Here is a 57,671-nt window from a genome sequence, read left to right as displayed (position 1 = left end):
GACTGGGACGTCGGCTACCTCAAACTGGACTACAACATCAGCGTCCCACCCGGCACCGACCGCGGCCGCCGGGAGGCCCCCGGCGCCGGACTCCTCGGCCACACCCGCGCCTACCAGCGGTGGCTGGAATCCGTCCTGGACCGCCACCCGGGGCTGGTGATCGAGAACTGCGCCTCCGGCGGGATGCGGATGGACGGCGCCATGCTGCGGATCACCCAACTCCAGTCCACCAGCGACCAGCGGGACCACCTGCGCTACCCGCCGATCGCCGCCGCCGCGCCCACCGTCGCCCCGCCCGAGCAGTGCGCCGTCTGGGCCTACGCCCAGCCGGAGTTCAGCGACCGGGTCAACGACTTCGTGTTGGCCAACGCCCTGTTGGGCCGGGTGCACCTGTCCGGTCACCTCGACCGCATGGACGAGGCGGGACTCGACCGGGTGCGGCAGGCGCTCGACGTCTACCGCGAGATCCGCGCCGAGGTCGCCGAGGGAACGCCCAACTGGCCCCTGGGGCTGCCGGGTTGGGATGACCCCTGGCTGGCGCTCGGGCTGCGCACCGCCGACTCGACGCTGGTCACCGTCTGGCGGCGGGGCGGCGCGGAGACCGGGACCGTTCCGGTGCCCGAGTACGCGGGGCGGCAGGCGCGGGTCACGGTGCTCTTCCCGCGCACGCCCAACGGGGCGGCGCCCGAGGCCCGTTGGGACGCCGAGCCGGGCCGGCTCACGGTCACGCTGCCCGAGCAGCCCGGCGCCGTCCTGTTGCGGATATCTCCCAACTGATGTGCCACGGACGGGACATGGCGGGGCTCCGGCGCCGTTCCCCGCGCAACACGGGCCTCCGTGGGGCCAAGCCCGGGGCCAGGCGTGAGGTCGGGCCTGAGGTCGGGCGGGCGGCTCTCCTCCCGTGCGGTGACCGGGTGCGGTGCGGTGGCTCCGCCGCGTGCGGCGTGCCCCGGCCTCCCCCAGGTCGCCGCCGCACGGCGAAAGGTTGCCCGACGAGCGCCGCGTTCCCCTTCGGGTCCCGGTCGGCTCCCGAGCCGTCTTGACACCCCGGATGTGACCGCTCACAATCCCCAACGGCGAGTGGCTCCGCCGGTCGATCCCCGTGCGTCCCGTCCCGTTCATCCGTCAGCGACCCCGGATCGCGCAGTGGCGATCCGTTCACCACCACACACGAAGGACGGCGCGATGTCCGCCCATGCCCCCCGCCCGCCGCACGACAGCGAACGGGACCAGCGTCCCGTCCCCCACCACGCCACCCACGACGGCCGCCACGACGCGCCGCCGCCCATCGAACGGGCGCCCGCGCTGCGCTTCGCCGACGAGGCGCGGCAGGCGGAACTCGGCGTCCCCTACCAGGCCGCGCTGCGCAACCTGCTGGTGACCAACCGGGTCCCCTACGAGGACGCGGTCTACAACCGCACCGGGCTGCTGCACGACCCGCCCGGCACGTTCTTCCGCGCCGGCGGCGGCTACCGGCAGCCGTGGATCAGGGACGCCGCGATCAACTCCTGGAACGCGGGCAGCCTGTTGGACCCGGACACCGCCCGCAACACCCTGTGGTCCGTGGTGGAACGCCTCCCCGACGGCCGGCTGGTCGTGCAGCGGGACCGCGAGTGGTGGGACCGGGTGATCTGGGCGGTCGGCGCGGCCGAGCACCACGCGGTGACCGGGGACGCCACGTTCCTGGTCGACGCCTACCAGGCGGTGCGCACCACGCTGGAGGAGACCGAGAGCCTGCTCGACCGGCGCTACGGCCTGTTCCGGGGCGGGGCGGTGATGCAGGACGGCATCGCCGGCTACCCGGCGCCGCCGTTCCGGCCCGGCGTCGAGGGCTCGCATGTCACGGACTACGAGCACAGCGACCAGATGATGTGCCTGAGCACCAACTGCCTCTATGTGGGGGCCTATCGGGCGGCCGAGGAGCTGGCGGCCCGGCTCGGCCGACCCTGGTCGGAGCGGCGCGGCTTCCTGACCGCCGCGCGGTCGCTGGCGACGGCGATCAACGAGCGGCTGTGGCTCGACGAGGAGAACCACTTCGGCTATCTGCTGCACGGCGCCGGGCCGTTGGCCGGTCAGGTCGAACGGTACGAGGAGGCGTGCGGGACCGCGTTCGCGGTGATCTTCGGCGTGGCCACCGGGGAGCGCCGCAAGGCGGTGCTGGACGCCCAACACCGGGAGCCCCGGGGCGTGGTGAGCGTCTGGCCGCACTTCGGCCGGTTCTCGGCGGAGCGGCCCGGTCGGCACAACGCGATGGTCTGGCCGATGATCCAGGGCATGTGGGGCCATGCGGCGGCGCTCGGCGGCCGGGTCGACCGGTTCGCCGACGAGCTGTCAGGACTCGCGGGTCTGGTGCGGCAGAGCGGCGGCGAGTTCTTCGAGCTGTATGACCCCAACTCCGGCGAGGCGCACGGCGGTTGGCAGACCGGCAGGGACTTCCCCTCGGAGCCCGACCAGACCTGGTCGGCCACGGCCTTTCTGCGGATGGTGTATGCCGGGCTGTTCGGAATGCGCTTCTCGGCGCGGGAGTTGCGCTTCACCCCGAGCCTCCCCGAGGGCTGGGGCGAGGTGCGGCTCTCCGAACTGCGGTATCGGAACGCGGTGTTGTCGGTGACGCTCACCGGCCAGGGCCGCCATGTGCGGCGCTCCACGCTGGACGGCCGCCCGCTTCCGCACCCGGCGGTGCCAGCCGGCCTGCGCGGCGCCCACGAGTTGGTGATCGAACTCGTCTGATCCCCCACGGGCCACGGGCCCCATGGCCCCCACGGGCCCCACGGGCCCCACGGGCCCCAACGGAATCCCGGTGTGAATCCCCCACCTCCGAAAGGAGTTTCACCCATGTCATCAACCCCATCGAGGCCAGCGCGTCCCTCGGCGCCGCCCGGTCGGCGGGTGCGGTTAGCCGCCCGGGCCCCGGGGCGGCTGGTGGCCGTGCTGGCGGTGCTGGGCCTGGCGCTGTTCGCCGCGTCCTCGGCGCGGGGCGCGGCGGGCGGCGCCACGCCCTCGCCGGCCGCGCTCCCGCCGGCCGCACTCTCGCCCGCCGAGTCCGCCGCCGTCGCCCAACAGGGCGTCCAGCCAACGGCGTTGGAGGGCTACCAGGCCGACCCCAACATCATCACGGTCGGCGACACCTACTACATCTATCCCACCACCGACGGCTTCCCCGACTGGAGCGGGACCACGTTCAGCGCCTGGTCGTCCAAGGATCTGGTCAACTGGACCGACGAGGGCGTGATCCTGGACCTGGGGCCCGACGTGGCGTGGGCCGACGGCAACGCCTGGGCGCCAACGATGGTGGAACGCGACGGCACGTTCTACTTCTACTACTCGGCCGAGGGCCGGATCGGCGTGGCCACCGGGGACTCCCCGACCGGCCCGTTCACCGACTCGGGCGCGCCGCTGGTGGAGCGGAACCCGGACGGCCGGGGCCAGGCGATCGACCCGGCCGTCTTCGTGGACGACGACGGCCAGGCGTATCTCTACTGGGGCAACGGCTCCGGGTTCGTGGTGCCGCTGGCCGAGGACATGGTGTCCTTCGACCCGGCGGACGTGGTGCGGTTCACCGGCCTGGACGGCTTCCGCGAGGCGCCGTTCATGGTGAAGCGGGACGGCCTCTACCACCTCACCTACTCCATCGACGACACCCGCAGCGAGAACTACCGCGTCGGCTACGCCACTTCGCCCGGCCCAACCGGGCCGTTCACCTATCACGGCGTGATCCTGGAGAAGGACCCGGCGCTGGGCATCCTCGGCACCGGCCACAACTCGGTGCTCCGGGTGCCGGGAACGGACGACTGGTACATCGTCTACCACCGGTTCGCCATCCCCGGCGGGGACGGCACCCATCGCGAGGTGACCGTGGACCGGTTGACCTTCGGCGCGGACGGGCTGATGGAACGCGTGACGCCCACGGTGGGCGACGTCGATCCGCATCCGATTCCCTGAGGCGTTGACGTCGGCCTCCTGGGCATCCTTGGGCCGGGATTCATCCATCATCCGGGAGTGTGGCGCCTCAACACCCTGAAGAGATCGGATCTTTTCTGGTCGCGGACATGGCCGTTGCCGCCCTGACCGCGATCGCCGAGGCGGAGGCACGGCTGCACGGCGGCCGCGCTGCACGCGTTGGGCGTGACCGAGACGGTCTGCGCCCCGTTGCCGCCCGCCAGCGGCCGGGTCTCCGCCGCGGCCGCATCCCCCCGCCACCATGAAGAAGAGCCGCCCGGGCCAGGTGGTGCACCTGCTGGCGGCGGCCGTTCGCGCGCTGGGCGGGGAGCGGGTGCTGGACACCATCGCGGCCGTGGCCGGCGCCGAGGGCTTCCCGCAGGTCACGACCGGCACCAACGCGGACGACGCCCGCGCCCCGTTCCGCCCCGGCATTCGCGCCGGCGCGCGGCGCGGGACGCACAACCCCGCTGCGGGACGCCGACCTGGCCAAGGCGGCGGCCCGGGCGTTGCCCGACCTCGACGCGACGCTGGCCACGGCGGGCTTCGCGGACACGACGGTGGAGGTCGACACGTTCCGCTCCGGGCGTCTCAACGAGCGTGCGCCACACGGAGGTTCGGCCGCCGTCGAGGCGTGAGCAGGATGTCGGCGGCGAGGCGCGTGGGAGTCCGTGCCGGTCAACGCGCCGGCCGCTGGCGGCGGTAGTCGCCCGGGGACATTCCCACGACCCGCTTGAAGGCGACGCTCAGGGCGCTCTCCGAGCCGTAGCCCACGGCGTGCGCGATGGTGGCGAGGGTGGCGGCCCCTCCCCCGCTCTCGCGCAGTCGCCTGGCGGCGAGTTCGATGCGCCAGCGGGTGAGGTATTCGAGGGGGCCCTGGCCGACCGTGGCCTTGAAGCGGGCGGCCAACGTGGAGCGGGACACCGAGGCGGCGCCCGCCAGTTCGGCCACGGTCCAGGGGCGCGCGGGCTCGCGGTGCAGCGCGGTGAGGGCCGCCGCGACCACGGGGTCCCGCAGGCCGGCCAGCCAGCCGGACACCGCGCGTGGCTCGCGCGCGAGGTACAGCCGCAGCACATGGACGAGCATGACGACGGCGAGATGCTCCGCCACCAGGGTGGCGGCGGCCGGCCGGCGCGTGAGCTCCCGGTCGATCTCGCCGAGCGCCCACCGCACGGCCTCCGCGTGCGGGGTGGCGGCCGGCAGGTGCACGACGGGCGGCAGCCGGTCGAGGAGGAGTTCCTGGGCGCGGGTCCCGAAGGTGAAGCCGCCGCCGATGAGGTACGTCTCCTCGCCCCGCCCCACCCGCGCGAGGCCGTCCTCGGCCCGGGCGAAGACGGCACCGGCGTCAACCGGCTCCGCCGCCGGATCGCTGCGGAGCGTGAAGGGGCGCCGCCGGGTGAGCAGATAGCAGTCGCCCTCCGCCAGCTCGATTGGCGCGGGGCGGTCCTCGCCGTCGTGCGGCTCGGCGGCGCCCGCGACCTCCAGCAGGCAGGAGCCGCGCCGGACGGCGTTGAACTTCACGCCGGGCGGCGCGTCGAAGCGCAGGCCCCACCGTCCGCCCGCCACCAGGCTGGCGGAGAGCCGGCCGCGCGGCTCCAGCAGGGTCAGCACGTCCTCAAGGGGGTCCATGGCCACTCCCGGGCGTCCAACGGTCCCGCGTTTGGACGCTCGCTAAAGAACAGGGGACTTCCAATTATAGTTTGTCCAGCCCGCTCGTCGTAGCGTGGCCCCATGACCCAGCCATCCCACTCCCCCGACGCTGCCCCGCCACCCTCACCGTCCACGTCGCCGTCCCCGACACCGTTCTCGTCGCCGTTCTCCGCCCGGGCCACCGCCGCCGAGGTGATCGAGGGCGTGGATCTCGGCGGCCGGCGGGCCGTGGTCACCGGCGGCGCCTCGGGCCTCGGCGCGGAGACCGTCCGGGCCCTGGCCACCGCCGGCGCCGAGGTCACGATCGCCACACGCCGCCCCGGGTCCGCCGAGCCGTTGATCGGAGAGCTGTCCGCCGTCCCCGGCGCCGGCCGGGTGCTGGCGGAACCACTCGACCTGTCCGACCTGGCCTCCGTCCACGCGTTCGCCCGCGCCTGGCGCGGGCCGTTGGACATCCTGGTCGCCAACGCCGGGATCATGGCCCTACCCGAGCGCACCCTCGCCCCGAACGGCTGGGAGATGCAGCTCGCCACCAACCACCTCGGCCACTTCGCGCTGGCCCTCGGCCTGCACGGGGCGCTGCGGGAGGCCGGCGCGGCCCGGCTCGTGGTCGTCAGCTCGGGCGCCCACCAGGGCGAACCCTTCGACTTCGACGACCCCCACTTCGAGCGACGCCCCTATGACCCGTGGGCGGCCTACGGGCAGTCCAAGACGGCCGACATCCTCCTCGCGACGGGCGCCGCCCGCCGCTGGGCGACGGACGGGATCACGGCCAACGCGCTCAACCCCGGCTACATCCTCACCGGCCTCCAGCGCCATGTGGACGATGCCACCATGCGGGCGTTCGGCGTGCTGGACCCGGCGGGCAACGTGACGCCGCCGCCGTACTACAAGACGCCCGAACAGGGCGCGGCGACCGCCGTGTTGCTGGCGGCCTCGCCGCTGTTGAACGGGATCACCGGCCGTTATGTCGAGGACAACCAGGAGAACCCGTCCGCCCTGGCCCCCCACGCGGCCTCCCCGGAGGCGGCGGACCGCCTCTGGTCCTACGCCGCGGCCGCTGCGCGCGGGGCGTGAAGGGGAGCGCGAGCCGCAGCGCGGCGCGCGCGGCCCGCGCCGGCGGCGGGACGGGTGCGCCGGTGGCCCCCGCCCGGCGGCGGCCGATCCGGCTCAGAGCGGTGCCGATGCTGCGGAGGCCGAGGCAACGGGGCACCGCCCGACTCGCGGCCGATAGACGTCCGTTGCCCGGTCGCGGGACCTCGCCGCGCCGGGGCCGCCCATCCGGCCAACGCTCTGGACGGCATCGGCGCGGTGGACGAACCCCTGGACCGCCTCGCCCGGCCGCCACCACGGCGAGGTCGACACGCCGGAACCCGCATCCGCCCACGGGCCCCCCGCCACAGCGGAAACTCACCCACGGCATACCCCCGTTCACCAGCACGGGAGACAACCCCGGCCGGTGTCACCCCCCATCGAGCACCCCCGAGCCCGTCCCCCACCCCGCCGAATGCCACACCCCACACTCGACCGAGACACTCACCCACGGCTCACCCCCACCGGACCACCCAGCGGCATCTCTGGCCCGGCCAGCCCAACTCACACCCAGCGGCATAACCCTCCTTGCCGGGGACAACCCCCGACCCGGCCAAGGCAAAGCTCGCCCAGCGCGGTACCGGCCCCGGCCGGGGGCAACCCCCGGCGCGCCCCGGGGCAACTCCCGGCGCGCCCCGGCCCGTTCCTCACCCCGCCGAGAGCGACACCCCACACCCCTCCACTCCACCCGAACACGGCGCCCGCCCCCAGCCCGGCCAAGACACTCACCCACAGCTCACCCCCACCGGACCGCTACCGCTCACCACCGCGCCCGGCAGCACTCCCCGGCCCAGCCGGCCCAACTCCCGGCGCGCCCCGCCCTGGCCGGAGCCCCCCGGGGCTCCGGCCTCCGTTCCGGCCTTCACCCGTCGCAGATCACCTCGTGCGGCTCGCCGGCGGCGAGCCGCACCACGTGGGTGCCGCCGCGCCAGCGCAGCGTCACCTCGCGGTCGGCGCCGGCCGTGAGGCGGGCCCAACGGGCCCGTCCCGCCGACCAGTTCGCGTCCACCGTCACCCCGCCCCGCGCCCGAAGCCCGGTGAAGGAGCCCTCGGGCCACGCGTCGGGCACCGCCGGCAGCAGCAACACCGTTGTGGTGCCTGGCCGTTCCGCCTCGGACCACAGCAGCATCTCCGCGATGCCGGCCGTGAAGCCGAAGTTGCCGTCGATCTGGAACGGCGGGTGCGCGCAGAACAGGTTGCGGTACACCCCCGAGGGCGCGCTCATCGACGGCTCGTCGGACGCGTCGTCGGCCATCGGTCGCAGGAACGACCGCACCGTGGTCAACGCGCCCTCGGCGTCCCGGAGTCGGGCGCGCAGCGCCAGCCGCCAGGCCAGTGACCAGCCGGTGGACCTCGGGCCGCGCGCGTCCAGCGTGCGGCGGGCGGCGGCGGCCAGCTCCGGCGTGCGTTCGGGGTCGATCCGGGTGTGTGGGTAGACCCCGACCAGGTGGGAGGTGTGCCGGTGGGCCGGCTCGGCGTCGGGCAGGTCGTGGGACCACTCGGCCAACCGGCCGTCGGGGGCGACCCGTTCGGCGGGGAGGCGTTCCAACGCGGCGGCCGCGGCGGCGCGCCAGCCGTCGTCCGTGACGCCGCGTTCGGCGAGCGCGTCGAGGATGGCCAGGCCCCGTTCCAACAGGTGGCGGATCAGGGCGAGATCGGCGGTGGCGGAGACGGAGACGGCGGCGCCCGCGCCGTCGGGGGCGACGAACTTGTTCTCGGGCGAGGTGGAGGGCGAGGTGCCCAGCCGGCCGTCGGGGCGTTCCACCAGCCACTCCAGGCAGAAGGTGCCGGCGTCGCGGACCAGCGGCCAGCCCTGGCGTGCCAGGAAGTCGAGGTCGCGGCCGTAGTCGTAGTGGTCCCACACATGGGAGGCGAGCCAGGCCGCGCCCAGCGGCCAGAACGACCAGCAGCAGTCGGCGTCGCCCTCGCCGGCCGGGAGGGAGAAGCCCCAGGCGTCGGAGTTGTGGTGCATCGCCCAGCCGTTCAGCCCGTAGAGGGTGCGGGCGACGGCGGCGCCCCGGGGGCGGACGGCGGTGAGCCAGTCGAGGAGCGCGGTGTGGCACTCGGGCAGGCCGGTCGGCTCGGCCGGCCAGTAGTTCATCTCGGCGTTGATGTTGGTGGTGTAGTTGCTGCTCCACGGCGGGCGGACCTGGGCGTTCCAGAGTCCCTGGAGGTTGGCGGGCAGGGTGCCGGGCCGGGAGCTGGCGATCAGCAGGTAGCGGCCGTAGTGGAAGGCGAGCGCGGCGAGGCCCGGGTCGGGCTCGCCCTCCTGGTGGCGGCGCAGCCGCTCGTCGGTGGGCAGCCCCACGGGCGGCCCGGGCTGCGCCGGCGGCGCCGCTTGCGCCGGCGCGGCCAGCGTGAGGTGGGCGCGGTCGAACAACGCGCCGTGTTCGGCGGCGTGTTCGGCCCGCAGGTCGGCGAGGCCGCCGCTGAGGACGCGCTCGGCGAGCCGGTCCAGCCGTTCGGTGAGCGCCCGGCGCAGCAGCTCGGCGTCGCCGTGCGGGGCGGTGAGCGGGCCCCGGTGGTCGGTCTCGCTGCTCAGCAGCACGGTGAGGGTGGTGGCGTCACTGACCAGCAGCCCGTCCCCGTCGGCGACGGTCCGCCCGTCGGTGATGACGCGGGCGGCGGCCAGCGCGGAGACCACCTCGCCGGGGCCGCCGGCGTAGCGGATCGGGTCGGGGAGGTCCGCCTCGTGTGGGGGCGCCACCTCCGACGGCATCAGCGCCAGGCACTCCAGCTGGCCGACGGCGACGCCGGCCGTGGCGCGGGCGGTGGGGTGCGGGGAGGTGAACGCTATCCGGGTGGCCGGCAGCCGCCCGGCCCCGGCGGTGCGGCGCAGCACCAACGCCCCGGCGGGGGCGCTGATCCAGGTCTCCTGGGCGATCCGCGTTCCGCCGGCGGTGGTTCCGCCGGCGGTGGTTCCGCCGGCGGTGTAGGCGTGGCGGGCGACGGCCTCGGCCAGGTCGAGGGAGCGGCGGTAGTCGGTGGGCTCGCCCAGCGGCTCGGGGTGGGTGAGCCAGAGGTCGGCGAGCGGCTGGAACGACTGGCTGTGCCCGTGCTGGAGGCGGTGCAACGCGTCCTCGGCCGCCCGGACGTCGCCCGCGTCGAGGGCGGCCCTGGCGGCGGCGACCACCCGGGGGCCCTCGCCCGGCGCGAGCAGCGGGTTGCCCTCGGCGGAGGCGGGCGAGCCCGACCAGCAGGTGTGGTCGTTGAGTTGGAGGCGGTCGGCGTCGACGCCGCCGAAGCACATCGCGCCCAGCGTTCCGTTGCCCAACGGCAGGGCGTCGGTCCACGCCTGTGCCGGGCGCGCGTAGGTGAGCAGCGTCTCGCCGGGCCGGGCGGTGTGGGTGTCGGTCATTCCTGTGTGGCTCCGCTCGTGAGGCCGTGGTGTGCCGTGGTGTGCCGTGGTGTGCCGGTGTGCCGCCACCGGACCTCGATTGGTTGGACCAATGGCCTCTTCCGTCCCGGCGGGCTGGGCCATCAGAACATCCCAATTCGGCGACTTCCAGGGATACTACGTAATCTTCCGGACGGATCACCGCCGCGTCGGCTGGATGATTGATCGGACCATTTCTCGACGCCCCGGGCCGTTCCACGGCACTCGCCGCGAACGCCCCGGCCCCCTTTCGCCGCCGTGAAAGCGGCGGGACAGCGCCGTCACTACCGTTCTGCCGTACGGGGGTTCCCCCGCCGGTCGCGGTCCGGTCGGCGCCCCCGGGCGGGGCCCGCCCGTGTGGTCCGGGCCCCGCCGGTCGGTGTTCAGTCCCGTTCGTCGCACCCGACCCCACCGCCGCCTCGGATCGGGAGTCGGGCACCCGCCCCCTCCGGCGACCGAACGCACCCGCGCGGGCGTCGCCCTGACGCGGCGTCACCAACGTCGCGGCCCCCGTAGCGCGCGGGGCGCTGCGCGAGGTCCCGCAGGGAAGAGCGTGCGCACACATTCCCACCCGCCGGCGGGAAACATATGATGTCCAGCCTCACTCCCGGCGTTCCGGGCCCAACTCCCCCTCCCTCACCGCCGAAAGATCAAACATCTTCGGAGCGAACGATCACATAACGGGCCCCACCCACCCTGTCGCCACCACCGCCAGCACGGAGCCTCGCAACCGCCCGAACCCGACCCAACTTTCGCCAGCATCAGGCAAAAGTTGACTCGCATTCAACAAAAACCTCTCCCCCTCGCTCCCTTCTGACCCTGCTTTGTCTCTTGACAGTCAGTTCTTTCGCCTCGACAGTGCCCACATGCTGCTGATGCAGGACATGACAAAGAGTTTTCTCGGCATCCGCGTCCTCCACAGCGTCTCCCTCGACCTCGACCCGGGGGAGGTGCACGCCGTCGTCGGCGAGAACGGCGCCGGCAAGTCAACGCTGATGAAGCTGCTCAGCGGGGAGCACACCCCCGACAGCGGCCGCATCGAGATCGACGGAACGCCCCGGGCCTTCGGCCACCCCGCCCAGGCCCAGGCGGCGGGCGTCGGGATCATCCACCAGGAGCTGGCCCTGCTCCCGGACCGGACCGTCGCCGAGAACGTGTTCCTGGGCCGCGAGCCCACCCGCCGGGGCCTGGTGGACCGCGCGGCGATGGCCCGCCGGACCACCGAGCTGCTGGCCGAGTTGAACGCATCCGAGATCGCCCCCGACACCCCCGTCCGCGAGCTGTCCGTCGCCCTCCAACAGACCGTGGAGGTCGCCAAGGCACTCGCCGCCGACGTTCGGATTCTCATCATGGACGAGCCCACCGCCGCGCTCGCCGAGCACGAGGTGGCCACCCTCTTCGACCTGGTCCGCCGGCTGACCGCGCGCGGGCTCGGCATCCTCTACGTCTCCCACCGGATGCGGGAGATCTTCGAACTCTCTCAGCGCATCACGGTGTTGAAGGACGGCCGGCGGGTGACCTGTGTGCGGACCGCCGACACCGACGTGGACCAGATCGTGAGCGCCATGGTCGGCCGCGAGCTGCGCGCCTACTACCCGCCCCGCGCCGCGCCCGAGGCGCTGGGCGAGCCGGTGCTGACCGTCGCCGGCGGCGGCAACGACCGGCTGTCCGACATCGACCTGACCGTGCGCGCCGGCGAGGTGCTCGGCGTCGCCGGGCTCCAGGGCTCGGGCCGCAGCGCGCTGGCCCGGGCGATCTTCGGCGCCGACCCGTTCACCCGGGGCAGCATGACCGTCGCCGGCCGGCCGGTGCGCCCGCGCCGCCCCCGGGAGGCGATCCGCGCGGGCATCGCGCTGGTCGGCGAGGACCGCAAGGCCGAGGGCCTGACGCTGCGTCAGTCGGTTCGGGACAACACGCTGTTGGTGACCCGTGCCGTGGGTATCGGGGAACGCGGCGGCGGCGAGGAGACGGTGACCCGGCTGCTGGACCGGGTCCGCCTGACGTCCCGCTCCACCGGCCGGGAGGTCCGTTTCCTCTCCGGCGGCAACCAGCAGAAGGTCGTCATCGCCAAGTGGCTGGCCGCCCGCCCGAGGGTGCTGCTCTTCGACGAGCCGACCCGGGGCGTCGACGTGGGCGCCAAGGCCGCGATCCACACCCTGGTACGGGAGTTGGCGGCCGAGGGCCTGGCCGTGCTGCTGATCTCCTCCGAACTGCCGGAGCTGATCGGGATGAGCGACCGGGTGCTGGTGCTGTCCGACGGCCGGCCGGCGGGCGAACTGCCGGCCGGGCCGAGCGAGGAGGAGATCATGCGAAGGGCCACGGCCACCGGCGCCGACCGGGCGGGGGCCGCCTGATGACCGCCGCTTCCGAACCAGCGACGCTGACCGCCGTCAGACCCCCGGGCTGGGACCGCTGGCGCCGCCGCCTCGCCGACCCCACCGTCGGCATCTGGCTGGCCGCGCTCGGCGTGACCCTGCTCGGCTGGATCGTGGTGACCGCACGCGGCGGGGAGTTCCTCACCCAGCCCAACATCACCGGCATCCTCCAGAACTGCGTGGCGCTCGGCCTGATCGCCCTCGGCCAGACCATGGTCATCCTCACCGGCTCGCTCGACCTGTCCGTCGCCTATCTCGCCAGCCTGGGCACCCTGGTGGCGGCCGAGACCATGGCCGGCAGCGACGGCAACATGGTCCCGGCGATCCTGGCCGTGCTGGCGCTGTGCCTGGGCGTCGGCCTGGCGAACGGGCTGGTCGTGACGCGGCTGAAGGTGAACGCGTTCATCGCCACGCTCGGCGTCGGCCTGATCCTGCGCGGCTGGATCGAGGACAACTACACCGGCCCGGCCGGCGAGGTCTCCCGTTCCTTCCAGCGCCTGGGCTACGACCGGATCGGCCCGGTGCCGGTCTCCGTGTTCCTGCTGGTAGCCGTGGCGTTGGCGCTGTGGTTCGTGCTGCGGCGCACCCGTATTGGCCACCACATGTACGCCACCGGCGGCGACGAGCACGCCGCGCGGCTGTCCGGCGTGCGCACCGAACGCACCGTGCTGATCGCCCATGTGCTGTGCGCGCTGTGTGTCGGCATCGCGGCGCTGTTCCTCGCCGCGCGGTTCGGCGCCGGCTCGCCCTGGGCGGGCACCGAGGCCCGCTACGACCTGGAGTCCATCGCCGCCGTGGTGTTGGGCGGCACCATCCTGGCCGGCGGGCGCGGCGGGGTGCTGGGCACGCTCGGCGGGGTGACCGTGCTGGCCGTGCTGGACAGCGTCTTCAACCAGCTGGCGATCGACCCGTTCTTCAAGAACGTGCTGCGCGGCGTCGTCATCATCGCCGCCGTCGCCGTCTACGCCCGAGGCCGCCGCCGCGCGGGGAGGACCGGATGACCACCACGACCGCGACCCCCATCCAGGCGCCGGTGCGCCCGGGCACCCGGCTCACCCAGGCGCTGGGCAGCGCGCTGCCCGTCTATGTGCTGTTGGCGCTGCTGCTGGGCGCGTTGGCCGTCACCGACGCGGGCTTCTACGAGCCGGACCGGTTCCTGGCGTTCGTCCGCCGGGCCGCGCCCCTGGTGCTGCTGGCCGCCGGCCAGTACCTGGTCATCGTCAGCGGCCACTTCGACCTGTCCGTCGGCGCGATCGTCACCACAGGGGTGGTGGCGGCGGCCGAGATCTACCACAGCTTCCCCGGCGCGCACTGGCTGGTGGTGACGCTGGCGCTGGTCGCGGCCGGCGCGCTGGTCGGGCTGGTCAACGGGCTGATCACCACCGGGCTCGGCGTGCCGTCGTTCATCACCACGCTGGGCATGATGCTGATCCTGGAGGGCGGCGTCTTCTACTGGACCGGCGGCTCGCCGACCGGGTATCTCCCGGACGACTTCCGGGCGTTGGGCCGGCAGGACGCGTTCGGCTGGCTGCCGTGGGCGGTGCTGGTCTGCGCGGCGGTGGGCGCCGCCGTGTGGTGGCTGATGCGGTCCCGCTGGGGCCGGACGCTGATCGCCACCGGGGACAGCGAACGGGCCGCCGAGCTGTCGGGCGTGGCCACCGCCCGGGTGCGGACGCTGGCGTTCGTGCTCTCCGGCGCCGCTGCGGCGCTGGCCGCCGTGCTGGTGGGCGGGTTCTCCGGGGTGTCGGCGCAGGCCGGCTCGGGGATGGAGTTCGAGGCGATCACGGCCGTGGTGCTCGGCGGGGTGCTGCTGGGCGGCGGCCGGGGTTCGGTGGTGGGCGCGATGGCGGGGGCGTTCGCGCTGACCGCGCTGTTCACGCTGCTCAACCTGCGGGGCGTCTCCGGCTCCCTCGAACCCACCGTCCAGGGCCTGATCGTGATCGCCGCCGTCGCCGTCGGCGCCGCCAACTGGTCACGCTGGCGCCGCCGTTCACCGAACCGGGACCAGCCGCCACCGGCCGGACCGCCACCGGCCGGACCACCGTCGGCCGAGCCGCCGTCAACGCCCGGGACCGCGCCACCGACCGCACCAACCACCGGACCCACCGGACCCACCGCAGCACCCAGCAAGAGAAACCCCTCGACTGGAGGACCCACCGCATGAGAACCCACCGTGCCGGCCGCCGCGTTGGCCGACCCACCCGCCGCAGAACGGCCACCGCGTTGGCCGCCGTGTTGGCGGCCGGCCTGCTCGCCTCCTGTTCCTCCGACGCCCCGGCGGAGGGCCCGCCCGACCCCGCCGGCTCCGCCCAGCCCGAGGGCGAGGGCGACGGCGACGCGCAGGAGGCCGAGTTCTTCGAGGAGGACGAGTACCAGCGGCAGTTGGCGCTCGCCGAGGAGACCCCGGAGGGCCCCGAGGGCCGGCCCTGGGAGCAGATGCTGCGGCCGGAGATGATCAGCACCGAGGAGTACGCGCTGCCCGAGGACGAGGGCATCCACCTCTGCTTCTCCAACGCGGGCGTCTTCAACCCGTGGCGCCAGGTGGGCCTGACCACCATGGAGGCCGAGGTCGCCCAGCACGAGGAGATCACCGAGTTCACCGTGCTGGACGCGGAGGGCAAGGACGACAAGCAGATCTCCGACATCCAGAACCTCAGCGAGCAGGACTGCGACCTGCTGATCGTCTCCCCCAACACCACGGCGACGCTGACCCCGGCCGTGGAGGAGGCGTGCACGAAGCTCCCGGTCATCGTCTTCGACCGGGGCGTCAACACCGACTGCCCGGTGACGTTCATCCACCCGGTCGGCGGCTACGCCTACGGCGCGGCGGCGGCCGACTTCCTGGTGGAGAACGTGGAGCCCGGCGGGAAGATCCTGGCGCTGCGCATCTCGCCCGGCGTCGACGTGCTGGAGAACCGCTGGTCCGCCGCCGAGTTGGCGTTCGAGGACAGCGAACTGGAGGTCGCCGACGTCGAGTTCACCGAGGGCGACCCGGCCGTGACCAAGTCCATCGTCTCCGACGCGATCGCGCGGCACGGCTCCATCGACGGCGTGTGGATGGACTCGGGCGCGACGGCCGTCGCCGCCATCGAGGCGTTCGAGGACGCCGGCCTGGACGTGCCGCCGATCAGCGGCGAGGACCAGCAGGACTTCCTCCAGGCGTGGGCCGAGCGCGACCTGACGGCGATCGCCCCCGGCTACCCGACGTTCCAGTGGCGCACCCCGGTCATCGCCGCGCTCCAGGTGCTGGGCGGTGAGGAGGTGCCGAGCGAGTGGGTGCTGCCGCAGCCGGTGATCACCGAGGAGAACCGGGACGACTACGTCAACGAGAACCTGCCGCCGCTGCACTACGGGCTGTGTGGCTGCGAGGACCTGCCGGGCTACCCGCAGGACTGGGGAGGTCGCTGATGCGCCTGGCCATCGGGGCCAACCCGTGGATCTGGCACGCGCCGGTGGACGAGGACGCCATCGCCGAGACGGTGCCCAAGCTGGCCGGTTGGGGCTTCGACGCGATCGAGCTGCCGCTGGAGTCGCCCGGCGACTGGCTGCCGGCGAACGTCGCGGGGCTGCTGAAGCGGCACGAGCTGGCCCCGGCGGCCGTGGTCGCGGTGATGACGCCGGGCCGGGACCTGGTGCGGGCCGACCCGAAGACGGTCCGCGCCACCCAGGACTACCTGCTGCACTGTGTGGACGCCGCCCAGGCCACCGAGGCGCCGGTGGTGGCCGGGCCGGTCTACACGGCCGTCGGCCGCACCTGGCGGATGACCCCGGCCGAGCGGGCGGCGGCCTACGAGGAGTGGCGCGAGTATCTGGCGCCGGTGGTGGAGCAGGCGATCGCGGCGGGCGTGCGGCTGGCGGTCGAGCCGTTGAACCGTTACGAGACCAGCCTGTTGAACACGGTGGGCCAGACGTTGAAGGCCCTGGAGGGGCTGCCGCCCGAGGGCATCGGCGTGGCCCTGGACACCTACCACCAGAACATCGAGGAGCACTCGCTGCCGGGGGCGGTCCGGCAGGCCGCCGGGCGGATCGTCCATGTCCAGGTCTGTGCCAACGACCGGGGCACGCCCGGCATGGACCACCTGGACTGGCCCGGCTTCCTGCGCGCGCTGCCGGAGGCGGGCTACACCGGGCCGTTGTGCATCGAGTCCTTCACCGCCCACAACGACTCCATCGCGGTGGCCGCCTCGGTCTGGCGGTCGCTGGCCGACACCCAGGACGCCATCGCGACCGGCGGCCTGGCCTTCCTCCGGCAGGCCGCCACGGCCGCCTGAGCCCGGCGCCCCGCCGGACCCCAACCCGGCACCGGCCGGGCGCCGTTCCACCCCAGCCGCATCCCCCACGACCGGCCGCAGCACTGGCGGCACCCCCACCACCGCCGGCCGCGCCGCACAGCGACGAGCCGCGCCCGGCGGCCGTCGATCCGCACCAGAGCCGCACCAGAGCCGCACCGCCAGGTGTCCGCCGCACCGGGCGGCACCATCGCCGCACCACTCCGTCACACATCCCTGAGGAGAGGAAATCCCCCACATGAAACGTTCCATCCGCCCCACGACAAGACGCGCGGCGCCGCGCGGGAGACGGCTGCTCGCGCTGGCCGCGGCGCCGCTGCTGGCGCTCGGCGCCCTGCCGGCGCTGGCCCAGGCCGACGACGTCGAGGCCGCCGCCGACTTCCGCGCCCTGGTCTTCACCCGGGCCGTCGGCTATGTCCACGACTCCATCCCCGCCGGCATCCAGATGCTGGAGGAGGAGGCCGCCGAGAACAACTTCGAGGTCGTCCAGACCGACGACCCGACCGTCTTCAACGACGAGGAACTCGCCACCTACGACGTCGTGGTGATGCTCCAGAACTCCGGCATGATCTGGGAGACCGACGAGCAGCGCGCGGCCGTCCAGACCTATGTCCAGAACGGCGGCGGCATCGCCGCCATCCACAACACCCTCGACATGGGCATCGAGGAGGAGTTCCCCTGGTGGGACGACCTCGTCAACGGGGGCACGCACATGCCGTCGCACTCCCCCGGCGTGCTCCAGGGCACCGCGCATGTCGCCGACCACGCGCACCCCTCGACCGCCGGGCTGCCGGAGGTGTGGGAGCGCGAGGAGGAGTGGTACAACTTCGACCCCAACCCGCGCGGCGAGGTCCATGTCCTGGTCACCGCCGACGAGTCGACCTACGACCCGGGCGGCGACGCGATGGGCCCCGACCACCCGATCTCGTGGTGCCGGGAGGCGGAGGGCGGCCAGGTCTGGGCCACCGCGATGGGCCATGACGCGGCCTCCTACACCGAGGAGGCGTTCCGCGACCATGTGGTCGGCGGGATCAAGTGGGCGGCCGGGAACCTGCCGGGCGACTGCGGCGGCACCGTCTGGAACAACTTCGACAAGGTCACCCTGGACGACAACACCGCCGACCCGATGGAGCTGGACGTCGCCGACGACGGGCGGGTCTTCTACGCCCAGCGCGGCGGCGAGCTGAAGGTCTTCGACCCGGCGACCAACTCCACCAGCACCGCCGGCACGTTGGACGTCTACACCGGAGGCGAGGACGGCCTGGTCGGCCTCGCGCTCGACCCGGACTTCGCGACCAACGGCTGGATCTACCTCTACTACGCGCCGGCCGACAGCGAAGAGGACATCAACCGGCTCTCCCGCTTCACCGTCGAGAGCAACACCCTGGACGTGGCGAGCGAGCAGACGGTGATCGAGGTGCCGGCCTACCGGGACCGGACCTACCCCGAGCCCGGGCACACCGGCGGCAGCGTCGCGTTCGGCCCGGACGGCAGCCTCTACCTGTCCACCGGTGACGACGTGCCGCCCAACCTGTCCTCGGACTGGCAGGGTTACGCGCCGATCGACTGGCGCGAGGGCGAGGAGATGCTCGACGCGGCCAGGACCGCCGGCAACACCAACGACCTGCGCGGCAAGATCCTGCGGGTGGTGCCGTCCGACGACGGCGGCTACACCATCCCGGAGGGGAACCTCTTCGCCGAGGGCACGGAGAGCACCCGGCCCGAGATCTACGCGATGGGCTTCCGCAACCCGTTCCGGTTCTCCGTCGACCCCGAGACCGGCTATGTCCACGTCGCCGACTACGGGCCCGACCGGGGTGGCCCCACCACGGACCGGGGGCCCGAGGGGCTGGTGGAGTACAACATCATCGAGGAGCCGGGCAACTACGGCTGGCCGTTCTGCCACGGCAACAACCAGCCCTACGCGCCCTACAACCCGGACACCGGGGAGGTCGGCGAGAAGTTCGACTGCGACAACCTGACCAACCCCTCGCCGAACAACACCGGTCTTGAGCAGTTGCCGCCGGTGCGGCAGCCGGACGTCTGGTACGGCTACGGCGTCTCGCCCGAGTTCCCCGAGCTGGGCGAGGGCGGCTCAGGCCCGATGGGCGGCCCGGTCTACCGCTACGACCCGGACAACCCGTCGCCGACGAAGTTCCCGGAGTACTACGACGGGACGCAGTTCCTCTTCGAGTGGACGAGGAACTACATCAAGGAGATTCCGCTGACCTCCGACGGCGGGGCGGTGTTGAACCAGATCAACGACTTCCTGCCGACGGAGGAGTTCGTCAAGCCGATGGACCTGACCTTCGGCCCGGACGGCTCGCTCTATGTCCTGGAGTGGGGCAGCGAGTTCGGCGGCGGGAACTCCGACTCCGGGCTCTACCGGATCGACTACGCGCCGAACGGGCGCGCCCCGATCGCCGAGGCGAGCGCTTCGACGACCAGCGGCCCGGCGCCGTTGACCGTGGAGTTCTCCGCCGAGGGCTCCTCGGACCCGGGCGGCGGGGAGCTGACCTACGAGTGGGACTTCGAGGGCGACGGCACGTTCGACGCCACCGGGCCCGAGGTCTCCCACGCCTACGAGGAGGTCGGCGAGTACAGCGCCCAGCTGAGGGTGACCAACCCGACCGGGGCCGCCGGCTACGCCAACATCCCCATCACGGTGGGGAACACGGCGCCGACGGTGACCATCGACTTCCCGACCAGCGGTCAACTCATCGAGTTCGGCGACCAGATCCCCTACCAGGTGACGGTCACCGACCCGGAGGACGGCGAGATCGACTGCGAACAGGTCATCGTCAACCCGGCGTTGGGGCATGACGACCACGAGCACCCGACGACCGACCTGCACGGCTGCTCCGGCACGGTGGACACCGGCGACCTGGGCGGCCACCCGGAGGGCGCGGACCTGTACTACGTGCTCAACGCGCGCTACACCGACCAGGGTGGCGAGGGCACCGGCTCGCTGACCGGCTACGGCCGGGCGCTGCTCCAGCCGAAGCACAAGCAGGCCGAGTACTACCACGACCAGTCGGGGACGCGGATCGTCTCCCAGCCGGACGCGGAGAACGGCCAGCGGATCGGCGACATCAGCAACGGCGACTGGATCGCGTTCGAGCCGATGAGCGTCGAGGGCGTGGACTCCGTCAGCTACCGCATCTCCTCGCCGGACGGCGGCGGGGCGATCGAGCTGCGGGCCGGCGCGCCGGACGGCGAGCTGCTGGCGACGACGCCGGTGACGGCCACCGGCGACTGGGACGTCTACCAGCCGACCGAGGCGGTGGAGGTGGCCGACCTGGCCGGCACCCACAAGCTGTATCTCGTCTTCACCACCCCGGGTGAGAACAACTACGACGTGGACTCGGTCTCCTTCACCACCTCCTGAGCCGATCCCCTGACCAACACCCGCCATTCATCGGATCTTTGATCCGGAACTATCCGAACGAAGCGGAGAGAAACCCGCGTTCACCGTCCTGACAGGGAACATACATCAGATGTAAGCTCCGCTCGGTGGCTGCTTCAGCCGCCGAGCGGAGCTGTTTTCTCCGCGCCGTCGGGGTGGGTCGGCCACGAGGGGAGCGCCGTGGCCGACCCGCCCGGACGTTCTTCCCCCACTGCCTCACAAGGACAGGTCCCCCGAGGAGATCCGATGACCTCACTCACGGCGCACGCGAAACGAGCCCGACGCCCCCGCGTCGGCAGGGCAGGGCTGCTGCTGGCCCTCGCCTTCGCGCTGCTGTGCACCTTCGCCACCTCACCCGGTGCGACGGCCGCGACCATCCCGATCAGCGGCGACATCGGCTCGCACGACCCGTCGCGGATGATCAGGGACGGGGACACGTACTACGTGTACTCCACCGGTCGTGGCGTCCCGATGAAGTACTCGACGGACCGGGTGACCTGGCACGACGGCCCGGCGGTCTTCCCCGACGGGCTGCCCGACTGGGTCCAGGACGCCGTTCCCGGACACGACGGCCAGGACACGTGGGCGCCCGACATCACCTACGCCAACGGCGAGTTCCGGCTGTACTACTCGATCGCGGTCTGGGGCGGCGTGCCGGAGACGGCCATCGGCCTCGCGGTCTCCCCCACCCTCGACCCCGAATCGCCCGACTACGGCTGGGAGGACCGGGGCCCGGTGGTCAGCACCGGCTCCGTCGCCGAGTACGCGGCCATCGACCCGGCGGCGGTGCGCGACGCGGACGGCAACGAGTGGCTGGTCTGGGGCGGCGGCTACATCTACCCCCAGAACACCCCGCAGATCTTCGTCACCCCGCTCGACGACCGGGGCCTCGCGGTCGGGGACCAGGCGGCCAACCCGGTGCTCGACGGTCGGAAGGAGGGCGCGTCGCTGCACTACAACGACGGCTACTACTACCTCTTCTGGAACACCGGCAGCTGCTGCGACGGCACCAACAGCACGTACACGATCCATGTGGCGCGCTCGGAGTCGATCACCGGTCCCTTTGTGAACAAGTCCGGCCAGGAGGGCGTGGGCGAGACGTTCTACGCCTCGCAACCCGGCATCCACGGACCCGGCCACCTGGGGGTCATGTCCGAGGACGGGACCGACTACTACACCTACCACTACTACCCGAGCGACGGCTCCGTGCTCGGCCTCGGCACCATCGAGTGGGGCGCGGACGGCTGGCCCAACCGCTGAGTCCACCGGCGGCCCCGGCAGGTCGACGAGCAGCCCGTCGGTACCGTAGGCGAGGCGGACCGGGGTCCCGGGCCACGTCGTGTCTGGCATGGTGTCCGGCATGGTGTCCGGCATGGTCCGGCCTCTTGGGCGAGAACGAATGACCAGCGGTGACCGATAGACCTGATGTTTAGGGCTTGTTCCGGATCTCGAATGACCACCATCGGAACGACCTTCGATCAGGAGCCGCATGTAAAGTAGGTAAAGTCCCCCCGCTTCGGGGTGGGACCTTCCCCTCACTCCTCGATCAACTCGGTCAACCACGTGATCAACAGAGGCATAGGTCAGATGAATGGGGCTGGCGCTCGGGGTGCTCCCGGGGTTTCCCCCAGCGGAAAGGGCGGCGTGTGGGACTGATCGACGAGGCGGTGGACCGCCTCAAGGAGATGCTGATCACCGGGGAGTTGGGCCCGGGCGACCGGCTGCCGGTGGAGAAGGACCTCGCCGCCCGGCTCGGCGTCTCCCGGGGCACGCTGCGCGAGGCGGTCCGCACCCTCTCCGCGATGCGGGTGCTCAGCACCCGCCAGGGCGACGGCACCTATGTGACCAGCCTCGCCCCGGACATGCTGCTGGCGGCCATGGGCTTCGTGGTCGACCTGCACCAGGACGCGACGGTCCTCCAGTTCTTCCAGGTGCGCCGGATGCTGGAGCCCCAGGCGGTGGCGCTGGCCGCGCACCGGATCTCCGAGGAGACCCTGGAGGAGCTGGAACAACTCCTCGTCGACGCCGAGGAGTTGGTGCGCCAGCCGGAGGTGGACCACACCGCGCTGGTGGAGAACGACCTGCGGTTCCACGCCCTGGTCAACGAGGCGTCCGGGAACCCGGTGCTGGCCGCCGTCGTGGAGGGCATGTCCGGGGGCACCACGCGGGCGCGGATCTGGCGGGGCAAGACCGACGCGGGCGCGGCCGAGCGGACCGTGGGCGAGCACCGCGCGATCCTCACCGCGCTGCGCGCCCGGGACGCGGACCGGGCCAGGCTGCGGGCCGAGACGCACATCGTCGAGGTGGAGGACTGGCTGATCGAGCACCTCAGCGGCGGCTCCCCGCACTGAGCCCGGCCCGGGACGGCCCGCCGGGTGCCCCCGCCGGTGGCGGGGGCACCCCGTTCGCCTGCCGCCGCTCACTCCAGCAGCAGCGGGGCGACGTCGAACCGGTCGAGGTGCGCGGCCTCGGCTGTCGGGTGGGAGAACGTGACCGCGTTGGTGCCCTCGGCCAGCTCCACCGGGACGCCGACGGCCCAGAAGTTGCCCCAGCTCCAGGTGTTGCGCAGCCACACCGTGGTGGGCTCCCCGCCGTTGACGCTGATCTCGACGGGCCGGGAGACGATGTTGTGGTTGAACTCGTCGCCGCGTCCCCGCTCGTTGTTGGCGTAGTGCACCACCAGCACGTGCTGGCCGGCCTCGTCGGCCTCGATCGCGGGCAGCGTGAGCGTGTTGCCCTCGCCGCCGCCGACGCCGGTGACCTGGCCGCCGCCGGAGGCGGAGCCCGACTCGCCGCGCTGCGCCGTGCCGGCCAGCTCGTTGGCCTCGTCCTCGGCCTCCACGGTGGTGATCGCGGGCGCCTCGGCGGCCTCGGTGACGGTGAGCGCGTCGAGCAGGACGCGTTCCTCCGGCAGCACGGTCAGCCGGTGCGCGCCGGCGGTCAGGAAGACCCGCTGCTCGCCGTCGTGCCACTCCTCCGGCCCGGTCGCCGGCAGCGCGGCGCCGGTCAACGGGGCGCCGTCCAGGCGGAGTTGGGCCGCGCCGTCGTGGCGGACGGTGAGGTCGTAGTAGCCGTCGGACGGGACGGAGAGCACAAAGGTGGTCTCCTGCCCGGCCGTTGCCTCCACATAGCCGGCGCCGGACTGGCCGCGCGCATCGTAACGGTGCGTCATCTCGAAGTCGGTGCGGGCCAGTTCGGCCTGGTAGGCCACCGGGACGGGCCGCCCGTCGGCGGGCAGCGCCGTCACGTCGAGCCGGTCGAGGGTGACCGCGCCGGTGGCGGTGCCCAGCTCGGGGTCGGCCTTGGCGAGGGTGATCTCGTGTTCGCCGGCGGTGAGTTCGAGGTCGACGTCCTTGCGGGCGCGGTAGACCCAGTCGAGGGTGGCCGGGTAGTCGAGCAGTCCGATGGCCTCGCCGTCCACCCGGAGCGCCTGTTGGGCGATGTCGCCGGTCTGGTTCCCGTAGAGCACGCCGAGCCGGTAGCGGCCGTCCTCGGGCACGGTGATGTCGAAGCTGACGGCGCTGTTCTCGCCGTCCAGCTCCTGGACGTCGCGGGTGCCGGAGGCCGCCGGCTGGTTCCAGTTCTCCGGGGTGCCCTGGGTGACGATCTCGCCGTCGGTGATCCGGGCGTCCTCGGCCTCGTGGGAGGCGCGCCAGGTGGCGTCGGCAGGGCCCGGGATGCCGTTGCCGCCGGGCTGGACCACGATCTCGTAGGCGGCCAGCTCGTCGACGTCCCGCAGCGGCAGGGTCAACGCGCCGTCCCGGAGCGGGAGCTCCGTCTCCAGCAGCACGCGGGGCGGCGGCGCGTCGGCGTCGTAGCCGCTCCAGGTGGTGGTGGAGACGGTGACCTGGACGGTGTCGCCGAAGGTGTCGGCGTCGAGGTGGTTGAGCGCCACGTCCACGTCGTCCGAGCCGCCGCCGACCAGCACCCGCGCCTGCCGCCGCTCGTCGTCGATGGAGGCGAGGCCCTGGGCGGTGTCCACGGTGTTCGGCTGGGGCGGGGTGAGGGTGGCCTGTTCGCCGCTGAGGTCGGCGTACATCTTCAGCAGCCACCAGCCGCCGCCGGGCCGGTTGGTCTGGGAGACGCTGCCGGAGAGGTTGCCCGAGGGGTTCCAGTACGCCTGCCCGCCGGCGTCCACGTCGGTGTCCTCGAACATCGCGATGAACTGGAGCAGCCGGCCGGGAACGCTCAGGTCGCGCCGGCCGCCCCACTCGTTGATGTTGATGGGCAGCGGGTCGATGCCCACCTCGCGCTCCAGCGCGCGGTAGTCGGCGTAGTTGTCGCGGTAGTGGGCGAGTTGGGTGGTGGGCAGCTCGTGCCAGGTCATCAGGTCGGGCAGCAGGTCGCGTTCCCTGGCCCAGGGCAGGAAGTCGGCCAGCAGCCGGTGGTCGTAGACCGACTCGTTGGGCCCGGCGATCCTGGCGTCCGGGTGCAGCTCGCGGATGCGGGTGTAGACGGTCTCCCAGTCGGCGAAGAACGCGTCCCGCTGCCGCTCGTACTCGGCCTGGTCCCCGGCGTACAGCTCGTACCAGATCCAGTCCGGCTCGTTGAAGGGAACGTAGACGAAGCTGTCCCGGTGCGGGCTGTCCAGCACGGTGCGGACGGTGCGTTCGACCTTCGGCAGGTAGTCCTCCAGGCCGAGGTCGTCGTAGGGCCAGCTGGGATAGACCTCCTGCATATAGATCTGCACGTACCCGCCGCCGTTGCGCAGGAACTGGGGCGCGACGTCGAGCGCGTTGCCGCCCGGGTGCTGTTCGCCGAAGGGCGCGGCCTGGGCGATGGAGCGGATGTCGAGGGGTTCGAGCAGGTTGTCGGAGGGCACGCCCTCGTCGCTCATCCCGTAGAGGAAGCCGTTGCCGCCGCCGTGGATCGGGCCCTGGCGGTCGGCGAAGTCCACGGTCAGCCGCTGGGCCTCCTGGGGCTCCTGGGCCTGCTCGGCCGCTTCGGTCGGGGGCGGGTCGGCGGTGGCGGTGGCGGTGGCGGTGGCGAGGGTGGGCACCACCAGGGCGGCGGTGGCGGCGAGGCCGACCGCGAGCCGGAATCTTCGCATGGCGGAACTACTCCTTGGACGTCGGGTGTTGGCGGAAGGTCGGCGCTGGGGCCGGGGGTCACTCCGGGGAGCCGGCGGTCACTTCAGGGAGCCGGCGGTCATGCCCTTGCGGATCAGCCGGGACATCGCGAGGTAGAAGACCAGCACCGGCAGCACGGTGATCAGCAGCCCGGCGTAGAGCAGCCGGTGGTCCGTAACGTAGTTGCCGGTGAAGGCGATGACCGCCGACGGCAGGGTGCGCTTGTCGGGTTCGGTCAACAGCAGGTAGGAGAAGAGCAGTTCGCTCCAGATGCCGATGGCGTTGATGATCGCCACGCCGGCCATCGGGCCCTTCAGCACGGGGATGACGACCTGGAAGAGGGTGCGCAGCTCGCCGGCGCCGTCGGCGCGTGCCGCCTCCAGCAGCTCACGCGGGAAGGAGCGGAACGCGGCCCTGGCCAGCAGCACGCTGAACGGCATCCAGAACGCGGCGTAGACCAGCACGATCCCGGTGTGGCTGTTGCGCAGCTCCCACTGGCCCATCATGTCCCAGACCGGGATCAGGGTGGCCTGGGTGGGCACGGCCAGCAGCACCAGCAGGCCCAGGGTGACGTACTTCTCGCCCCGGAAGCGGAAGCCGCCCAGGGCGTAGCCGGCCAGCGCCGAGACCAGGGAGACCAGGGTCACCGCCAGGGCGGTGACCAGCACGCTGTTGAGGAACGAGCCGCCGAGCGAGGCGCCGAAGGAGCCGCCCTGCCAGGCGTCCCCGAGGTTCGCCACGTGCGGCGGCGAGGGGGGCGCGATGGGGTTGGCGAGGATCTCCCCGTTGTCCTTGAAGGCGTTCATCACCAGCAGGAGCAGCGGCAGCGCGGCGCCGGCGGCGCAGAGCACCATCAGCGCGACGCCGAGCCAGCGGCCGGCGGCGCTGCCCCGCGCGGCCGAGCGGGCGGCCTCGCGGCGGGAGGCGTTGGGGGAAGGGGAGCGCCGGGAGGCGTTCGGCGGGGTGGTGAGGACGGAGGTCACTGGGCGTCGTCCTTTCCGAGAAGCCTCCGGTAGAGGAAGAAGCTGATGGTGAACATGATCACCGTCATGGCCACGGCGACGGCCGAGCCGTAGCCGTAGCGGGCCTCGTCGAACGCCTTCTCCACCAGGTAGGTACCCATGATGTCCGTGGAGTTGCCTGGCCCGCCCTTGGTCAGGGCGAAGACCAGGTCGAACGCCTTGAGCAGCGAGACGAACTGGACGATGGTCAGGGTGGCGATGGTGCCCCGGATGTAGGGCGTGACGATGGAGAACAGCCGCCGCATACTGCCGGCGCCGTCCAGCGCGCCCGCGTCGTGCAGCTCGCCCGGCACGTCCTCCATGGCGCCCAGGATGATCAGCATGGTGAAGCCGCTGGCCTGCCAGATCGCGACGCACACCACGACCCACATCGCCACGTCGGGGTCGCCGAGCCACAGCGGCGGGTTGTCGAAGCCGAGGTCGTTGGCGACGCTGTTGACCGGCCCGGTCGGGTCCAGCAGCAGGTTCCACAGCAGCGCGGAGACCGTCATCGGCATGATCACCGGGATGAACAGCAGGAAGCGGTAGGCCCGCCAGCCCGGCAGCCGGCGTTCGATGCCGTAGGCCCACAGGATGCCGATGGCCATCGCGCCGACGGTGCCGGCGACGGCGAGGGTGAGGCTGTTGGCGATGACGCTGCGGAACAGGCCGTCGCGGAACAGCTCGCGGTAGTTGCCCAGGCCCACCCACTCGCCGGCGGAGAGCCCGTTCCAGTCGTAGGCGCTGAACCTGACGCTCTGGATCGTCGGCCAGAGCAGGAAGACGGCCATCAGGGCGAAGGCGGGGGCGCTCAGCAGCAGGACGACCCACGACTGGCGGCGAAGTCCCCGCCGTCGGCTGCTGGTTGACGGGATAACGCGGTCGCTCATCCTAGGCGTGGCCTCTCTTGAGCTGCTCCAGCTGCTCGCAGAAGTCCCGCACGGACTGGCCGCCGGAGAGCACGGCCTGGAGGTTCTCGCGGTCGTAGTTGATCATGTTGGTGGGCGCGGGGTCGTCCCAGCCGAACTGGAACCGGCCGTCCTGCTCGCCCAGTTCGTACATCGAGCCGGCGAGCGGGCCCAGCACCTCCACGAGGTCGGGCACGTCGGTGCGGGCCGGGATGACCTGGCCCTCCTCGGCGCTGTGCAGCGCGGTCTCGGGTGAGACCAGCCAGGTGCCGAACTCCACGGCCTGCGCGTGGCCGGGGGCGATCTCGGGGATGACGATGCCGCCGCCGGCGTAGATGGAGATCTTGGTCTCCAGCTCGCCGATGGGCGGCAGCAGGCACCAGTCCAGGTCCTCGGTGTCGATGCCGGCCTCGACCAGCAGCGGTATCCACACGTTCATCCCGGTGGAGAACCCGGCCCGGCCCTGCGCGAAGTGGGCGTTGCCCTGGTCGGTGGTGCGCCCGAGGAAGCCGGGCGCGAAGTAGCCGGCCCGCTCCCACTCCAGCAGCTTCTCGACCGGCCTCATCCACTCGGGAGACAGGTAGTCGATGGAGAGCGGGTCGAGGATCTGCTCGGGCGCCATGGTGGAGGCCAGCAGGCCGTCCTGGAGGTGGGAGATCGGGTAGCCGTCCTTGCCACCGATGCTGATCGGGTCGATGCCGGCCGCCTTGAGCGTCTCGGCCGCCTCGACGAACTCCTCCTCGGAGGAGAACGCGTGGTCCACGGGGAACGGGACGCCGGCCTCCGCCAGGACCGACTTCCGGTAGAAGAAGCAGCCGTAGCGGCTGGTGTTGGTGGGCGCGCCGTACATCCTCCCGTCGTCGGTGAAGCTGGAGTACTGCTGCCGGATCAGCTCCGGCACGTTGTCCATCAGCCCGGAGACCTCCCAGAACTCCGTCATGTCCATCAGCGCCCCGGCCCTGGCGAGGTCGGTGAAGTGGCCGCCGTCCACGAAGTAGCCGGCGATGTGGGGGGCGTCGTCGGAGGTGGCGATGCGGGGGAAGCTGTTGCCGTACTGGGCGGAGTCGGTGGTGCGCAGCTGGACGGGGAACGGCGGGTCGCCCGCGTTCCACATCTCCACGTGGACCGGGCCCATGGCGTCCTGGGAGTTGGTCATAAAGATGAGTTCGTCCACCTCCTCGTCGCCCGACGAGCCTCCCGACTTCGATGAGCCGCCGGGCGCGCCGCAGGCGGTGAGGGCGGCGGAGGCGGCGAGGCCGCCGGCTCCCCAGAGGAAGGCTCTTCTGGTGGACTGGACAGACATGGTTCCCTCTTCTCACAGCCCGCGGACCCGGGCTGCGGCCGGCGGGGTCCGGGGGTGCCGGCGGGGCGCTGCTGCCGCCTCACTGGGGCACCGACGGACCGCGATTGATCCGATGAATGTCGGTTCAAACTAGGAGCGCCCCTCAGCACTGTCAACGGCTATGCCCATATCAGGGCGGTAAGCTTCCGAATTTCCTTGCACGGTGAGGCGACGGTTGGGCTCATCCGAGCGGCGACACATTGGATGTCTGCCTGTTTTATGGCGAGTTGGCCGGGAGGCGGCCGGCGGAGGGCTAGGCTCGCGCCATGACCGAGACGGTGAGCCGGGCCGGCCGGCTGATGACGATGACCGCGCACGCCGGGCGCGGCGAGGAGTTGGCGGCGCTGCTGCTCCGGGTGGCCGAGGGCCTGCGCGGCTTCCCCGGTTGTCGGACCTATGTGGTGGCCCGGGAGGCGGACGCGCCCGACACGGTGCGGGTCTTCGAGGTCTGGGACGACGAGGCCAGCGCCCAGGCGGCGCTGCGGACCGAGCCGACGGCCGAAGCGCCCGGCCCGCAGGACGTGTTGGCGCTGCTGGCCACCCCGCCCAGCCGCACGGACCTCGCCGTCCTGGGCGGCGTCGGGCTCCCGCCGAGCGACTGAGTCGAACCGGGCAACGGGCCGGCGGCCGGGGTCAGTTGGGCGGGCCGGCGAGGCGGACGCGGTGGCCGTGGAGGAGGAGGTGGAGGCGGGCCGCCTCCTCCACCTCCTCGGCGGCGTCGGTGGCGGCGGCCAGGCTCGGGCCGGCGACGACCGGGCCGTGGTTGGCGAGCAGGAACGCGTGGTGGTCGGCGGCGGCGGCCTCGGCGAGCGGGCCGAGCGCCGGGTCGCCCGGGGCGTGGTAGGGCAGCAGCGGGAGGCGGCCCACCCGCATCCGGTAGTAGGCGGTCAGCGGCGGCAGCGCGTCGGCCGGGTCGACGTCGGCGAGGCAGGAGACGGCGACGGCGTGCGTCGAGTGCAGATGGACCACGGCGCCGGCCTCGGGCCTGGCGCGGTAGACCGCCGCGTGGAGGAACGCCTCCTTGGTGGGGCGCGGGCCGGCGAGCCGGCGGCCGTCGCGGTCGATCACGGCCAAGGCGCCGGGGTCGAGCGCGCCCAGGCTGGCGCCGGTGGGGGTGACCAGGACCCGCCCGTCGGGCAGCCGCACCGAGAGGTTGCCGGTGCTGCCGTGGGTGCGGCCCCGGTCGAACAACGAGCGGCCGGTCGCGACGAGTTGGGCGGCCAGGTCGGCGGGGTTGGCGGGGTCCGCCAGGTCGGCCGGGTCGGCGGGGTCGGCCGGGTGCGGCGTCATGGGGCGGGCTCCTCGTTGGACTTCCCGCCGGGCTCATCGACGGGCTCGTCGGCGGGTGCCAGGGCGCGGGTGAAGAGGTCGGGCGCGCCGAAGTTGCCGGACTTCAGCATGAGATGGAGCGGGTCGTCGCCGAGGGTGCGGGTCCAGGGCACGCCCGGGTCGGCCTCGGGGCCGACCACCACGGCCGGCACCCGCAGCGCGGTGGTGACCGCGCCCGAGGTCTCGCCGCCGGCGACCAGCAGCCGGCGGGTGCCGCGCGCCACCAGCCGCACCGCCAGCTCGGCCAGCAGCGACTCGACGGCGACCGCCGCCCGTTCCGCGCCCAACTCCTGCTGGATGGCGGCGAGTTCGTCGGGCGGGGCGGAGGCGTGGAAAAGCGGGACGGCGCCGGGCGGCAGGGCGGCGTGCCAGGCGAGGGCCTCGCCGAGCACGTCCCGGCCGGTGAGGGCGACGCGGGGGTCGATGCGGAACGCGGGGTGGTCGGCGGCGAAGTGGGCGATCTGCTCCAGGGTGCGGGCCGAGCAGCTGCCGGCGAGGACGGCAGCGGGGCCGGCGCGGGCCGGCTCCGCCACGGGTGCGGGCTCGGCGGGGGCGAGCGAGCGGGCCAGGCCCTCGGCGAGCCCGGCCGCGCCGGTGAGCAGGGCCCGTTCGCCGGCGGCGGCGCCCAGCACGGTCAGGTCCTCGGCGGTGAGGGCATCGGCGACCAGGTGGCGCTCGCCGGCGGCCGCGCGTTCGGCGAGCGCCTGCGCGACGGCGCCCGCGCCGGCGCGCACCACGGGCAGCGGGATCAGGCCGACCGGGTGCGGGGTCTGGGGGGCCAGCAGCCGGCGCAGGTCGGAGTCGGTCATCGGGTTGAGCGGGTGGTGGCGCATCGGGGTCTGGTCCAACGGCGTTCCGTGGACGAGGAGTTGGCCCCGGTGGACGGTGCGGCCGTGCTCGGGCGCGGCCGGGCAGACCAGGGTGCGGGGCTGGCCGGTCTCGGCGAGCAGGGCGTCGGCGACGGGGCCGATGTTGCCGCGCGGGGTGGAGTCGAACGTCGAGCAGTACTTCCAGTAGAGGCGGCGCGCGCCGGCGGCGCGCAGCCAACGGGCGGCGGCCGTCGCCTCGTTGACCGCGTCGGCGGCCGGGACGCTGCGGATCTTCAACGCCACCACCACGGCCGCGCAGCCCCCGGGCACCGGGAGCGCGGCTTCGGGGACGCCGAAGAGCAGCGCGGTGCGGACGCCGGCGCGGCGCAGCGCGGCGGCCACGTCGGTGGCGCCGGTGAAGTCGTCGGCGACGACGCCGAGTTCGAGGGTCATGCGGGGCCTTCCGGTGGGGCGACGGTCCAGACGGCCGTGTCGGGCGGCAGCAGGCGGCCCCTCTCGGAGCCGTCGCCGGGCCCGGCCAGGGGGCCACTGGCCAGCAGCGGGGCGGCGGCGGGCAGCGGAACGGGCGCCGGGCCGAGGTTGACCAGGCAGCGCAGGCCGCCGTTGGTCAGGTCCAGCACGCCGCCGGGCGCGCCGGGCGCCCAGTCGAGCGTGCGCGCCCCGGCGTGCGCTCGGCGCAGCCGCAGCGCCTCGGTGTAGAGGGCCAGCGTGGAGCGCGGGTCCTCGCGCTGGGCGGCCACCGACAGCTCGGCCCAGTCGGCGGGTTGGGGCAGCCAGCCGGGGCCGGGGCCAAAGCCGAGGGAGGGGCCGCCGCGCTCCCAGGGCAGCGGGACGCGGCAGCCGTCGCGGCCCTTGCGGGCGCCCCGGGAGCGCAGCCGCACCGGGTCGGCGAGCACCGCCTCTGGCAGGTCGGCCACCTCGGGCAGGCCCAGTTCCTCGCCCTGGTAGAGGTAGGCGCAGCCGGGCAGCGCGAGCAGCAGCAGCGCGGCCGCCCGCGCGCGACGGGCAGCGAGCGCCGGGTCGAGCGCCGGCTCCTTTCCGTCGGCGCGCAACCAGGCGTCCGGGTCCACGCCGGCGGGCAGCGCCAGCCGGGAGGCGTGGCGCACCACGTCGTGGTTGGAGAGCACCCAGGTGGGCCCGGCATCGGGCGCGCCGGGCGCGGCCAGCGAGCGGTCGATCACCTCGCGCAGCTCGGCGGCGTCCCAACCGGCCGACAGGAAGTCGAAGTTGAACGTCTGGTGCAGCTCGCCCGGGTCGGTGTAGCGGGCGCGGCGGGCCGCCTCGGCCCAGGACTCGCCGACGGCGGCGGCCGGCGGGGTGTGAGCGTCGAGCACGGCGCGGAAGCCGCGCAGGATGGTGTGCACCTCGTCGCGGTCCCAGAACGGGTGGTCGCCGTCCCAGCCGGCGCCGACGATCCGGTGGTGCACCTGGTCGGGGCCGAGGTCGCGCAGCGGGGCCGCCAGGTCCTTGGCCATGCCGTGGGCGACGTCGAAGCGGAAGCCGTCCACGCCGCGCGCCAGCCAGAACCGCAGCACGTCGGCGAACTCGGCGGCCACCCCGGGGTTGTCCCAGTTGAGGTCGGGCTGTTCGGGGGCGAACAGGTGGAGGTACCACTGGCCGTCGGGCACCCGGGTCCAGGCGGGGCCGCCGAAGACGGAGCGCCAGTCGGTGGGCGGCCGGGGCCCGTCGGGAGTGTCGCGGCCGTCGCGGAAGACATAGCGCTCGCGCGCGGGGTCGCCGGGCGGGGCGGCGAGGGCCTCCTGGAACCAGCGGTGCCGGTCGGAGGTGTGGTTGGCGACGATGTCCACGATGACGCGCAGGCCGAGTTGGTGGGCGCGGGCGAGCAGCGCGTCGGCGTCGGCGAGGGTGCCGAAGCGGGGGTCGACATCGCGGTAGTCGGCCACGTCGTAGCCGCCGTCGGCCTGCGGCGACGGGTAGAACGGGGTGAGCCAGACCGCGTCGGCACCCAACGCCGCGATGTGGTCGAGGCGTTGGGTGATGCCGGGCAGGTCGCCCACGCCGTCGCCGTCGGAGTCGGCGAAGGAGCGGACATAGATCTGGTAGATGACGGCGTCGCGCCACCAGGGCTGCGGCTCGGCGGTGGGCATGGTCGGCGGTTCTCTTCCGGCTCGGGGTGAACTAGCGGGTGAAGGCGGCGAGTTGGGCGGCGCCGGAGCGCGGCGAGCTGAGCACCGGCACCGGCAGTGCGTCGTCGGGAACGGCGGCCGCCATGGACGCCTGGGCGAGGACCAGCACGTCGTGGTTCTCGGCGAGCCGGCGGGCCTCCTCGGCGATCAGCCGGTCGTGCTCCTGAGGCCGGCCGGCCACCCTGGCCTGGTACGCGCCGGCGCAGGTGGAGGTGGTCAGCGTCAACGGGGCACCCACGGCGGCGGCCTGACGTTCCACCAGCTCGGCGGTGGGCCGCAGCGTGGAGTCCAACGTGGCGAGCACCGCGACCCTGGGCCCGGTGGCCACCGCGCGGGCGGCCATGGGCTCGTCCACGCGGAAGACCGGGATGTCGACCAGGGCCCGGGCCTGTTCGGCGGCCGGGCCGATGGAGGAGCAGGTCACCAACACGGCGCGGGCGCCGGCCTGTTGGGCGCCGGTGAGGTGCGCGGCGAGCCGGGCGGTGGTGCGGGGCAGCGGGCCGTGGGCGATGGTGTCGGCGAGCAGGCTCTCGTCCACGAGGTGGTAGGGCGCGACGCCGGGCGCCTCCTCGGCGAGCAGCGGGGTGAAGACGGCGGGCAGCGCGGCGACGGTGTGCAGCACGCAGACGCGCGGCGGCGCGGCAACGCCTTCAGGGGCGGGGCGTTGGGCGGCGCGGCGTTCGGCGGCGCGGCGTTCGGCGGCGGCGCGTTGGGGCGTTTCCGGGCGGCCGGTCATCGGGAGGTGGCCTCCTCGGGGGCGCGGTGGGCGGCGGTGTCCCACCAGGGCCGGCCGTGCCGATCCACGATCTCGCCCAGGTCGCGCAGCCGCGCGGCGCAGCGGGCGCGGAGCACCGGGTTGGGGTCGGCGGCGGGGAGCGCGTCGGTCCACAGCGCGCGCCCGGCGAGGAAGCCGGAGGCGCCGGCGCGGCAGGCGGCCTCCACGGCGCGCGGGAAGTCGGTGGGCGCGACGCCCTGGGAGAGCACCACCCAGGGCACGTCCACCACGGCGTCGATCCGTTCCGCCTGGGCGGCGATCGAGGCAACGGTGCCGACGCCGCCGTCGGGCACCTGGCACTTGTACAACGACGGCCTCAGCGGGGCGAGTTCGCGGGCGGCCTCGACGATGGAGGCGTTGAGGTCGAAGGTGCCGGCGGCCTCCTCCTCGGGCGTGGCGCGGGCGACCGGCTCCAGCACGGAGGCCAGGCCGGCGTCCCGGCAGAGGGCGACGAAGCGCTCGGCGAGCGCGGCGCGCCGCTCGCGGTGGGCGTCGCGGCGCCAGACGATCAGCAGCTTGAGGGCGCGGGTGCCGTCGGCGACGACGGAGGCGAGGTCGATGGTCGGGTCGAGGTCGGTGTCGGTGACCGGGCCGCCGGGCTCCTGTTCCAGGGCGTCCACGGCGAGGATCGGTGCGCAGCCCTCGGGCAGCACCCGCTGGTCGACCAGGGTGCGGTAGCCGTACTCGCGGTCGATGAGCAACGCCGAGGCGTGCGGGCCGAGTTCGCGGGCGACGGAGAGCTTGAACGCGGTCAGTTCGGCGTCGGCTATCGCGGCGCGGTCGCGGCCGGTGTGCTCGACGATCAGCGTGCGCAGCGAGTCGCGCTGGTCGGCGGCGACCATGGCGAAGGTGCCGGTGGGTCGGGCCAGGGCGGCGACCAGCGGCTGGGGGCTCATGAGGGGGTCAACTCCGTTGCTGTCGGGGGTCGTTGGGCAGGTCGTGGGTCCGGTCGCCGGCCGGGTCGCCGGCCGGCTCTGCGGCCGGCTCTGCGGCCCGGTCGGGGCTCCGCGCGGTGACCAGGGGCAGGAACGCTTCGGCGTAACGGCGTTGGTAGGCCGCCGCGTTCTCCTCCTCGCCGGGGGCGAGGCGTTCGGTGGGCAGGGGCTTGGGCGTCGGGTGGCCGGCAGCCTCGGCGGCGCGCAGCGCGGCGCCGAGCGCCGGGGCGTGCGGCTCGGCCAGCACGCGGGTCGCCCAGGGGCTGACGGCGGCCTTGACGCGGGGCCAGCGCGGCTGGGCGACGGGCCCGCCGAGCAGGGTGACCGCCTCGGGTCGGTGGCCGGTGAGCGCGGCCTGGGTCTCGACCATCCAGCGCGCCTGGTAGGCGGTGGACTCCACGACGGCCAGGGCGAGTTGGGCCCGGTCGTCCTCGGGCGTGAGGCCGTGCAGGGCCAGCCGCCGGCCCAAGTCAGGGGCCGGGGCCGAGCGGCCGGTGAGGTAGGGCTCGACGGTGATGCCGGTGGGGCCGGGGCCCGCCGCGGCGAGCAGCGCGCCGAGCGCGGCGTGCCGTTCGGCGCCGGGCGGCAGGCCCAGCAGCCGGTCGCCGGCCCACTCGACCAGGGCGCCGCAGCTGCCGGTGCCGGCCAGCAGGTACCAGGTGGCGCCGTCCACGGCGCGGCCGAAGCCCATGCCCTGCCCCAACGCCGAGGCGGCGTCGGGCGGCCCAGCGGCCAGGGTGAGCACGGCCTCGGCGGTGCCGAGCGAGTCGGCGACCTGGCCCGGGGCGCGCACCCCGGCGGCCCAGGCGCCGACGGGGTGGTCGTGTCCCGCGAGCAGCACGGGCGTTCCGGCGCGCAGCCCGGGCACCCGCGCGGCGGCGCCGGCGGTGACGCCGCCGGTCGGCCGCCCGGGCGGCAGCACCGGCGGCAGCCGGTCCGGGTCGAGCCCGGCCTCGGCGAGCAACGCGGCGTCCCAGCGCCGGCGGTGGACGTCGAACGCCATGGTGCGCTGGGCGAGGGTGACCTCGGTGGCCAGCCGCCCGGTGAGCGCCCGCACCGCCAACTCGGGCGCGCCGGCCCAGCCGCGCATGGCGGCCAGCGCCGCCGGCGCCCGCTCGGCGAGCCAACGCCACCTGGCCAGCGGCGCCTTGGCGGCGGGCCGCACCCCGGTGGTCCCGTGCAGCGCGGCGGCGCCCAGCCGGTCGGCGAGCGCGGCGGCCTGGGCGGCGCCGCGCGGGTCGGGCCAGGCCAGCAGCGGGCCGCAGGGTTCGCCGTCGGCATCCAGCGGGACGCCGGTCTCGGCCATCCCGGTGACGCCGACCGCCGCCGGGGCACGCCCGGCCAGCGCCTCGGCCAGCGCGTCCAGCGCGCCGGCGACCAGCCGCCCGGCGTCCGACTCCCCCAGCGGCGTGGGGCGTTCGGCGCGGCCCAGCACCCGGCCCGCCGGGTCGCACAGCACCGCCTTGGTCGTGGTGGTGCCGACGTCCAGACCGGCAAAGGTCACCGCAGCCACGCTCACCCCTTGATCCCCCCGCCCAGGTTGAAGCCGCGCGCCATCCGGCGGGAGACCAGCACGTAGAGCAGCACCGCCGGCAGCGAGTACAGCACCGAGAACGCCGCCAACTGGCCGTAGGCGACGGTGCCGTACTGGCCGAAGAAGGTGTAGAGGCCGACGGCCGCCGGCTCCTTCTCCGGGGACTGGAGCAGCACGAACGGGATGAAGAAGTTGCCCCAGGCGCCGATGAAGGTGAAGACCGCCACCACGGCCATGCCCGGCGCCATCAGCGGCAGCACGATGCGGCGCAGCGCGGTGAACGAGGAGGCGCCGTCGGTCCAGGCGGCCTCCTCCAGGCTGACCGGGACGCCGTCCATGAAGCCCTTGGTGAGCCAGATGGAGAACGGCAGCGTCGCGGTGGCCAGGAACAGCGCGGTGGCGGGCAGCGAGTCGACGAGTTCCAGCCGCACGAACATCTCGTAGACCGGGACCATGATCGCGGTGATCGGCAGGCCGGTGGCGAAGAGCAGCGTGTAGAGGAACGGCCGCTTGAACCGCAGCCGGTGCCGGGAGAGCGGGTAGGCCGCGAGCACCGCCACCACCATGTTGACGACGGCGGCGCCGCCGCACAGCAGCAGGCTGTTGACGATGGGCCGGATGCTGGTCTCCCAGTCCAGCACGGCCTCGAAGTTGCCGGCCGTCCAGTCGGGCAGCCGCGCGTCGGGCCCGGCGTCGGCGTCCACCGAGGCCAGCAGCAGCCAGGCGAACGGGGCGGCGAAGCACAGCGCCACGCCCAGCAGCACCAGGTGGACCAGGAGGGAGCTGGTGCGGCGGCGGGGCGAGGCGACGGAGAGCCCGCCGGTGATCACGCGGGACATCAGTCGACCTCCGGCTTCAGGACGCGCAGATAGAGCAGGGAGAACAGGCCGCCGATCGCGAGCAGCACCAGCGCGATCGCGGTGCCCTGCCCGAGCTGGAAGAACCGGAACGCCTGCTGGTACATGTACAGGGGCACGGTCTCGGTGGCGCCGGACGGGCCGCCGCCGGTGAGGACGAAGATCAGCGTGAAGACGGCGAGGGTCTGGAGGGTGACCACCATCAGGTTGGTGAGCATGGCCCGCCGGATCAGCGGCAGGGTGACGAAGACCAGCTGCCGCCAGCCGTCGGCGCCGTCGGTGGCCGCCGCGTCCTCGATCTCCTGCGGGATCTCGTCGAGGGCGGCCGTGTAGACCATCCAGGAGAACGCGGTGCCGCGCCAGATGTTGGCCAACACCACGGTCAGCATGGGGTGTTCGACCAGCCAGTCCGGGCTCGGCAGGTGGAGCCCGGTGAGCACGGCGTCGAGGCTGCCGTCGGCGGTGAAGAAGGCGTAGAGGGTGAAGCCGGCGACGATCTCCGGCAGCACCCAGGCGCCGACGAGCAGCACGCCGATGACGTTCCGCAGCCAGCGGGCCCGGCCGCGCAGCAGCAGCGCCAGGGTCAGGCCGAGCCCGTTCTGGCCGACGATGCCGGAGGCGACGGCGAAGATGACGGTGGCCCAGATCGCCCAGGCGAAGCGGTCGTCGCCGAAGAGGCGGGTGAAGTTCCGCAGGCCGACGAAGTTGGCGTCGCGGGCCGTGGGCCCGGTCAGCGCGGCGTCGGTGAACGCGGCGTAGACCGACCAGAGCACCGGGCCGAGGAAGAAGACGGCCAGCAGCAGCGCGGCCGGCAGCAGCGGCGCCAGCCGCCCGGCGGAGCGGCGGTGCCGGGCCCCGCGCGGCTCGGTCCTGACGCGGGGCTCGACGGGCGTGGTGGTGGTCATGACCGCCTCACCCGGTCCTCGCCCAGGTCGGCGCGGAGCCCGGCCGCGTACTCCTCGGCGGCGTCGGCCGGGTCGGTGCCGGTGAGCACCGCCTCCATGGCGATCTGCGCCCAGCCGCTGGCCTGGAGGTAGTCGACCACGGTGGGCCGGAACGCGGTGTCTTCGAGGAGGTCGGTGAAGAACCGGTTGGTGGGCAGGGCGTCCAGGTACGCGGGGTCGGCGGCGACGTCGTGCCGGACCGCGAGCTGCGCGTTCTCCACGGCGAACTCCAGGGCGTTGTCCCGGTCGGCGGCCCGGGTGACGAAGTCGAAGGCGGCGTCGGGCTGTTGGCTGTGCGCGCTGACCGACAGCATCCAGCCGCCGGAGAGGCTGACCCGGCCGGGCGCCTGGCCGTGCTGGGTGGGCATGGCGGCGACGCCCAGGTGTTCGGTCCACTCGGGCCAGGGCGAACCGCCGCCGGGCAGCCAGTTCTTGGGCGTCCAGGAGCCCTCGCCGATGGCGATGCCGACGCGGCCCTGCGGCAGCAGCTCGGAGCTGAGGAGGTTGCCGAAGTTCGGGTTGTACGCGTCGCCCTCGCCGGGGCCCAGGCCCTCGGCGAAGACGGTGTCGACGAAGCCGAGGCTGTCCCGCAGCCCGGGGGTGTCGCCGGCGAACAGGTCGTCGTCCGGGTCGTAGAAGCCGTCGTCGGTGCCGTAGAGCAGCATCAACAGGCCCTGCATGGCGGTGGTTTCGCCAAGCGACTTGGTGGCGTAGACGTTGATCGGGATGACCTCGTCGGCGGTGCCGTCGGCATCGGCCGTGGCGTGCTCGATGGCGCGGCCGGCCTCGATGATGTCGTCCCAGTCGCGGGGCTGCCAGTCGGTGGGCAGGCCGGCCTCGGCGAAGAGCCGCTTGTCGTAGAAGACGGCCCGCACGTCGGTGCCGGTGAGCACGCCGTAGGTGTGGCCGTCGGCGGCGCGGGTGGCCTGGCGGGCGGTGTCGTCGAACTGTGCCCAGTCCGGCCAGTCGGCCAACTCCTCGTCGATGGGCCGCAGATAGCCGGCCTGGGCGTCGGCATTGGTCATCACGGTGTCCTGGAAGACCACGTCGGGGGCGCTGGCGGCCGAGCGCTGCATCAGCTCGATCTTGGTGGCGAAGTTGCCGCGCTGGTCGGGCACGGGGATCAGCTCGACCTCGCGGCCCGGGTGGGCTTCCTCGTACTCCTGGGCGGTGCGCTGCATCTGGCGGTGCAGGATGTCGTCCTCGCCCCAGAACGGGTAGGCGACCTTGAGCGCGTCGCCGTCGCCCGATGGCCCGGCGCAGCCGGTGGCGACGGCCAACAGCAGGCCGAGGCCGAGCAGCGCCGCGCGGGGGCGGGTGCGGGGGGTGGTCATGGGAGTGCTCCCTGAACGGGGGTCCGCGAAGGGATCAACGCGGGGGTGTCGTGGCGGTGCGGGTCGTGCGCGGGTGGCAGGGGCCGGGGTGCGGGCGGGTCCTCGCGGTCGAGGTGGGCCAGCCAGGCCGCGCGGTCGGCGCCGTGGTCGACGCCGGTGAGCAGGGTCAGGCGGGTGTGGGCCTGGGCGGCCAACAGGGCGCGGTTGTCGGCCAGATAGGCGACGAGCGTCCGGTGGCCGCGTGGGCTGCCGCAGGCGGCGAGCGCCCGGGCGATGGCCAGTTCCAGCAGGGCGCGGCGCTCCTGAAGGTCGTCGGGTTCGACGCCTTCGGTGCGCCACTGGCCGTGCAGCGCGGGCCGGTCGTGGAGCGCGGTCAGCGCGTCGACGGCGGCGGGGTCGCCGAGCCGTTCGGCGCCGGCGCAGACGGCGTCGACCCAGCTGAACGGGGCGGCGGCCGGGTCGCGGAAGGCCGCCTCGTCGGCGTCGAGGAGCGCGGCGACCCGCGCCCAGAGCGGGATCGCCCTGGGGTCGCGGGCGAGAGCCAGGGTGTGCAGGAGATAGCAGGGGTCGGGCATCGCGGACTGGTCCGGCGGGAGTTGGGCCTCCCGGATCGCGGAGGTGCGCGGCGGCAGCGCGGGCCCGGCGAGGGTCGCGGTCAGCTCGGCCACCAGCACGTCGGCGCCGGCGCTTTGGCCGTGCAGCACCAGCAACTGCGCGAGCACGGTGCGGAGTTGTCCGGTGGCCCGGCCCAGCGCCGTGGTCAACGCCTCGGTGGTCGCGGGGCGTTGGTCGAGGGCGAGGTGGACGAACGGGATGACGTCCCGGAACACCTCGCGCCGCCCCATGTCCGAGTAGGAGTGCAGCGGCAGCCGCCGGCCCAGCTCCTCGACCAGCGCCGGCGTGCCCGGGACCTCGGGCGCGGGTCGCCGGGCCGGCAGCCGGCCGCGCCGCCGCAACTCCGCCTGGAGCGCGGCGACATCGAGCCGGTGCGGGGGCACGCCCCGGGCGGCGCAGCGGGCGGCGGCGAGGCCGGTGACCTCGCCCAGGTTCTCCAGGTCGGCCTGCATCCGCAGCGCGGGCAGCGCGTCGTGGGTGGCCGAGATGGCCTTGCCGGTGACCAGCAGCCCGGTGACGTTCCTCGGCAGCAGGGCGCGGTAGGGGACGTCGATCTCCAGATTGGGCGGGATCAGGCCGAGTTGGGGCCACAGGGCCTCGCCCTTGCCCTTCAGGTCGTGGTTGGAGAAGTGCACACTCACGGCGTCGGGCCAGCGGCGGTGGGTGAGTTGGTCGGTGAGGGTCAGCGTGACCTGGCCCACCAGGTGCCAGGTCTCCCTGGCCACCGGCAGCGCCGCGTGGTCGTGCGCCTCGGGGGCGCGGCGGCGGGCGGCCAGCACGGCGCGGGTGGTGTCGCGGACGTCGGTGTGGTCGGCCAGCCCGCCGAAGCTGTTGACGGTGCTCGACGGGGTGTCGAAGCGGGGCAGCGCCGACCACATCACGGTGTGGGTGTCGGCCGCGCCGTAGGAGCAGGGCGCGCCGGCCCAGGCCGCGAGGTCGGCGTCGCCGGTGGCGTCGACCACGACGCGGGCGCGGACGGCGAACGTGCGGCCCTCGGCGTCGGCGAAGACGGCGCCGACCACCCGGTCGCCGTCCTTGATGACGTCGAACGCCTGCGTTTCGTAGTGGAGTTGGACGCCGGCGCGGCGCAGCGCGCGGTGCAGGGCGAGGGACTTGGCCTCGATGTTCCAGCGGCCGACGCCGCCGTGGCGCAGGCCGAGGGCGCGGTGGGTCTCGCGGGTGAGGCGTTGGATCTCGGCGGCGTGGCCGGTGCGGCGGCCGAACCAGTAGCTGTGCACGCCGCCGTGCGTCCCGGTGCCGCCGGGCCCTGGCCCGGACTCCACCAGCACGGTCTCGGCGCCGGCGCCGGCCGCGCCGAGCGCGGCCGAGGCCCCGCTGGTCCCGCCGCCGACGACCAGCACGTCGGTCCTGAGGGTGCGAGGCGGGGGCGGCGCGGCCGGGGCAGGGGCCTTCCGGCCCGAGGAACGATGGGCGGGCGGGAAAAACCCCACCGACCACAGCTCCCCGGCATCAACGAGATCCCCCACCCCCGCCGAGGCCGCCCCACCCCCCAACTCCCAGCCGCCTTCTTCCCGTTGCTGCCACGCCGGCAGGGCGCCCCCGGCGAGCGGCACCGTCCCCACCGCCCCCAGCTCGGTGCCGGAGAAGCCGGGATGTTCCCGCAGCAGCCGCGTCGCCTCCACCAGCGCCGCCCGCCGGTTCCCCGCCGCCACGTTCACCAGCGCATACACCTGCCCGGGCCCCCGGTACCCGTGCACCAGCCGCACGCCGCCCAGCCCTGAAGGCTCCGTCCCCGCAAGTCCGGCGGCAGCGCCCCGCACGCCGTCGAACTCGACGCTCCACACCCGACCCTCGCGCGGCCCGCGCCCGGCGTGCAGCAGCCCGCCGCACCGGACCACGCCCCGCCCGGACTTGCCGGCGAACACCGCCCCCGTCACGTCGCCCGTCGCGCCCAACCACCGCACGCCATAAAGCAGTTGCCCGCCGGCGGACAGCACCGCGTCCTCCAGGGCCAGCTTCACCGCGGCGGGCCGCAGCGGCACGAGCGTCCCGGCCGGGACGTCGGCCCGCGCCGCCTCGACCAGCTTGGCCAGTGGCGCCGGCACCGAACCCGCCGTCACCCAGGGCCGGTTGGCTGCGGTCAGCTCGGCGCCCAGCGCATAGCCGGGGTCGGTGAGCAGCACCCGCCGGCCCGCCCCGGCCAGCGCGACGGCCGCCGCGACGCCGGCCAGCGAGCCGCCGACCACCGCCACGTCCGCCTCGCCCCACACCGGCAGCGCCTCGTTCACGCCGGCGCCCCCTTCGCCTCGGCGGCGAACTCCGGGAGGCCCAGGGCCACTTCGCAGGCGTAGAGCAGCAGGCCGACCGTCCAGGCGTGGGAGAGGGTGAGGACCATGCCCTTCGCCTGGAAGCAGTCCGTCTGGTAGAAGCGCTCGGTGACCATGCCCCGGTAGGCGTTGAAGTCGCCGTCGGCACGGGCGACGAACTGGCGGCAGGCGTCCAGGTTCTCCCGCGCTGAGCGCAGCAGCGCCGGGTCGTCGAGGTGGCGGGCCAGCCGCACCCACTCCGGGAGGCAGACCAGGCCGAAGGCGTGCAGGTGCTGGTTGGAGGGCGACGCCTGGTCCAGGCCACGGGTGCGGAAGCCGTACTGGGCGAGCACGGTGTGCGGGTCGAAGCGCACGTCGTAGGAGTAGCGGAAGGTCAGCGTCCACTCGGCGGCCCGCCGCGCCAACTCCAGCCAGCGGCCGTCCCGTTGACCCGGTTCGGCGTCGTCCACGAGGCCGGCCTCGTGGAGCAGCGTGTAGGCGATGACCGCGTTGTAGCCGTCCTCGGAGGTCGGGGCGAGGGAGACGTCCTCGGGCGCACCGCACAGGAACTCGCCGTGGAGGTCGGCCGCGTAGGCGGCGCCGGCGCGGCGGGCGACGGCCAGCAGGTCGGGTTCGGCGAACGCCTCGGCCGCCTCGACGAGCGGCGCGATCCACGCCAGCCCGGCGCTGCCCCGGTGCGAGAGGGCGGCGCCGGTGTCGGTGTGGTGGGCGGCGGCCAGCCGGCCGCTGGCGGGGTCGGCGCCGCCGGCGGCGACCGCGAGGTTGGCGCGGACCGCGCGTTCCCACTCCGGGTGGTCGTGGCCGAGGGCGCGCTCGGCGATCAGGGCGCGCAGCAGGAAGAGGGTGGCGTCGCCCAGCGTGCGGGAGTGCAGCCGCTGCCGGTCGCCGGTCCAGCCGGCGCCCCAGCCGCCGCTCTCGGTCCACTGGCCCCAGAACGTGCCGGCGGGCGTGCGGTGTTGGGCGATGTGGTCGAGCACGGCCACGGCCGCCGCTGCCTGTGGGGCGTCGCCGACGCGGCGGGCGTGGGCGAGCAGCGCGTGGGCGTAGGGGGTGCCGCTGATCCAGGAGACGTGCATGGCCTGCCGGTCGCCGGCCGCGCCCAGCGCCTCCCGGTCGAAGGCGACGGTCTCCAGGAGCACCGGCGGGTCGGCGCGGTAGTGCCAGCGGTGCAGGCCGTGGGCGGTCAGCTCGGCGGCCTCGACCAGGCCGACCCAGGCGGCCGGCTCGGGCGGGCCCTCCCAGGCGGCGGCGTCGGCCAGCTCGCGGAGGACGGGCGCGTAGGCGTGCGGGTCGGCGTCCAGCAGGTGGACGGTGAACGTCACCGTCCGCTCCTCCCCCGGCGCCCAGCGGTGGAGCGGGGTGTCGGGCGGCAGCGGGGTGGCGGAGCCGTAGTAGGAGACGGGCTCCTCGCGGTAGGGGGCGTGCAGCCGCAGCGCCGGCCTGCCGCCCTCGGCCAGCGCCAACCCGACGCCCTGCGGGCCGAGTTGGCCGTGCTCGGCGCAGGCGAGTGCGGCGCCGCCGCGCTGGTCGCGGGCGAAGACGGCGGGGGTGGCGCAGCGGTCGGCGCGCAGCGACCAGGCGTCGGCGACCATGCCCTCGGGGTCGTGGGTGCCGGCCTGGTAGCGGGGGTAGGGGCGGGCGCAGTCGGGGAGCCGGTTCTGGCCGTAGAACGCGCCGGGGATCAGCCAGCCGGGGTCGTCGGTGGGGCCGAGCCGCAGCTCGACGCGGAGGCCGGCGTCGGCCGGGGTGGGCGCCTCGCGGCGGACGGTCAGCTCGGCGCGGCGGCTTGTGGCGCCGGGGGCCAGCCGCAGCCGGGCGGTGAACCCGTGGGCGGAGCCGTCGAGTTGGAGCCCGCCGTCGGGCAGGGTGCGGCGCCGCTCGACGGGGACGGGCCGGCAGCGGCCGTCGGCGACCATCAGGCCCACCAGCCAGGGCAGCACGGCCTCGCCGTCGGCCGGGGCGCGCAGCGCGACGCCGCCGGCCGGGTCGGCGTGGTGGGTGGGGGCGGCGGGGTCAGGCGAGGCGGCGGGCACGAACGTTCCACCCTTCCAGTCGTAGGCAGCGGCCGGCCTCGGGGGCGGCGCGCCACTCCAGGGGCACCCGAACGGACTCGCCGGGCAGCAGATCGATCAGGTTGTCGCCGAGCACGGCCCAGCCGGCGGCGTCGGCCGGCCGGTCGTCGGCCAGCCAGAGGCCGAGCGCGGCCGGCCCGCCGGCGTGGGTGAGCCGCACGGCGTCGCCGGTCGGCTCGGCGGTGACGTCGGCCGGCGCAACGTCCAGCAGCGGGGCCAGGTCGGCGGTGGCGCTGTGCGTCCAGCGGGCGGTGGCCAGCGGCCGGCCGTCGGCGTCGAGCAGCGCGAGGTCCAGCAGGAACAGCGGCTCGTCGCCAAGTGCCGCCAGGGGGAAGGAGATCCGCCCGGCGGGCGCGGCCGGCACCGTGCTGGCGGGGCCGGCGGCGGGCCGCCCGGCCGGGTGGACGACCTCGGCGACCACCGTTCCGTCCAGGGCGAGAACCCGGGCGCTGACGGTGGAGCCGGGGGTGGCGCCGTCCCGTTCCCAGGACCACAGCTCGGCCTCGAAGCGCGCGCGGCCGGCCCACGCCTGGGTGGCGAACCGGGCGCACACGTGCGCGTCCCGGTAGGCCCGACGCACCGCGTAATAGGCCGACTTGGGCTCGCCGAGGTGGTCCACGGCGCTGGTGCACCAGGCGTTGGGGAACGGCTCGTCGAACTGCCACGGCAGCGTTCCCGAACTCCTCGGCGCGCGGCGGAGGTTGGCCTCGACGGCATAGCGCAGCCCGTCGTGCTGGAGCTGGCGGCTGGCGCGCCGCACGGTGTCGGGGTCGGCGGGCCGGCCGCCGAACGCGGCCAGCACCAGCGGGGTGTTGTTCCACCAGGCGCCGAGGTGTTCCATCAGCGGGTTGTCGCGCCCGGTTGGCCACTGCCGGTCGGCGGGCACCACGGCGTTCCAGGCGCGGCGGTTGGCCATGCCCTCGACGCCGAACTCGCTGTGCAGCAGACACGTTCCGGCGTCGTAGAGCCGCTGCTGGGCGCCGAGGCCCTGGTGTTCCCAGGGGCCGTGCACGTCGTGCTGGGCGTCGGGGTCGTCCTCGATCAGGTCGAGCCGGTTGAGGAACGCGCGGCCCGCCGGCGAGCCGGGCAACCACACCCGCCCCGGGTCGCGTTGCCGCACCACGGCGGCGAGCGTGGCGATGGCGGGCGAGGTGGACTCGTCCAACGGGGTGGCGCTCGCGGTGTGGTGGAGTTCGTTGCCCGGGCCCCACAGGGCGAGCGAGGGGTGGTGGCGCAGCGCGGGCACGATGGCGTTCGCCTCGCGCTCCAACCGGTCCAGGTACTCCGGGTGTTGGGAGGGCACGCTGTCGATGCCGGAGCTGGAGAGGCTGAACTCCTGCCAGACCAGCAGGCCCAGTTCGTCGCAGCGCCGGTAGAACTCCTCGCTCTCCAGCAGCCCTCCGCCCCACACGCGGAGCAGGTTGACACCGGCGTCGGCGGCGAGGTGGAGGAGGTGCGCCAGCTTCTCGGGGCGCGGCACGCCGTAACGGGCGTCCGGCGGCACCCAGTTCCAGCCCTTGGCGTAGACGCGGCGGCCGTTGACCTCCAGCGTGTAGGGCGCGGCGCCGGCCGGCGCGCCCGGGTTGGCGACCATCCGCACCCGCCGGAACCCGGTGGTGACGCCGCGCCGGTCCAGGCGCGCGCCGTCGGCGCCCGTGAGGGTGGTGCGGACGGTGTAGCGGGGTTGGGGGCCGAGCCCGTTGACGGTCCAGAGTTCGGGGTCGGGGACGGTGAGAGAGACGGTGGTCGGCCACCCGGCCCCGGTGCCCGACACCTGGGTCTCGTGGGTGGCGACCAACGCGCCGGCGGGGTCGAGGAGTTCGACGGTCAGCCGGCCGTCGGCGAGTTGCCGTGGGGCGCCGCCCGCCCGTTCCGGGGAGACCGTGACCCGTCCGGTGGTCAGCTGGTCGTCCAGCTCGGTCGCGACGGAGACCTCGCCCAGCGCCAGCGGGCCCACCACCCGGAGGGTGACCGGCCTCCAGATGCCCTGGTGCGGCATCCGGGGGCAGAAGTCCCAGCCGTAGTCCATCCGCGCCTTGTGGACGGCGACCCGGTCGGTGCGGCCGACCTGCGGCTCGTTGGCCGGCGCGGGGTGGACGGCGACCGCCAGCAGGTGGCGGTCGCCGTCGGCCAGCCAGCGCGTGACATCGACCTCGAAGGGCACGAACATCCCGCTGTGGCCGGCCACCTTCTCGCCGTCGAGCAGCACCGTCGCGTCGTGGTCCACGCCGTCGAAGCGGAGCAACGCCCGTTCACCCGCCGCCAGTTGAACGTCCGTCAGCGGTAGCCGATAGAGCCAGGTCCGCTGCGGGACCCATTCGGCGGCCAGGCTGCGGTCCGCCACGAACGGGTCGGCCACCAGCCCGGCGCGGTGCGCGTCGTCGAGCACCGAGCCGGGCACCCGGGCCGGCAGCCAGCCCGGCTCGTCCTCGGGACGGCCGGGCCCGGCGAGCCAGCGCCAGGTGTCGCCGAGGCAGGGCCTGACCTGCCATCCCTTGGTCAGCGGACGGGTGGAACGGGTCACGCCTGGCCGGGCCTCTCCAGCAGGTCGGTCTCGACGACCGGCCGCTGACCGTCACGCGGCACCCGGAAGGTCTTGATCTCGCTCGGCCCGAACTCGGCCTCGATCACGCGCCCTTCGAGCATCGGCAGCGCGATGACCGCCCGGCCGGCGCGGCCGGCGGACTCCACCGCGCGCACCACCAGGTCGCCGGTGCCGTCCTCGTCCTCCTTGACGACGGTGACCAGCACGCCGCCGGCGCCGTCGTCGGCGTGCGCGGCGCGCTGCGCCAGCGGGCCGGCGTGGAAGGACTCCAGCAGGGAGAACGCCGGCTGGTTCAGCTCGGCGGCCCGGCGCACCGGGTCGGCCGCGCGCCAGTCGCCGCCGTGCGGGATCAGCAGCGAACGGAACTCCTGAACGCCCTGGTCCAGGTACTCGTACACGCCGTCGGGGTCGAGCTGCTGCGGCTCGTGCCAGGCGTAGGCGGGGCTGCGCAGCGCGGTCATGCCGATCTCGCCGTCGAGCACGTCGTGGCCGTGCTTGCTGTCGTTGGCGACGGTCAGCCCGGCGCGCCGGCCGTCGGGCAGGGTGCCGGTGACGTCCACCCACGCCTGGGTGGGCTCCTCGGTGCCGTCGGGCACGCGCTCCAGGTGACCGTAGGGGATTTCGTGGGTCGCGGTGACCTCGGAGAGCGCCGTCGGGAAGCGGAGCTTGAGCGCCTTGAGCTGCTCCTGCCAGTTGACGCGGGTGCGGACCTCGACCTGGGCCGACCCGGCGGAGAGCACCAGCTCCTCGTCCAGGGTGGAGTTGCCGTAGCGGCTCTCGATCCGCAACACCGCCCGCACCGGGCCCTGTTCGACGAGGAACACCCGGCGGCACGCGAAGTGCCCGGCCACCCGGTCGTAGGCGCGGACCCGGTGGCCCCAGGTGTCGGAGGTGTCGTCGATCACGACGGCGTGCGCGCCGGGGCGCTCGGGCAGCAGCTCCGCGCCGGTGTCCTTGTCGTAGAGGGACGACAGCCAGCCGGTGGCCGGGTCGACGACCAGCCGCAGGTGCTCGTTCTCCAGGCTGGTGTCGGTGGCCTTGACCGCGCCCTCGACGCCGGCCCCCGGGTTGCCGCCGGGCAGCAGGTGGTAGACGCGGTGGCCCATCGGCGGGACCTGGGCGCGGAACGCGAGCCGGCCCCGGTTGCCGGCCATGGTGGACTCGGAGCGGGTCAGCTGGACCGGCACCTCGGCGCCGGTGTCGTCGGTGAGGCGGGAGACGGCGGCCCGCGCGTGCTCGAACTCGACGTCGGCGCGCAGCTCCCACGGGTGCGGGTTGAACACGACGAGCGGCTCGGTGCCGTCCCGCTGCGGGATGTCGATGCGGCGGGCGACGGCCTGAACGGCGTTGTTGAACGTCTCGGCGGCCAGCGAACGGGCCCGGCCGTAGTCGTCGCGGGCGTCGTCGTAGGCGGAGCGGATGGCGGTGCCGGCGAGGATGTCGTGGAACTGGTTGAACAGCACCAGCTTCCACGCCTCGGCGAACTCCCGGTGCGGGTACGGCTGTTCGGCGACGACGGAGGCGATGGCCGCCCACTTCTCGGCGCGTTGCAGCTCGTTCTCGGCGCGCCGGTTCCACGCCTTGATGCCGGAGTGCGCGGAGTAGCAGCCGGGGCCGTGGTGTTGGAGTTCGCCGGCGTGGACGGGTATGTCCTCGCGGTCCTTGATCGTGTCGTAGAACGCCTCGGGGTGGCTGAGCTGGAGCCGGGGCAGGCCGCCGAGTTCGTCGAGCCGGCGGATGCTGTCGAGGTTGGCCTTGGTGGGGCCGCCGCCGTGGTTGCCGACGCCGTAGAAGACCATCAGCTCGGGCTCGTCGTCGGGCATGAGGCCGATGGCCTTGTCGAGGTGGTGCCCGATGTCGGCGCCGGGCGCGCAGTACTCGTTGGGCAGCCGGTAGGCCAGCACGCGGGAGCCGTCGGGCGACTCCCAGTGGAAGAACTGCCCGGGCAGCGACTGCTCGTGCGGCCCCGGCCGCAGGAAGAGGTAGCTCTCCAGGCCGGCCTTGCGCAGCAGCTGCGGCAGCATCGCGTTGTGCCCGAACGGGTCGAGGTTGCTGCCGGCGGTCGCGATCCGGCCGAACTTCTCCAGCAGGTAGCGCTGGCCGTAGAGGGCCTGGCGGACGAAGGACTCACCGGAGGGAACGTTGCAGTCCGGCTCGATCCACCAGCCGCCGATGATCCGGAACCGGCCCTCGGCGACGCGGCGACGGACGGTCTCGAACAGCTCGGGGTCGTGGCGTTCGATCCACTCCAGGTACATCACGGAGTCACAGGTGAACACGAAGTCGGGGTACTCCTCCATGCGGTCGACGGCCGACTGGAAGGTGGCGCGGATCTCCTGGAGTCCCTCGGGCCAGCGCCACAGCCAGACGGGGTCGATGTGGGCGTTGCCGACGAGGTGGAGCGTGCGCTGCCGGGAGCCGGGCTTGCCGGCCCTGCCGGGCTCGGGGGTGGCGGGGCTGGTGCTCATGAGGTGTGGTTCTCCAACTGCTGCGGCTCGTGCTGCGGCTCGTGGTCGGTGGTCTTGGCCCAGGCGTCCACCTGCTCGCTCAGCAGGTGGAGCAGCGTCAGGTGCATCTCCTGAACGCGGGCGGTGGCCGTCTCGGGGACGATCAGCGCGTGGTCGGCGTGGTCGGCGGCGGGCCGGCCGCCCTCGGTGCCGCCGCCGAAGAGCACGGTGACGGCGCCGGCGGCACGGGCGGCGGCCAGGCCCCGCACCACGTTGGTCGACCGTCCCGATGTGGTGAACCCGATGACCATGTCACCAGGTCGCGCGAGGGCCCGCACCTGACGCGCGAAGACCTCGTCGAAGGAGTAGTCGTTGCCGACGCAGGAGATCACCGAGGGGTCGGTGACCAGCGAGACGGCGGCCAGGGGGCGGCGTTCCCGCAGGTAGCGGCCGATCAGCTCGCCCGCGAGGTGCTGGGCGTCGGCGGCGCTGCCGCCGTTGCCGAAGGTGTAGAGCCGCCCGTCGCCGGCGTAGACGTCGATCAGTCGGCGGGCGACGGTCATCAACTCGGGCAGCAGCGCCCGGGTGCGTTCGGCGGTGGCCAGATGGTCGGCGAGCTGGTGCTCGGGCGGGACGGACATGGTGCTCCAACGGAGTTTTTCTTTACGGATGGTCGGTGGTTGCGGCGGTGGCCTGGCCGGCCCGGCTTAGGGCGGGCCGGCCCTGCCGGCCGGGCCCGGCCCGGCGGGGTGGCCGCCGGCGGCGGGGGCCTGCGGCCGGCCGGCAGGGATGTCGCCCCCGCCGGGGGCGCCTCCGGCGGGGCCGTGCGATGGGCCGGCCACGGCCGGCTTCCCGGAGCGAGCGGCGGCCCCAACTCCGCCGCCCGCAGGGATGTCACCCCCGGCAGGGGCCGGCTTCCCGACGCGCGCCACAGGCTCGGCCCCGCCGCCGGCAGGCTCCTCGCCAGCAGACGCCCCCGGCCGGCCGGCGACGGCCAAACCCTCCGAGCGAGCCGCAGACTCGGCCCCGCCGGACCCGGCCTCGGGAACCGTCACGGCGTCAGCGGCGAACTGGTAACCGCCGAGCGACTCGGCCCCGCCGCCGGCAGGGGCCGCCCCACTGGCACGCGCCCCACCCCGGGCAGGGCCCTCAGCCCCGCCCCCGGCAGACGGCACCGGCCGGCCGGCCACGACCGAACCCTCCGGACAAACCGCAGACCCGGCCGCGCCAGGCCCGCCCTCGGCGGGAAACTCACCATGGCCAGCGGACTCGGCCCCGGGCCCGGCCTCGACGACCGAGCCGGCGCCACCGGCGAACCCGCCACGGCCGGCAGGCGCACCGCCCCCCGCAGGGGCTCCCGCCCCACCGGCAGACTCGGCCTCGCCGCCGGCAGGCGCCCCCGGCCGGCCGGCCGCGGCCGGCCTCCCCGAGCGCGCCGCAGGCGCGCCGGCGGCCAGCCCCAGTCGCTCGAACGCGATGGCCGCCGCGCCCAGCACCCCCGCCTGGTCGCCGCCGGAGGCGGTGATCAGGCGGACCGCCGAAGCGGCCGGCCCCATCGCCTGCGCGGCGACCCGCTCCCGCAGCGGCGCCATCAGCAGCTCACCCGCCCGGGTGACGCCGCCGCCGAGCACGACCAGCTCCGGCTCGAACGCGTTGACCAGCGACGTCAGCCCGCCGGCCAGGATCTCGACGGTCTCGTCCCAGACCTCGGCCGCCACCGGGTCACCGGCCCGCGCCTCGGCCGAGACGTCGGCCGCCGTCAGCGGCTCCCGCCCGGCCAGGGCGGTCACCCGCCCCGCCGCCGTCGCCTCGGCGACGGCGGCGACGGCCCGTTCCGCGATCGACGTGCCGGAGGCGTACGCCTCCAGGCAGCCGATCCGCCCGCAGCTGTGGCAGCGCCGCGCGTCGGCGGCGCGGACCGTGACATGGCCCGGCTCGCCGCCGTTGCCGGCGGCGCCCCGGTAGGTGCGGCCGTCGATGACGAGGCCGCCGCCGATGCCGGTGGAGACCGTGAGGTAGATCAGGTTGCGGCTGCCCCGGCCCACGCCGAAGCGCCACTCGCCGGCGGCGCCGGCCGTGCCGTCGTTGTCCAGCACGGCGGGCAACCCGAAGGCGTCGGCGGCCCGTTGGACCACCGGCACGTTCGTCCAGCCCGGCAGGTGGGGTGGTGCCAGCAGCACACCGGCGGTGGCGTCCAGCGGGCCGCCACAGCCGATGCCCGTGCCCAGCAGCCGCCCCGCGTCGACCCCGGCCGTGCCGAGCACGGCGTGGCCGAGGTCGAACAGCCGCTTGAGCACGGCGTCGGGCCCGTCCTGGACACCGGTGGGGCACTGGGCGAACGCGAGCGTCCCGCCGTCCGGGCCGACGACGCCGGCCGCCAGCTTGGTGCCTCCGATGTCGAGCGCGAGGACCGGCCCGACGGCCTCGTGGTGGTGCGTCATCAACCCTTCCGTCCTGTTGTCGCGATGCCCGAGGTGAACTGCCGCTGGCAGATGAGGAAGACGACGATCATCGGCACGGTGACGACCACGCTCGCGGCGCAGACGATCTCCCACCGCAGCTCGCCGCCCTCGCCGAACTGGTCGAGTACGGCCTTCAGTCCGCGCGGCACGGTGAAGAGTTCCGGGTCCCGCAGATAGATCAGCGGCCGGATGAGGTCGGTCCAGGCGGCCTGCACCTCGAAGACGAACGTGACCACCAGCGCGGGCCGGCACAGCGGCACCGCGATCCGGTAGAACATCGTCCAGTAGTTGGCGCCGTCGATCCGCGCCGCGTCGAAGAGTTCGCGCGGCAGCCCGAGGAAGAACTGGCGCAGCAGGAAGATGTAGAACGCGGAGCCGAAGAGGTTCGGCGCCCACAGCGGGACCTGGCTGCTGGCCAGGTGGAGCGAGTTCCACACCAGGTACTGCGGCACCATCAGCACCACGGCCGGCAGCATCATCGTCGCGATGACCAGGCCGAAGAGCAGGTTGCGCCCGGGGAAGCGGAAGTAGGCGAAGCCGAAGGCGACCAGCGCGCTGGAGACCGTCACGGCGACGGCGGCGGCCAGGGTGACGGTGACGCTGTTGAGCACCCAGGTGCCCAGCGGGACCGCCGTCCAGATCTCGCGGTAGTTCTCGAACTGCCAGTCCGAGGGCAGCAGCGAGTTGTCGAAGACCGACTCGGACGGCTTGAGCGAGGCGCTGATCAGCCAGAAGAACGGGTAGACGAAGACGACGGTGGCGCCGAGCAGGGCCAGCAGGCGCAGCGTGCGCGCGATCGGCCCCGAGGTGCGGCGGCTGGCGGCCACGGCGTCGCGTTCGGCGACTCTGCTGCTCATCGGGCGTCCCCCTCGTAGTAGACGAAACGCTTGCTGAGCCTGGCCTGGACGAGGGTGATGACGAGGATCACCAGGAACAGCAGCCAGGAGAGCGCGGAGGCGTAGCCCATGTGCATGAACTGGAACGCCTGTTGGAAGAGGTAGACGACATAGAACAGCGCCGCGTCGCTGCTGTAGGTCTGGGTGTTGGCGGTGCCGTAGAAGGCGGTGTACGCCTCGGTGAACGTCTGGAGCGAGGCGATGGTGTTGACGATCAGCGTGAAGAACAGCGCGCCGGATATCTGCGGCAGCGTCACGTTGACGAACGACGACCAGCGGCCGGCGCCGTCGAGTTCGGCCGCCTCGTACAGCTCCTGCGGGACGTTCTTCAGCGCGGCGAGGTAGATCACCACGGTGCCGCCGAGCGCCCACAGCGTGGTGAGCACCAGGCCCGGCTTGACCCAGCTGCCGTCCGTGGTCCAGCTGGGTCCGGTGATGCCGACGAACTCCAACGCCCGGTTGATCACGCCGACGTTGCCGTTGAACAGCAGCAGGAAGAGGATGCCGACGGCGACCGAGGGCGTCATCACCGGCAGGTAGAAGACGGTGCGGAAGAAGCCGGAGCCCCGGGTGACGCGGAGCAGCAGCATGGCCAGCGCGAGGGCGAGCGCCATCGACAGCGGCACCCGCAGGGCGGTGAACACGAGCGTGTTCATCATGGAGGTGGCGACGGACGGGTCGTCGAAGAGCTGGCGGTAGTTGTCGAAGCCGACGTTCCGCGTCGGGCCGATGCCGTCGTAGTTGGTGAACGACAGCACGAAGCTGGCGATCATCGGGCCGGCGGTCAGCAGCGCGAAGCCGACCAGCCAGGGGAGGATGAACAGGTAGGCGGCGCGGGTGTCCCGGTTGCGCCAGGACGCCATCCAGCGGCGGGTTCTGGCCCGCCGGTCGGTGCCGGCGAGGGTCGCGAGGTCACTCATGGCCCGGCTCACTCCTCTCCCTGGTTGGCGATGTCCAGGGCGGTCTGGGCGAGGTCCTGCGCCTGGCGCAGCGCCTCCTCGGGCTCCTGGTCCCCGGAGAGCACCCGGTTGACGGCGGACTGCCACGCCTTGCGGAACTCGGTGCCGGCGGCGTTGGCCGGCACGGAGAACGAGTCCTCCTGCACCGCGTACAGCTGGCGGGTCGCCTCGTCGAAGGCGGCGTTGCCGGTGGGCTCCCAGATCTCGTTCTCGATGATCCGGTCGGCCTCCCGGTTGCCGGTGTAGTCGCCGGTGTAGGGGGCGCCGCTCGCGCGGACCTCCTCGGCCTTGGCGCGGGCCGCCTCCACCCAGCTCTCGGCCGAGGTCATGGTGGCGATGAACTCGCACGCCTCGTCGACGTGCGGGCTGCCCTTGGGGATGGCCCAACTCAGCCCGGAGACGTAGTTGATGGGCTCGCCCTCGCGGTTGAGGAACGGCTGGGTGCCCAGGTCCACGTCCGGCGAGGTGCCGGCGAGGACGTTCACGTACCAGTCCTCCATGGGGTAGGCGCCGACCTGGTCCCTGGCGATCTGGTTGTTCGCGCCGAACTGGTCGAAGGAGTCGCGCAGCGCCTTGAAGCGGCCCCAGCCGCCCTGGGCGTCGATGAGCGAGACCGCGTACTCCAGGGCCTCGACGACCTCGGGGCTGTCGAGCCGGGCGGTGCGGCCGTCGTCGCTGATGAGCTGGCCGCCGTTGGCCTCCACCCAGAGCGGGAAGAACTCGGGGATCTTGGGGTCGAAGCCGATCCTGGTCAGCCGCGCGCCGTCCAGGGTCTGGAGGCTCTCGGCGAAGTCCGTCAGACCGGCCCAGTCGGAGGTGTCCACGGTGTCGGAGCCGGTGGCCTCGCGGACCACCGCGCGGTTGACCAGGAGCACGCGGTTGTCGTACGAGTCGGGCAGCCCGTAGAGGGTGCCGTCCAGGGTGGCCTCGTCGATGGCGCCTGGGCGGTACTCGTCGAGGTCGATGCCCTGCTGGTCGACGCACTCGGTCAGCGGCATCAGGGCGCCGCGCGCCGCGTAGCCGCCGATCAGCGCGCGGTCCATGCGGACCACGGACGGCGGGTCGTCGGCGGCGACGGCCGAGAGGAACTGCTGCTCGTCGAACTGGCCCTCGTTGACCTGGACATCGAGCGGCGCTACGGCCTCCGTGGCGCGCTCCAGGCGGACGGTGCCGAGCGCGTCGCCGGCGCCGAAGCCCATGGTGACGAACGTGTCGGAGTCGTCGGCGAAGCTGATCCCGCCGCAGGCGGCGAGGGTCAGCAGGCCGGTGCTCGCGGCGGCGAGGCTGGCGCTTCGTCGGAAGCGCCTTCGTGGTGGTGCCGCCATGGTCACTCTCCCTTGAGCCGGTGGCGGATGGACGGTGCGGGACGGGGTGTGGACGGGGGTGTGCGGGAAGAAGGAAGTCCTGTGGGGCGCGCGGGCGTGGCTCGGCGGATGCGCGAAGTCGCAGCTCAGACGGGCTTTCCCGGCCCGTTCCACGCGCTGTTCCGCGTATGGCATCGTTCCCATGTGAGAACGTAGTCATATGCGGCAGTGGGCGTCAATAGCCGGGTGGAAATAAGCTCGCCGGGCCGCGTTTTCGGCCGCGATACGCCGCTGACCTGCGGATTCGTCGGACGGCCCGCGCCGTCCACTTCCGGGCGCGCCAACGGCGGGAGCCGCGCCCGGCACCGTGGTGTCGGCTTGGCGAACTCCCGTATGAACGACGGGCGTTATCGGGTCAGGGGCGGGCCGTCGAGCCCCTCAGCACCAGGGTCGGGTCGAGGGTGCGGGTGGCGGTCCGCTCGGTGCCGCCCGCGATCCGTTCCAGCAGCAGTTCGGCGGCCCTGCTGCCCATCTCGTAGACGGGCTGCCGCACCGCCGTCAAGCCGGGCTCGACGACCCGCATCCAGGTCAGGTCGTCGAAGGAGACCATCGAGTAGCGGCCGGGCACCTCGGCGCCGCGCCGCTTGAACTCCTGCCACACCGCCTCGGCCATCACGTTGTTGGCGGCGAAGACGGCCGTGACGTCCGGGTTGGCGTCCAGGAAGGCCGCCACGTCCCGCTGCGGGTCGTCCGGGCGCAGGCCCAGGTCGAGCACCAGCCGGCGGGCCAGCGGGACGCCGGCCTCGCGGTGCGCGGCGCGGTAGCCCTTGAGCCGATTCTTGCCGGTGTCCCACATCGTCTCGTCGACCACCACGGCGATCCTGCGGTGCCCGAGCTGGAGCAGGTGCTCCACGGCGGCCCGGGCGCCGGCCTCGCTGTCGATGGTCACCGCGTCACAACTCCGCACCCCCGAACGGCGGTCCACCTCCACCACCGGCGTGCCGTGCTCCACCAGCAGCTCGGTCGCCTCGCGCCCGGTGGGCGCCAGCAGCACGCCGTCGGCGCGCATCGCCAGGAACGCGCGGGCGGCGCGCGCCGCGTGCTCCGACTCGCCGTGGTCGTCGACCAGCACCACCTGGTGCCCGGCCGCCGCCACCGTCTGCTCGACGCCGGCGGCGAGTTGGGCGTAGAACTGGTTGCGCAGGTCGGAGACGAGCAGCCCGATCAGGCCGCTGGCCTGCCCCTTGAGGGTGCGGGCCGAGATGTCGGGGACATAGCCGAGCCGGGCGGCGGCCTCCAGCACCCGCGCCTTCAGGTCCTCCGCGACATAGCCGTGGCCGGCCAGCGCGCGGGAGGCGGTGGACTGGGAGGTGCCGACCTCCTCGGCGACCTGCCGCAGCGTGACCCGGGTCCGCCGGCGGCGCCCGTTCCCCGGCGAACTCATGGCCTCGCCCCCTCGCCCGAACGCGCCGCCCCCTGCGCCGGCTGCCGGGCGCGCTCGGCGCGCCGGGTGCGGGCCCGCCAGCGGGCCCACTGGGCGCGCAGCGCCGCGTAGTCGGCGTCGGTCAACGGCTCGCCGGTGCGGTCCACATGGGTGCTCAGATAGAGCGCTGGCACGCCCAACTCGTCCTTGATCGCGGTGTATTCACGCCACTGCGCGAGGTCGGGGGCGCACCAGTCGTCGGTGTCGACGGGGGTGTCGGGGCAGGCCGCGCGGACCACGGCGGCCCGGTAGCGCATCTGCGGAACGATCCGCGCCTCGGGCTCCGGGTCGTCCAGCCGCAGCATGTCGTTCAGCCGGATCATGTCGGTCACCTCGGCGAACGCCGGATGCGGGGTGTGGGTCACCACCAGCGCGTCCTTCCTGGCCTCCTTCGCCGCCCCGTGGATCAGGGCGAGTTGATCGTACAGCAGGGCGATGCCCCAGCCCGGGCCGTGGGCGGTCAGGCCGTGGCCGGTCGGGGTGTCGGCGGTGAAGTCGATCTTCAGGCCGTCGGCGTCGAGCCCGTCGGGCGACAGCATCCGGTGGATGTTCTCCCGCAGCAGCGCCGCCGCGCCCGGGTGGCTCGGGTCCAGCACCACGGGCCGGCCGTCCGGGGTCCGCACACAGAACGCGTCGGGCGCGCCCTCGTTGGCCCAGGCCCGCCACCACAGCAGCACGCGCTGGCCGGCGGCGTGGCGTTCCGCGATCCAACCCCTCAGGTCGGGCCAGCGCTCCTCGTCGGGCTCCCAACGGGCGTACTGCCGCTGCCACTTGTCGTCGATGACCACGGTGCCCGGGTCGAGGCCCTGCTCGGCGAGGGCGGCCAGGTGGCGGTCGTACTCCGCGCGGCTGGACAGCTCGGGCGCGGGCCGGCCGGTCTCGTTGGCCCGGTGGCCCTGGGCGCCCCAGCCGCAGAACATCGGCTCGAACCACCAGGCGGGCGCCCCCCGTTCACGCTCCCGTTCCGGCGTGCGCGCCGGCGCGAAGCCGCGCGCCGCCAGCCAGGCGCGGTGCGCGGCGAGCGCGGCGTAGGGGTCGGGGTGGCCGGGGCTGAGCTGGAGGGTCGGGGTGCGGAAGACGCCGGCGACCTCGGTGTGCCCCTCGTAGGCGAGGACCAGATGCCAGCCGCCGTCGGCCGGCACGTAGCGCAGCTGAGGGAAGGTCAGCTCGCGCACCGGCGCGCCGAGCCCGATGCCCCACCACGCCCGCTCGACCGGGGTTTCGGGCGCCGCGTCGTCCGGCAGCCGGTCCTCGGTGAACGCCAGGCAGAGCGGCGAGGGCGTGAAGAACCAGTGCCCGCGCCCCGCGCCCGAGCCGCCCGTGACGCCGAGCACGGCGCTCTCGCCGGGGGCGCGCAGCAGCCGGGCGGGCGCGCCCGGGTTGGGCGTGAACAGGGTGCCCCAGGCGTGGCCGCTGGGCAGCAGCCCGCCGACCCTGCCGCCCAACGCGGCCCTGGTGGCGGCCAACG

At 73.9% G+C, this 57,671-nt stretch carries 40 protein-coding genes (2 of these 40 only partly in view); 14 read left to right on the top strand and 26 right to left on the bottom strand.

The window, feature by feature from the left end; all coding sequences use genetic code 11:
- The 4 genes from FH609_RS23565 to FH609_RS32195 form a co-directional block, all read left to right on the top strand.
- A protein-coding gene (locus FH609_RS23565) for a glycoside hydrolase family 36 protein (protein ID WP_193317879.1) crosses the window boundary here: on the top strand, positions 1–777 show its 3' end. 1,443 nt of this gene lie to the left of the window's left edge; the window shows 777 of its 2,220 coding nt (coding positions 1,444–2,220); its start codon lies off the left edge, out of view; the stop codon is at positions 775–777.
- A gap of 408 nt (positions 778–1,185) precedes the next feature.
- A complete protein-coding gene (locus FH609_RS23560) occupies positions 1,186–2,730 on the top strand; it encodes an MGH1-like glycoside hydrolase domain-containing protein (RefSeq protein ID WP_139667466.1) in 1,545 nt (514 codons plus the stop codon).
- Positions 2,731–2,889: 159 nt separating this feature from the next.
- A complete protein-coding gene (locus tag FH609_RS23555) occupies positions 2,890–3,942 on the top strand; it encodes a family 43 glycosylhydrolase (RefSeq protein WP_139667465.1) in 1,053 nt (350 codons plus the stop codon).
- Positions 3,943–4,448: 506 nt separating this feature from the next.
- Positions 4,449–4,577, top strand: coding sequence for a hypothetical protein (locus FH609_RS32195; RefSeq protein ID WP_264372761.1), 129 nt, complete (start codon positions 4,449–4,451; stop codon positions 4,575–4,577).
- Positions 4,578–4,617: 40 nt separating this feature from the next.
- On the opposite strand, the gene FH609_RS23545 is transcribed toward FH609_RS32195, so the two are convergent.
- Entirely contained in the window at positions 4,618–5,568 is a 951-nt protein-coding gene (locus FH609_RS23545; protein WP_139667464.1) for an AraC family transcriptional regulator, read from the bottom strand.
- A 225-nt stretch (positions 5,569–5,793) separates the two neighbouring features.
- Here FH609_RS23545 and FH609_RS23540 point away from each other — a divergent pair, with 225 nt between their 5' ends.
- Entirely contained in the window at positions 5,794–6,666 is an 873-nt protein-coding gene (locus FH609_RS23540) for an SDR family NAD(P)-dependent oxidoreductase (RefSeq protein ID WP_226961905.1), read from the top strand.
- An 877-nt stretch (positions 6,667–7,543) separates the two neighbouring features.
- Here FH609_RS23540 and FH609_RS23535 read toward each other — a convergent pair.
- A complete protein-coding gene (locus FH609_RS23535) occupies positions 7,544–10,039 on the bottom strand; it encodes a glycosyl hydrolase family 95 catalytic domain-containing protein (RefSeq protein WP_193317877.1) in 2,496 nt (831 codons plus the stop codon).
- Between the two features lie 884 nt (positions 10,040–10,923).
- Here FH609_RS23535 and FH609_RS23530 point away from each other — a divergent pair.
- The 8 genes from FH609_RS23530 (at position 10,924) to FH609_RS23495 (ending at position 22,478) form a co-directional block, all read left to right on the top strand.
- Positions 10,924–12,411, top strand: coding sequence for a sugar ABC transporter ATP-binding protein (locus tag FH609_RS23530; protein WP_139667461.1), 1,488 nt, complete (start codon positions 10,924–10,926; stop codon positions 12,409–12,411).
- A complete protein-coding gene (locus FH609_RS23525) occupies positions 12,411–13,433 on the top strand; it encodes an ABC transporter permease (protein ID WP_139667460.1) in 1,023 nt (340 codons plus the stop codon). The genes FH609_RS23530 and FH609_RS23525 overlap by 1 nt, the downstream gene beginning before the upstream one ends.
- Positions 13,430–14,596 carry an ABC transporter permease gene (locus FH609_RS23520; RefSeq protein ID WP_139667459.1) on the top strand — a complete coding sequence of 389 codons (1,167 nt, stop codon included), beginning with the start codon at positions 13,430–13,432 and terminating at the stop codon, positions 14,594–14,596. The genes FH609_RS23525 and FH609_RS23520 overlap by 4 nt, the downstream gene beginning before the upstream one ends.
- Complete coding sequence (locus FH609_RS23515; RefSeq protein WP_139667458.1) at positions 14,593–15,840, top strand: substrate-binding domain-containing protein; 1,248 nt, start codon at positions 14,593–14,595, stop codon at positions 15,838–15,840. Before FH609_RS23520 ends, FH609_RS23515 begins: the two co-directional genes overlap by 4 nt.
- Positions 15,840–16,703 (top strand): sugar phosphate isomerase/epimerase family protein, encoded by an 864-nt coding sequence (locus tag FH609_RS23510; protein ID WP_139667457.1) that lies wholly within the window; start codon positions 15,840–15,842, stop codon positions 16,701–16,703. The genes FH609_RS23515 and FH609_RS23510 overlap by 1 nt, the downstream gene beginning before the upstream one ends.
- Positions 16,704–16,959: 256 nt before the next feature.
- A complete protein-coding gene (locus FH609_RS23505) occupies positions 16,960–20,109 on the top strand; it encodes a ThuA domain-containing protein (RefSeq protein WP_139667456.1) in 3,150 nt (1,049 codons plus the stop codon).
- A 264-nt stretch (positions 20,110–20,373) separates the two neighbouring features.
- Positions 20,374–21,387, top strand: coding sequence for an arabinan endo-1,5-alpha-L-arabinosidase (locus FH609_RS23500; RefSeq protein WP_139667455.1), 1,014 nt, complete (start codon positions 20,374–20,376; stop codon positions 21,385–21,387).
- 386 nt (positions 21,388–21,773) lie between these two features.
- The gene (locus tag FH609_RS23495; protein ID WP_139667454.1) at positions 21,774–22,478 is read left to right on the top strand and encodes a FadR/GntR family transcriptional regulator; all 705 of its coding nucleotides are present in this window, start codon (positions 21,774–21,776) and stop codon (positions 22,476–22,478) included.
- Between the two features lie 68 nt (positions 22,479–22,546).
- Here FH609_RS23495 and FH609_RS23490 read toward each other — a convergent pair whose 3' ends face one another.
- From FH609_RS23490 to FH609_RS23475, 4 genes are all read right to left on the bottom strand, one after another.
- Positions 22,547–25,177, bottom strand: a complete 2,631-nt coding sequence (locus tag FH609_RS23490) for a cellulosome protein (protein ID WP_193317876.1) — start codon at positions 25,175–25,177, stop codon at positions 22,547–22,549.
- Positions 25,178–25,255: 78 nt separating this feature from the next.
- Entirely contained in the window at positions 25,256–26,179 is a 924-nt protein-coding gene (locus FH609_RS23485; protein ID WP_139667452.1) for a carbohydrate ABC transporter permease, read from the bottom strand.
- Complete coding sequence (locus tag FH609_RS23480) at positions 26,176–27,087, bottom strand: carbohydrate ABC transporter permease (protein WP_139667451.1); 912 nt, start codon at positions 27,085–27,087, stop codon at positions 26,176–26,178. The genes FH609_RS23485 and FH609_RS23480 overlap by 4 nt, the downstream gene beginning before the upstream one ends.
- Position 27,088: 1 nt before the next feature.
- On the bottom strand, positions 27,089–28,408 hold the full coding sequence (locus tag FH609_RS23475; RefSeq protein ID WP_139667450.1) for an ABC transporter substrate-binding protein: 1,320 nt from the start codon (positions 28,406–28,408) through the stop codon (positions 27,089–27,091).
- Between the two features lie 305 nt (positions 28,409–28,713).
- On the opposite strand from FH609_RS23475, the gene FH609_RS23470 reads away from it, so the two are divergent.
- The gene (locus FH609_RS23470) at positions 28,714–29,049 is read left to right on the top strand and encodes a putative quinol monooxygenase (RefSeq protein ID WP_139667449.1); all 336 of its coding nucleotides are present in this window, start codon (positions 28,714–28,716) and stop codon (positions 29,047–29,049) included.
- 31 nt (positions 29,050–29,080) lie between these two features.
- Here FH609_RS23470 and otnC read toward each other — a convergent pair whose 3' ends face one another.
- From otnC to FH609_RS23375, 20 genes are all read right to left on the bottom strand, one after another.
- Positions 29,081–29,737, bottom strand: a complete 657-nt coding sequence (otnC, locus tag FH609_RS23465) for a 3-oxo-tetronate 4-phosphate decarboxylase (RefSeq protein WP_139667448.1) — start codon at positions 29,735–29,737, stop codon at positions 29,081–29,083.
- Positions 29,734–31,038 (bottom strand): 3-oxo-tetronate kinase, encoded by a 1,305-nt coding sequence (gene otnK, locus FH609_RS23460; RefSeq protein ID WP_139667447.1) that lies wholly within the window; start codon positions 31,036–31,038, stop codon positions 29,734–29,736. Before otnK ends, otnC begins: the two co-directional genes overlap by 4 nt.
- The gene (locus FH609_RS23455) at positions 31,035–32,714 is read right to left on the bottom strand and encodes a glycoside hydrolase family 13 protein (protein WP_139667446.1); all 1,680 of its coding nucleotides are present in this window, start codon (positions 32,712–32,714) and stop codon (positions 31,035–31,037) included. The genes otnK and FH609_RS23455 overlap by 4 nt, the downstream gene beginning before the upstream one ends.
- Before the next feature lie 31 nt (positions 32,715–32,745).
- Positions 32,746–33,489, bottom strand: a complete 744-nt coding sequence (locus tag FH609_RS23450; protein WP_139667445.1) for an aspartate/glutamate racemase family protein — start codon at positions 33,487–33,489, stop codon at positions 32,746–32,748.
- On the bottom strand, positions 33,486–34,424 hold the full coding sequence (locus FH609_RS23445; RefSeq protein ID WP_139667444.1) for a hypothetical protein: 939 nt from the start codon (positions 34,422–34,424) through the stop codon (positions 33,486–33,488). The genes FH609_RS23450 and FH609_RS23445 overlap by 4 nt, the downstream gene beginning before the upstream one ends.
- Before the next feature lie 7 nt (positions 34,425–34,431).
- Positions 34,432–35,967: an FGGY-family carbohydrate kinase gene (locus FH609_RS23440; protein WP_193317875.1), complete on the bottom strand. Its 1,536-nt coding sequence runs from the start codon at positions 35,965–35,967 to the stop codon at positions 34,432–34,434.
- A gap of 11 nt (positions 35,968–35,978) precedes the next feature.
- Positions 35,979–36,836, bottom strand: coding sequence for a carbohydrate ABC transporter permease (locus FH609_RS23435; RefSeq protein ID WP_139667442.1), 858 nt, complete (start codon positions 36,834–36,836; stop codon positions 35,979–35,981).
- The gene (locus tag FH609_RS23430; RefSeq protein WP_139667441.1) at positions 36,836–37,759 is read right to left on the bottom strand and encodes a carbohydrate ABC transporter permease; all 924 of its coding nucleotides are present in this window, start codon (positions 37,757–37,759) and stop codon (positions 36,836–36,838) included. The genes FH609_RS23435 and FH609_RS23430 overlap by 1 nt, the downstream gene beginning before the upstream one ends.
- On the bottom strand, positions 37,756–39,132 hold the full coding sequence (locus tag FH609_RS23425) for an extracellular solute-binding protein (protein ID WP_139667440.1): 1,377 nt from the start codon (positions 39,130–39,132) through the stop codon (positions 37,756–37,758). The genes FH609_RS23430 and FH609_RS23425 overlap by 4 nt, the downstream gene beginning before the upstream one ends.
- Complete coding sequence (locus tag FH609_RS23420) at positions 39,129–41,996, bottom strand: FAD-dependent oxidoreductase (RefSeq protein ID WP_193317874.1); 2,868 nt, start codon at positions 41,994–41,996, stop codon at positions 39,129–39,131. The genes FH609_RS23425 and FH609_RS23420 overlap by 4 nt, the downstream gene beginning before the upstream one ends.
- Positions 41,993–44,068 (bottom strand): hypothetical protein, encoded by a 2,076-nt coding sequence (locus FH609_RS32190; protein ID WP_193317873.1) that lies wholly within the window; start codon positions 44,066–44,068, stop codon positions 41,993–41,995. The genes FH609_RS23420 and FH609_RS32190 overlap by 4 nt, the downstream gene beginning before the upstream one ends.
- Complete coding sequence (locus tag FH609_RS23415; RefSeq protein ID WP_139667438.1) at positions 44,049–46,631, bottom strand: glycoside hydrolase family 2 protein; 2,583 nt, start codon at positions 46,629–46,631, stop codon at positions 44,049–44,051. The genes FH609_RS32190 and FH609_RS23415 overlap by 20 nt, the downstream gene beginning before the upstream one ends.
- A complete protein-coding gene (locus FH609_RS23410) occupies positions 46,628–49,120 on the bottom strand; it encodes an alpha-mannosidase (RefSeq protein ID WP_139667437.1) in 2,493 nt (830 codons plus the stop codon). Before FH609_RS23410 ends, FH609_RS23415 begins: the two co-directional genes overlap by 4 nt.
- Positions 49,117–49,740 carry an SIS domain-containing protein gene (locus FH609_RS23405; protein ID WP_139667436.1) on the bottom strand — a complete coding sequence of 208 codons (624 nt, stop codon included), beginning with the start codon at positions 49,738–49,740 and terminating at the stop codon, positions 49,117–49,119. Before FH609_RS23405 ends, FH609_RS23410 begins: the two co-directional genes overlap by 4 nt.
- Before the next feature lie 66 nt (positions 49,741–49,806).
- On the bottom strand, positions 49,807–51,540 hold the full coding sequence (locus FH609_RS32185) for an ROK family protein (protein ID WP_264372760.1): 1,734 nt from the start codon (positions 51,538–51,540) through the stop codon (positions 49,807–49,809).
- Positions 51,540–52,418 carry a carbohydrate ABC transporter permease gene (locus FH609_RS23395; protein WP_139667435.1) on the bottom strand — a complete coding sequence of 293 codons (879 nt, stop codon included), beginning with the start codon at positions 52,416–52,418 and terminating at the stop codon, positions 51,540–51,542. Before FH609_RS23395 ends, FH609_RS32185 begins: the two co-directional genes overlap by 1 nt.
- Positions 52,415–53,377, bottom strand: coding sequence for a carbohydrate ABC transporter permease (locus tag FH609_RS23390; protein ID WP_226961899.1), 963 nt, complete (start codon positions 53,375–53,377; stop codon positions 52,415–52,417). Before FH609_RS23390 ends, FH609_RS23395 begins: the two co-directional genes overlap by 4 nt.
- 8 nt (positions 53,378–53,385) lie before the next feature.
- A complete protein-coding gene (locus FH609_RS23385) occupies positions 53,386–54,741 on the bottom strand; it encodes an extracellular solute-binding protein (RefSeq protein ID WP_139667434.1) in 1,356 nt (451 codons plus the stop codon).
- Positions 54,742–55,135: 394 nt separating this feature from the next.
- Positions 55,136–56,164: a LacI family DNA-binding transcriptional regulator gene (locus FH609_RS23380; RefSeq protein ID WP_139667433.1), complete on the bottom strand. Its 1,029-nt coding sequence runs from the start codon at positions 56,162–56,164 to the stop codon at positions 55,136–55,138.
- A protein-coding gene (locus FH609_RS23375; protein WP_139667432.1) for a hypothetical protein crosses the window boundary here: on the bottom strand, positions 56,161–57,671 show its 3' portion. Its footprint extends 379 nt past the window's final position; the window shows 1,511 of its 1,890 coding nt (coding positions 380–1,890); its start codon lies beyond the right edge, outside the window; it ends in the stop codon at positions 56,161–56,163. The genes FH609_RS23380 and FH609_RS23375 overlap by 4 nt, the downstream gene beginning before the upstream one ends.

Origin of the sequence: Streptomyces sp. 3MP-14 (genome assembly GCF_006334905.2) — a bacterium.
GTDB lineage: Bacteria > Actinomycetota > Actinomycetes > Streptomycetales > Streptomycetaceae > Streptomyces > Streptomyces triticirhizae.
The sequence above is the reverse complement of the archived record's forward strand: the minus strand, read 5'-3'. Positions and strand labels throughout refer to the sequence as shown.

Excerpts from the sequence above, each read along its gene's own strand:
- FH609_RS23410 (WP_139667437.1), bottom strand. The coding sequence starts at position 49,120 with ATGAGCACCAGCCCCGCCACCCCCGAGCCCGGCAGGGCCGGCAAGCCC.
- FH609_RS23505 (WP_139667456.1), top strand. The coding sequence starts at position 16,960 with ATGAAACGTTCCATCCGCCCCACGACAAGACGCGCGGCGCCGCGCGGG.
- FH609_RS23425 (WP_139667440.1), bottom strand. The coding sequence starts at position 39,132 with ATGACCACCCCCCGCACCCGCCCCCGCGCGGCGCTGCTCGGCCTCGGC.
- FH609_RS23560 (WP_139667466.1), top strand. The coding sequence starts at position 1,186 with ATGTCCGCCCATGCCCCCCGCCCGCCGCACGACAGCGAACGGGACCAG.
- FH609_RS23430 (WP_139667441.1), bottom strand. The coding sequence starts at position 37,759 with ATGACCACCACCACGCCCGTCGAGCCCCGCGTCAGGACCGAGCCGCGC.
- FH609_RS23395 (WP_139667435.1), bottom strand. The coding sequence starts at position 52,418 with ATGAGCAGCAGAGTCGCCGAACGCGACGCCGTGGCCGCCAGCCGCCGC.
- FH609_RS23545 (WP_139667464.1), bottom strand. The coding sequence starts at position 5,568 with ATGGACCCCCTTGAGGACGTGCTGACCCTGCTGGAGCCGCGCGGCCGG.
- FH609_RS23520 (WP_139667459.1), top strand. The coding sequence starts at position 13,430 with ATGACCACCACGACCGCGACCCCCATCCAGGCGCCGGTGCGCCCGGGC.
- FH609_RS23535 (WP_193317877.1), bottom strand. The coding sequence starts at position 10,039 with ATGACCGACACCCACACCGCCCGGCCCGGCGAGACGCTGCTCACCTAC.
- otnK (WP_139667447.1), bottom strand. The coding sequence starts at position 31,038 with ATGACCCTCGAACTCGGCGTCGTCGCCGACGACTTCACCGGCGCCACC.
- FH609_RS23435 (WP_139667442.1), bottom strand. The coding sequence starts at position 36,836 with ATGTCCCGCGTGATCACCGGCGGGCTCTCCGTCGCCTCGCCCCGCCGC.
- FH609_RS23475 (WP_139667450.1), bottom strand. The coding sequence starts at position 28,408 with ATGTCTGTCCAGTCCACCAGAAGAGCCTTCCTCTGGGGAGCCGGCGGC.
- FH609_RS23455 (WP_139667446.1), bottom strand. The coding sequence starts at position 32,714 with ATGCCCACCGCCGAGCCGCAGCCCTGGTGGCGCGACGCCGTCATCTAC.
- FH609_RS23445 (WP_139667444.1), bottom strand. The coding sequence starts at position 34,424 with ATGAGCCCCCAGCCGCTGGTCGCCGCCCTGGCCCGACCCACCGGCACC.
- FH609_RS23510 (WP_139667457.1), top strand. The coding sequence starts at position 15,840 with ATGCGCCTGGCCATCGGGGCCAACCCGTGGATCTGGCACGCGCCGGTG.
- FH609_RS23525 (WP_139667460.1), top strand. The coding sequence starts at position 12,411 with ATGACCGCCGCTTCCGAACCAGCGACGCTGACCGCCGTCAGACCCCCG.
- FH609_RS23405 (WP_139667436.1), bottom strand. The coding sequence starts at position 49,740 with ATGTCCGTCCCGCCCGAGCACCAGCTCGCCGACCATCTGGCCACCGCC.
- FH609_RS23385 (WP_139667434.1), bottom strand. The coding sequence starts at position 54,741 with ATGGCGGCACCACCACGAAGGCGCTTCCGACGAAGCGCCAGCCTCGCC.
- FH609_RS23515 (WP_139667458.1), top strand. The coding sequence starts at position 14,593 with ATGAGAACCCACCGTGCCGGCCGCCGCGTTGGCCGACCCACCCGCCGC.
- FH609_RS23390 (WP_226961899.1), bottom strand. The coding sequence starts at position 53,377 with ATGAGTGACCTCGCGACCCTCGCCGGCACCGACCGGCGGGCCAGAACC.
- FH609_RS23480 (WP_139667451.1), bottom strand. The coding sequence starts at position 27,087 with ATGAGCGACCGCGTTATCCCGTCAACCAGCAGCCGACGGCGGGGACTT.
- otnC (WP_139667448.1), bottom strand. The coding sequence starts at position 29,737 with ATGACGCCGCACCCGGCCGACCCCGCCGACCCGGCCGACCTGGCGGAC.
- FH609_RS23530 (WP_139667461.1), top strand. The coding sequence starts at position 10,924 with ATGCTGCTGATGCAGGACATGACAAAGAGTTTTCTCGGCATCCGCGTC.
- FH609_RS23380 (WP_139667433.1), bottom strand. The coding sequence starts at position 56,164 with ATGAGTTCGCCGGGGAACGGGCGCCGCCGGCGGACCCGGGTCACGCTG.
- FH609_RS23500 (WP_139667455.1), top strand. The coding sequence starts at position 20,374 with ATGACCTCACTCACGGCGCACGCGAAACGAGCCCGACGCCCCCGCGTC.
- FH609_RS23490 (WP_193317876.1), bottom strand. The coding sequence starts at position 25,177 with ATGCGAAGATTCCGGCTCGCGGTCGGCCTCGCCGCCACCGCCGCCCTG.
- FH609_RS23450 (WP_139667445.1), bottom strand. The coding sequence starts at position 33,489 with ATGACCGGCCGCCCGGAAACGCCCCAACGCGCCGCCGCCGAACGCCGC.
- FH609_RS23470 (WP_139667449.1), top strand. The coding sequence starts at position 28,714 with ATGACCGAGACGGTGAGCCGGGCCGGCCGGCTGATGACGATGACCGCG.
- FH609_RS32185 (WP_264372760.1), bottom strand. The coding sequence starts at position 51,540 with ATGACGCACCACCACGAGGCCGTCGGGCCGGTCCTCGCGCTCGACATC.